This window comes from Streptomyces sp. NPDC056527 (assembly GCF_042794475.1).
Classification (GTDB): Bacteria; Actinomycetota; Actinomycetes; order Streptomycetales; family Streptomycetaceae; genus Streptomyces.
In genome coordinates this window covers 1-56594 of record NZ_JBHTTQ010000043.1, presented here as the reverse complement: position 1 = coordinate 56594, position 56594 = coordinate 1, and the positions used below count along the sequence as shown (strand labels likewise).

Sequence of the window (56594 nt, the reverse complement as noted above, 5' to 3'; positions counted from 1 at the left end):
CCCCTCCCCGCCCCCATCGCGGCCGGAGCGGCGCAGACCCGGACGTACACGGTCTGCGTGGACTCCTGGCGCGTCCCGCTCGGCATGCACGTCGACACCCAGAAGGTCACGGCGACCTGGAAGTGACCGCGGAGGGCCGAACCAGGCGTGAGCGGCTCGCCCGTGGGCACTCTGTGACCGTGAAGAACACCAAGGCTCTGTCCATCGGACTGCACCCGCGCTCGCTCGACTACAGCACCCTCCCCGACGGTGTCGACGAAGCGTCGCTCACCGCACGCATCGCGGCCGGGAACGCCGCGCTGCGCGAGGCCGGCTTCGACGTCGTGACCTGTCTGGTCGACCCCTCTCCGGACGGCGCCGAGGCCGCCGTGCGGAAGCTGCTCGAGGACGGGACGTTCGGCGTGGCGATGATCGGTGGTGGTGTGCGCATGATGCCCGAGCACACCCTGCTGTTCGAACGGCTCGTGAACGTCCTCATCGAGGCCGTGCCCGGGATCCGGCTCTGCTTCAACACCTCTCCGGAGACCACCGTCGACGCGTTGCGGCGCTGGATCGAGCCGTAGCGGCACGCCTCGGGTTCAGGCGAGGAACAGGGCGGCGACGGCCGGGGCCGCGTACATCACCGGCCAGACGACGTGTGCGTACGAGCGGGCGCGGATCACGGTGATCAGGGCCCCGGTGAAGTACAGGGCCACGCCGATCCCGGCCGCGAGGCCGATCGCCGGGATCCACAGACCGGCCACGAGGCCCACCGCGCCGGCCGCCTTGGCCAGGCCGAGCCAGGTCCACCAGGAGCGGGGGACTCCGTACTCGGTCAGCGGCTGGATGACCCACGGGGCCTTGATGAAGACCGAGAGCGCCGAGAAGCCGACCATGAACGCGGCGACGGCGGTGACGACGATGTGAGTGGTGGACATCGGAGGCTCCTCAGCTCGGGGCGAGCGTTTCCCGCTCGCACACCCCACTGACGGAGCGCACCGCACATGTGTGACGGCTCCCGAGGAGTTCGCCGGCCGCTTCCTGGGGCCGGTCGAGAGCCGGTCGCCGCCCTCGGAGCGAGGACGGCCTGGCCAGAAGCCCACAGGAGCGTCCGGGCCAGACCCCTCGGAGACTCGAAGGGCAGGAAGGCCGCGAGGCCACGAAGGCCCGGGCTCCGACCTCAGCCCAGCGCCAGCCAGCCCACCGCCGCCAGGACCACGATCGCCGCGATCACGCCGACGATGAGGCCCACCCGGGGGCCGGAGGACTGGGGGGCCGCCGCCTGGCGGCCGCCGCCCTGCGGGGCGCCCTCGTCGACGAAGGCGCGGAACATCTGCGTGCTGCCGGCCGGGTCGTAGTTGCCCTCGGGGCCGGGGCCCTGACCGTACGGAGCTTGGGGGTTGTGTGCCATGAGCCAGGACCCTAGCGAACCCCGGCTGCCGCCCCCAAGCCCCAGCCCGGTCCGAGCACCGGTCCGGCACCGGTCGAGCACGGGACTGGCACCGATCCCCCGCACGGCGGCCCACCTCCGCCCCCGTCCCCTTCCACCCCCTTCTCCCTCACGCCTCCCGCCCCCGCTCCCCCTTTGCCGATTCTTTAGCGCCGTTTGACCGATTTAGTTTGCCTGGAGCAACCATCCATCTCTATGGTTGCCCTAAGCAACAAGATGCATCGGGTCATGGGGTCGCAGTGGACAAGCCGAACCGGTACGAGAACCTCGCCCGACAGGTCAGCGCCATCGGCGCGGTCAAGCGCGGGATGGCCCGCTCACTGCCCGCCGACTGCCCCAGCGGCTCCGCCATCGTCCTCGCCCTGCTCAAGCACGACGGGGACATGAGGATGAGCCGGATCGCGGAGCGGATGGCCGTCGACATGTCGGTCAGCAGCCGCCACGTCTCCCACGCCGTCGACCGCGGCTGGGTCGAGCGGCTGCCCGACCCCGCCGACCGGCGCTCCCGCATCCTGCACCTCACCGCCGAGGGCAGGGAGAAGCTCGACGAGCTCGACCGGCGGCTGACCGCGATGCTCACCCGCAACCTCGCGGACTGGTCCGACGACGACGTCGAACTGCTCACCCACCTGCTCGCCCGCCTACGCGACTCCTTCGGGGACTGCCGGGCCCACCACGCCTAGCCCCGCGCACCGCCTGTCACGAGCACCCACCTGCCTCAAGCACCGCCGCAACCCGCACACGCGTAACAGCAAAGGACGTTCATGGCCACGACAACACCCGCCCCGCCAGCGCAGGCGGGCGGCCACACCTCCGGCGCGGCGCCCATGACGCACCGGCAGATCATGGAGGCGCTCTCCGGGCTGCTGCTCGGCATGTTCGTCGCCATCCTGTCGTCGACGATCGTCTCCAACGCCCTCCCCCAGATCATCACCGACCTCGGCGGCGGCCAGTCCGCCTACACCTGGGTCGTCACGGCCGCGCTTCTGTCGATGACCGCGACCACCCCGCTCTGGGGCAAGCTCGCGGACCTCTTCTCCAAGAAGCTGCTCGTCCAGATCGCGCTGGTCATCTACGTCGCCGGCTCGGTCGTCGCCGGTCTCTCCCAGAACACCGGGATGCTCATCGCCTGCCGTGTCGTCCAGGGCATCGGCGTCGGCGGTCTGACCGCCCTCTCCCAGATCATCCTGGCCGCGATGATCGCCCCGCGTGAGCGAGGCCGGTACAGCGGCTACCTCGGTGCGGTCTTCGCCGTCGCCACCGTCGGCGGTCCGCTGCTCGGCGGCGTCATCACCGACACCGACTGGCTCGGCTGGCGCTGGTGCTTCTACGTCGGCGTGCCGTTCGCGCTGATCGCGCTGCTGGTCCTCCAGAAGACGCTGAAGCTCCCCGTCGTGAAGCGCAAGGTCAAGGTCGACTGGACCGGTGCCTTCGTCATCAGCGCCGCGGTCTCCCTCCTGCTGATCTGGGTGACCTTCGCCGGCGACAAGTACGACTGGATGTCCTGGCAGACGGCCGCCATGGTCGGCGGCTCCGTCTTCCTCGGCGCGCTCTTCGTCTTCGTCGAGTCGAAGGCCGAAGAGCCGATCATCCCGCTGCGCCTCTTCCGCAACCGCACGATCACCCTCGCCTCGCTCGCCTCGCTCTTCGTGGGCGTCGCGATGTTCGCCGGCACGGTCTTCTTCAGCCAGTACTTCCAGCTGGCGCGCAACGAGTCGCCGACGATGTCCGGCGTCCTCACCATCCCGATGATCGCCGGTCTGTTCGTCTCCTCGACCGTCTCCGGCATGATCATCACCAAGACCGGCAAGTGGAAGGCCTGGCTGGTCAGCGGCGGCGCCCTGACGACCGGTGGACTCGGCCTGCTCGGCACGATCCGCTACGACACGGAGTACTGGCACATCGCGCTCTTCATGGGCGTCATGGGTCTGGGCCTCGGCATGATGATGCAGAACCTGGTGCTCTGCACGCAGAACCAGGTGGCCCCGGCCGACCTCGGTTCCGCCTCCTCCGTCGTCACCTTCTTCCGCTCCCTCGGAGGCGCGATCGGCGTCTCGGCGCTCGGCGCGGTGCTGGCCAACCGGGTCACGCACTACGTCCAGGACGGCATGACCGCCCTCGGCCCGAAGGCCGCGGGCATGGCCAACGGCGGTTCGGGCGGTGGCATCCCGGACATGGACAAGCTGCCGGCCCCGATCCGTACCGTCATGGAGGACGCGTACGGACACGGCGTCGCCGATGTCTTCCTCTACTCGGCGCCGTTCGCGCTGCTCGCCTTCCTGGTGACGCTGTTCATCAAGGAGGTCGCGCTGAAGAGCGGTTCGGCCGCCAAGACGGACGCGGCGCCGGCCGCCGCGCCGGAGGGGCCGACGGCCGCCGGGGCGGTCACCGCCACCACGGCCGCGGTGAGCACCGGCCTGACCATCAGCGGCACCGTCCGTACCGCCGAAGGCACCGACCTCCCCGGCGCGACGCTCACGCTGATCTCGCTCGGCGGGCAGCAGCTCGGCCGCTCGGTCGTCGGGAGCGAGGGCCGGTACGCCTTCGACGCCCCGGCCACCGGTTCGTACGTCCTCATCGCCTCCGCCGACGGCTTCCAGCCGCAGGCCTCGACGGTCGTCGTGAACGACGGTCCGCTCGCCCACGACGTGCTCCTGACCGGCACCAGCGGCCTCATCGGCTCGGTGACCGCGGCAGAGAGCGGCGCCCCCGTGGACGGGGCCATGGTCGTGATCACGGACGTACGGGGCGAGGTGCTGGCCACCGGCAAGTCCGGTGCGGACGGCGGCTTCGCCTTCGGCGAGCTGGTGCCGGGCGCGGTCACGGTCGCGGTCACCGCCGCCGGCCACCGCCCGCAGGCGCTGCCCGTCGAGATCGGCGGCCAGGGCGCGACCCGGCTCGACGTGGCCCTCGCGGCCGGGGCGGTCGTCCACGGGACGGTCCGCGCGGGCCTCGACCACCGGCCGCTGGCCGACGCGCGGGTGACCCTGGTCGACGCCGCCGGGAACGTGAAGGCCTCGGCGACGACGGACGCGGACGGCGCGTACGCCTTCGCGGACCTGGACGCCGGTGAGTACACGCTCATCGCGACCGGCTACCCGCCGGTGGCGGGACGGCTGACCGTGACCGGTGCCGGGGTCGACGGCCACGACATCGAACTCGCCCACCCGGGCGAGTGACCGACTCCCGGTCGCGCTTCGAGCGGAGACGCGACCGGGTCCGGGGCGGCGGGCAGGGGACGGCCTGCCGCCCCGTTGTTCTTCCGAGTGAGGGTTGAGGGTACGGATGGGACTGCACGCACAGGTACGGACCCGCGACGGGTGGCCGGTCCAGCACGCGGTGGTGACCGTGACGGACGGTTCGGGCGGACAGGTCCTGCGGGCGGCGGCCGACGGGGACGGAGTCGTACAGGCGGAGGGGGCGCTGGCCCCGGGGCCGTACACGGTGGTGGTGACCGCGCTCGGCTACGCGCCGGACGCGCGCACGTCGCTGGTGGGCGGGACCGGGCGGGCGGATGTCGGGACGGTCGTCCTGGCCCGCACGGGCGGTACGGAGCTCCCGCCGCCGGGAGTGTGGACCCTGGACGCGGCGCACTCCTCGGTGGGGGCGGTGGCCCAGCACCTGGGGATCTCCAGCGTGCACGGCCGGTTCACCGAGTTCACCGGCCGGATCGAGATCGCGCCGGAGGTCCTGGCCTCGCGGGTGGAGGCGGTCATCGCGGCCGGGTCCGTCGACACGGGCAACGAGCTGAGGGACAAGCACCTGCGGTCCGAGGACTTCCTGGACATGGACCGCTTCCCGGAGATCACGTACCGCAGCTCGGCGCTGCGCCAGGCGGGTCCGGACCGCTGGACCGTCGACGGCGAGCTGACCCTGCGGGGCGTCACGCGGCACGTCCCGCTGGATCTCACCTACCTGGGGACGAGCGCGGATCCGTGGGGCGGGGTGCGGGCGGCGTTCCGCGCGGAGGCGGAGCTGCGGCGCGAGGACTTCGCGATGAACTACAACCAGGTGGTGTCGGCGGGCATCGCGGCGATCGGCGCGACGCTGCGGGTGACCTTGGACATCCAGGCGGTACGGGAGGGCTGAGGGCGGTACGGGAGGGCTGAGGGCGGTACGGGAGGCCGAGGGGCGCCACGGGCCGCTGAAGCGAGCACCCTCCCGGAACGCCCCTCCCGAACACCCGCTCCGCCGAACGCTCGCCCCGAAGGGCTAGGAGCCTTCGCCCTCGCGCGCCGCCATGACCTCGATGCCCGCGATCAGGATGTCGAGGGCGTAGGCGAAGTCCCGCTCCCACATGTCGCTGACGCTGCCGTGCGTGGCGCGTTCGGCGAAGAGCTCCTCCATCTTCGCCATCGGCTCGGCGAACTGCGGCTCGTCGCGGAACGCGGCGACGGACTCCGTGTAGAACTCGTCCTGCGTCATGCCCGCCTCGGCCGAGCGCCGGGCGAACAGGGCCTCGATCGTGCCGTATCCGTACACGAACTGGAACACCGCCGCGAGCGTGCCCGGCTGACCGTGGACCGGGAGCCCGGTGGCCCGGACGGCGTCCTGGATCGCGGTCCCGACGACGAGCGCCCGCGGCCCGATGTTGAGGTACATGCCCACGCAGGCCGAGACCCAGGGGTGGCGGACCAGCATCCGGCGGTACCCGAGCGCGAGGGCCCGGAGCCGGTCGCGCCAGTCCTCGGTCGCGGAGACGGCCTCCAGGTCGACGTCCCCGTACACGGCGTCGAGGGCGTACTCGATGATGTCGTCCTTGGTGTCCACGTACCAGTAGAGCGACATCGCCGTGACGCCCAGTTCGGTCGCCAGCTTGCGCATCGAGAGCCCGGCCAGGCCCTCCTCGTCGAGCATCCTGATCGAGGTCGCCACGATCCGGTCGCGGTCGAGGCCGGCCGGGCCGCCTCCGGCGCGCTGGGTCGGCCGTTCGAGCCATACGGAGGAACGCGCCGGGTTCTTGGCCCGGTCTGCGGCCTTGACCATCGCGTTCCTCCGTGAGCTCACTCTGTCAGCGGTCCGTCACCATGCTATGCAGCCGCTTCCCTCTTCTCGGACCGTTCCGCCCGGCGCAGCAGCGCCGCCGCGAGCAGGCCGCCCGCGAAGACGGCGATGGCGCCGACCAGCTGGCTGGTCTGGAGGCCGGTGGCGAACGCGTCGGAGATCTGCGCCCGTTCGGCGTCGCTTCCGGCCGCCGCGAGGGCCGCGGGCAGCGAGGCCGCGGTGACGGCGACGAGCGCGGCGAAGCGGGCGTTGAGAACGGCGCCGAGGACGGCGACGCCCAGGCCGTTGCCGAACTCGGCGAGGGTGCCGTTGATGCCGGCGCCCACGCCCGCCTTCTCCGGCGGGATCGCGCTCATGATGGCGTTGGCCATGGCAGGGGAGGAGACGGCGATGCCGCCGCCCATCAGGACCAGGCCGAGGAGCATCCCCCAGTAGCTGCCGTCCGTACCGCCGCCGAGGACGGCGATCGAGGTGAGACCGCCCGCGACCAGGGTCATGCCGAGGACGACGGCCGACGGGGTGCCGATCTTCATCACCAGCTTGGGGCCCATGCCGGTCAGGTTGAGGCCCACGATCGTCAGCGCGAGGGGCGCCATCCGGAGACCGGCCTCCAGCGGCTCGTAGCCGAGCACGAACTGCAGGTGCTGGGTGAGCAGGAACAGCGAGCCGCCCATGCCGAAGACGACGAGCAGCGAACCGCCGATGGCGCCGATGAACTTCTGGTTCCGGAAGAAGTGCATGTCGAGCATCGGGTACGGGGTCCGCAGCTCCCAGAGCGCGAAGGCTCCGAGGACGAGGACACCGATGGCGGCCGGGACCAGCACCTCGGCGGAGGTCCAGCCGTGCTCGGGGCCCGTGATGATCGCGTACACGACGGCGGTCATACCGATCGTGGAGAGCAGCGCGCCGAGCAGGTCGGGGCGCTCGCCCTGCGGGTTCTTCGACTCCGGTACGAGCTTGAGGACGGCGACCAGGCCCACGGCCGCGACCGGGATGTTGACGAGGAAGATCATTCCCCACCAGAAGTGGTTCAGGATCACGCCGCCGATCAGCGGGCCGGCGGCGAAGCCGAGCGAGCTGACCGTGGACCAGAGCGCGATCGCCTTGACCCGCTCGGAGTCGTCGAAGATCTGCATGACGACGGCGAGGGTGGTGGTCATCAGCAGCGCGCCGCCGACGCCCATGCCGGCCCGGGCGGCGATCAGCTGCGCGGTGGAGTCCGCGAGTCCGGCGGCCAGCGAGCCGAGACCGAAGAGCGCGAGACCGACGGCGAGGAGCTTCTTGCGGCCGTAGCGGTCGGCGGCGTTGCCCGCCGTGAGCAGGAGGCCGGACTGGACGAGCGAGTACGCGTTGATCATCCACTGGATGTCGGTGGTCGTCGCGTGGAGTTCGGAGGTCAGCGAGGGGATCGCGACGCTCAGGACGGTGTTGTCGAGCAGCACGGTGAGCTGGGCGAGGCAGATGACGCCGAGGATCAGCCAGCGCTGCGGATGCCCGCCGGGGGTGGCCTTCCCGGCGGTGGGTTCGTTCGCGGCGGTCGTCGCCGTCATGGGACAGCACTCCTTGTACGGTGTACGGGACTAGGTCTCGTACACCGTACAAGGGTCTCTCTTACGCTGTATAGCGATTACTTCTTCCGGGTCAGGTCGTAGAACGTGGAGCCGTCGACGGTGACCTGCTGGAAGGTGGCCGTGACCCACGTCGAGATCTCGGAGTTGCCACCCATTCCGCCACCACCACCCCCACCGGTGCCGCCGCCGACGAAGTAGTGGATCTTCCCCTGGGCCACGTACTGCTTGAACTGGGCGAGGGTCGGCGACGGGTCGCTGCCGTTGAAGCCGCCGATCGCCATCACCGGCTTCCCCGTGGCGAGCTGGTAGCTGGCCGCGTTCTGCGCGCCGATCGCCGCCGCGACCCAGGTGTAGTCGTCGGCGCCGTCGAGGAGGGTGGCCTTGGCCTTGGAACCGACGGTCGCGCCGTTGAGCAGACCGCCCATGCCGCCGGGGCCGCCGCGCTCCATGCCCGCGCCGCCGTCGCCCCGGGCATTGCCCTGGCCGCCGCCCCGGGCATTGCCCTGGCCGCCGCCCTGGGGAGGCGCCCCGCCGGGCATCTGACCGCCCTGACCGCCGGGCATCTGACCGCCGGGGGCCTGACCACCGGGCATCTGACCGCCCTGACCGCCGCCCGCCTGGCCCGCGCCGGCCTGGCCACCGCCCCCGTCGAACATCCCGTACATCGCGCGCGGCCCGCCGCGGCCCCCGCCGGGGCCGCCCATCGCGCCGCCCGCCGGGCCCGCCGTCACGATCGACCCCTGGTGGCCGGTGCTCAGCGTGGAAAGGGTGTACGCGACCGGGCCCGCGAGACTCGCCGCCAGACCGAGCCCGGCGAGACCGAGCCCGATCCGCCGGTCGAGGCGTCCGGCGAGCAGCAGCCCGAGCGCGGCGGCCGAGCCCGCGATCAGGACCGCCCAGCGCAGCCACGGCATCCAGTCGGGCGTCCGGCCGAGCAGGACGTACCCCCACACCGCCGTCCCCGCGACCGTCACGGCCAGGGTCGCCGACGCGGGGAGCCTGGTGCGCTCCTCCCACAGGACGCTCGCGCCCATGCCGACGAGCGCGGCGATGTACGGGGCCAGGGCCACCGTGTAGTACTCGTGGAAGATGCCGGCCATGAAGCTGAACACGCCCAGGGTCATCACCAGCGAACCGCCCCAGACCAGGAACGCGGACCGCGCCGTGTCCGTCCGCGGCGCACGCCAGGTGATGACGAGCCCGGCGACGAGCAGGATCAGCGCGGCGGGCAGCAGCCAGGAGATCTGACCGCCGACGGCGTCGTTGAACATCCGTCCGATGCCCGTCTCGCCCCAGCCGCCGCCCTGACCGCCACCACCGCCGCGGCCTCCGCCGCCGACGCTGCCGGTCTCGTTGCCGTTGATCCGACCCAGGCCGTTGTAGCCGAAGGTGAGCTCCAGGAAGCTGTTGTTCTGCGAGCCGCCGATGTACGGACGGGAGGACGCAGGCCACAGCTCGACCAGGGCCACCCACCAGCCGGCGGAGACGATCATCGCGAGCCCGGCGAGGGCCAGTCGGCCGATCCTGCGGCCGAAGCCGCCCGGGGCGCACACCGCGTACACGAGCGCGAGCGGCGGAAGGATCAGGAACGCCTGGAGCGTCTTGGCGAGGAAGGCGAGGCCGAAGGCGACCCCCGCCCACACCAGCCACTTCGTGCCGCTCTTCGCGTCCTCCAGAGCCCGCAGGACGCAGTACACGGCGACCGTCATCAGCAGGGCCAGCAGCGCGTCCGGGTTGTTGAAGCGGAACATCAGCGCCGCGACCGGGGTGAGCGCGAGCACCGCGCCCGCGAGCAGCCCCGCTCCCGCGCCGAACCGACGCCGAACCGCCGCGTAGAGGACGGCGACGGTCGCCACCCCCATCAGCACCTCGGGCAGCAGGATCTGCCAGGACCCGAGTCCGAAGAGGCGCACGGACAGCGCCATCGGCCAGAGCGCGGCCGGCGGCTTGTCGACGGTGATGGCGTTCGCCGCGTCGAGCGAGCCGAAGAAGAAGGCCTTCCAGCTCTCGCTGCCGGCCTGGACCGCGGCGGAGTAGAAGGAGTTGGCGTAGCCGGAGGCGCTCAGGTTCCAGAGGTAGAGCAGGGTGGTCGCGAGGAGGAGGACGAGGAACGCGGGGCGCACCCACGGGGCGTCCTCGGCCCGCCCGCGCCAGAGCCGGCCGATGCGGCCCGGCCGGATGGACGGCGCGGCATGGGCCGCGCGGACGGCGGGCGCCGAAGGCTCCAGCGGCCCGGAAGGCGTGTCGTACGTGGTCATCGGGTGTTCCTTGAGGGCGAGGTGTCCGGGAAGACCCAGAGGCGGAAGAGGAGGAAGCGCACGACCGTCGCGGCGAGGTTGGCCACGATCAGCACGGCGAGTTCGGTGGAGTGGGCGGGGTCGCCGGTGGCCGCGCCGAGCGCGGCGAGCGAACCGCTGGTCAGCGCGAGGCCGATGCCGAAGACGACGAGCCCCTGCGCCTGGTGGCGGACGGCCCGGTCCCTGCCCCGTACGCCGAAGGTGAGACGGCGGTTGGCGGCGGTGTTGGCGACGGCCGACACCAACAGCGCTCCCGCGTTCGCGAGTTGAGGGCCGACACCGAGCCGGAAGAGCGAGTACAGCGCCAGGTAGAAGAGCGTCGACAGCACTCCCACGACACAGAAGCCGACCAGCTGTCGGGCCAACCCGCGAGGAACGCCCGCGAGTTCACGGTCCCTGGGGTCGTCGCCGAAGGGCCGGGCGAGCCGGTCGAGCGGCAGCGAGCCGGTGGCGAGCGCCCGGCCCACCCGCCAGACGCCCTTCAGGTCGTCGGTGGCCGTCCGCACGATGTGGACCGTGGAGTCGGGGTCGTCGACCCAGTCGACGGGCACCTCGTGGATGCGCAGTCCGGCGCGCTCGGCGAGGACGAGCATCTCGGTGTCGAAGAACCAGCCCGTGTCCTCGACCATCGGCAGCAGGCGGGCGGCGACATCACCGCGTATCGCCTTGAAGCCGCACTGCGCGTCGGAGAACCGGGCGGCGAGCGAACCGCGCAGGATCAGGTTGTAGGCCCGCGAGATGAACTCCCGCTTCGGCCCCCGCACGACCCGCGAGGAGCGGGCGAGCCGCGAGCCGATCGCCAGATCGGAGTGGCCGGAGATGAGCGGCGCCACGAGCGGCAGCAGGGCGTTCAGATCGGTGGAGAGATCGACGTCCATGTAGGCGAGGACGGGCGCGTCCGAGTGCGACCAGACGGTACGCAGCGCCCGCCCCCGCCCCTTCTGCTCCAGCCGTACCGAACGCACCTCGGGCAGCATCGCCGCAAGAGTGGCGGCGACCTCGGGGGTCCGGTCGGTGGAGGCGTTGTCGGCGACCGTGATGCGGAAGCCGTACGGGAAGGTGCGGGAGAGGTGGTCGTGGAGCCGCAGGACGCACGGCTCCAGGTCCTTCTCCTCGTTGTAGACGGGAATCACCACATCGAGGACGGGCCGCCCGGCCATGCCCACGGGCAGATGCTCCCGGGCGGGGAGGGTGCCCGCGATCGTTTGGGTTCGCATGGCACAGACCCTCGCCGGGGCCGCTGTCACGGCTGTGTGATGAGCCTGTGCCCTGGCTGTGAGTCGTGCGGGGCGGGCCGCTCCAGGGGGAGCGCCACGGCGAAGACGGTCTCCCCCGGCCGGCTCCGTACGGTCACCTCCCCGCCGTGGGCGACCGTCACCGCCCGCACGATGGCGAGCCCGAGCCCGGTGCTGCTGCCGCCGGCCTGACGGGTACGGGAGGCGTCGCCACGCGCGAACCGCTCGAAGACGACGGGGAGGAGCTCGGGCGGGATGCCGGGCCCGTCGTCCTCGATCTCGACGAGGGCCCGGCCACCCTCCGTCCGCACCCGCGCGATGACGATCGTGCCGGGCGGGGTGTGGGTACGGGCGTTGGCGAGCAGATTGACGAGGACCTGGTGGAGACGGGCGCCGTCCGCCCGTACCGACACGGCGGACCGGGGCAGTTCGAGCCGCCAGTGGTGCTCGGGTCCCGCCGCGCGGGCGTCGGAGAGGGCGTCCACGACGAGCGGCGCGAGATCGGTGCTCTCGTAGGAGAGCGGGCGTCCGGCGTCCAGTCGGGCGAGCAGCAGCAGGTCCTCGACGAGCCCCGTCATCCGGGTCGCCTCGGACTCGATGCGCCCGAGCGCGTGCCGGGTGTCGGGGCCGCACTCCTCCCGGCCGCGCCGCGTCAGCTCCGCGTATCCCCGAATGGAGGCGAGCGGCGTACGCAGCTCGTGGCTGGCGTCGGCCACGAACTGCCGTACCCGCGTCTCGCTCTGCTGACGGGAGTGGAGCGCGGAGTGGACATGGTCGAGCATCCGGTTGATGGCGGCGCCGACCTGCCCGACCTCGGTGCGCGGATCCGCCTCCGTGACACGGTGGTGGAGGGCCGGCTCGCCGCTGTGCAGCGGCAGTTCGGAGACCTGGGTGGCGGTGGCGGCGACCCGCCGCAGCGGCCGCAGCGCGATCCCGACCAGCGCGCCGCCGGCCAGCGAGGCGGCGACGAGACCGGCGCCGGTCACGCTCACCTCGACGAGGATCAGGGTGGAGAGGGTGTCCTGGACGTCGGAGAGCGGGATGTCGACGAGATAGTCCCCACGGCTCCCTGAGGCGTACTCGACCCGGTAGTCGTCCATCCCCGGCAGCTCGACGGTGTGGGGCGAGCCGTCGCGCGGAACGGCGGAGAGGGCGGCGCGCTGGGCGGCGTCCAGGGCCTGGGCGCGGTACTTCGGGCCGTACCTCCCCTGCTCCTCTTCCTCCTCGGAGACGGCGGCGTCCCTCAGCTCGCCGTCCACGACGGACGCGCCGACCGTGCCGAGCGGGGCACCGGGTCCAGTGAGGAATCCGAGCACCTCGGAGGTGCCGTCCGGGGTGCCGTCGGGGAGGGGGCCCGGCATGTTCTGCGGCGGCCCGGCGGCCCGGTTGGCGACGCCCTGCAGCTGCCCGTCGGCCTGGTCGTACAGATAGGACCGGAACGCTATCGTCGTCACCGTCCCGATCACCGTGGCGACGATCGCGATCAGGGTGACGGCGGAGACGACGAGCCGCGTGCGGAGCGACCAGGAGCGGGGGCCTCGCATCGTTCGTCCTACTCCCCGGGCTTGATGAGATAGCCCGCCCCGCGCCGCGTGTGGATCATGGGGGCACGCCCCGCGTCGATCTTCCGCCGCAGGTAGGAGATGTACAGCTCGACGACATTGGCCTGGCCGCCGAAGTCGTAGGACCACACCCGGTCCAGGATCTGCGCCTTGCTGAGCACCCGGCGCGGATTGCGCATGAGGTAGCGCAGCAGCTCGAACTCGGTGGCCGTGAGATGGATCGACTCGCCGCCGCGGGTGACCTCATGGCTGTCCTCGTCCAGCGTCAGGTCCCCGACGGCGAGCAGCGACTCGCTGCGGGCCTGCGCCGCGCCGGAACGCCGGATCAGCCCGCGCAGCCGCGCCACGACCTCCTCCAGGCTGAACGGCTTGGTGACGTAGTCGTCGCCGCCCGCCGTGAGACCGGCGATCCGGTCCTCGACGGCGTCCTTGGCGGTCAGGAACAGCACCGGCACGTCCGGCTGCTCGCGCCGCAGCCGGCCGAGGACGGAGAGCCCGTCCATGTCGGGCAGCATCACGTCGAGGATCACCGCGTCGGGCCGGAACTCCCGCGCCGCGCGCAGGGCCCCGGCCCCGTCGCCCGCGCTGTGCACCTGCCAGCCCTCGTACCGCAGGGCCATGGAGAGGAGCTCGGCGAGCGACGCCTCGTCGTCCACGACGAGAACGCGGACGGCCGAGCCGTCGGGCCGGGTCATGTCGGTACGCCCGCGGGGCTTGGTGGCAGTCATACGGCCACGCTGTCCGGACGTACTGAGATCTCCCTTTCCCTCAGCTGTGAATTCCCTGAGAAAGCCGGGGGAAGAGCGCCGCGCCGTTGCCGTACAGGACCCGGCGCATCCAGTCGTCCCCGAGCCCGAGCCGTTCGAGGGCCTGCAGCTGGTGGGCGTACGGATAGGGGATGTTCGGGAAGTCGGAACCGAGGAGGATCTTGTCCTGCAGGGAGCGCAGACGGGGGAGTTCGGCGGCGGGGAAGGGCGCGAGGCGCTCGCTGAAGTCGGTGAAGGCCATGGTGGTGTCGAGGTGGACGCCTTCGTACCGCTCGGCCAGATCGAGGAAGTCGGCGTACTCGGGCATCCCCATGTGCGCGACGATCAGCCGCAGCCCGGGGTGGCGGGCCAGCAGCCGTCCGACGGGTCCGGGTCCGGTGAACTTCCCGGGAGCCGGTCCGGAGCCGCAGTGGATGACGACGGGGGTGCGCGTGTCCGAGAGCGTCGCCCAACTCTCGTCGAGGAGCGGATCGTTGGGATCGAACCCGCCGACCTGGAGGTGGACCTTGAAGACGCAGGCGCCGTCGTCGATCGCCGTGCCGACGTACGCGGTCGCGTCCGGCTCGGGGTAGAGGGTCGCGGTGTGGAGGCAGTCGGGCGTACGGGCGGCGAAGTCGGCGGCCCAGCCGTTGAGCCAGGGGGCCATGCCGGCCTTGTGCGGATAGAGCATCGAGGTGAAGGCGAGGACCCCGAACTCACGGAGGAGGGCGACCCGGCGGTCCTCCTCCTCGCGGTAGGTGATGGGCCACTCCATGCCGGTCAGGGGGCCGACGGAGTCGAAGTACGCCCAGACCTTGTCGAGGACGTTGCGGGGCATGAAGTGGGTGTGGACGTCGATCAGGCCGGGCAGGCCGAGCCGCCGGACGATGGCGTGGGTCTCGGCGGCGTGGGTCTCGGCGGCGCTCACGGCCGGGACTCCGGCCGGATTCGGTGTCCATGGATCATGCGGATCACCCTCCACCGAACGGACCGATCATGTCCATACGGAAGCCGGGAGGATCCCCGCCGTCACGTCGGGAACAGCCCGTCCTGGACGTCGGTGTTCGCCTTCCGCACGGGGACGCTGACGCGGTGGCCGGGTTCGACGGCGACGAGCCCCCAGCCGCGGACGATACGGGTGTCGAGGGCGAGCACCCGGCCCTCGGAGTCGAGAAGGTGCAGGTCGGGCCCGGCGGCGGCGAGGAGACGGCCGGCGACGACACCGTCGTCGCAGAGCTCGGCGACGGTCCCGGCGAGTCCGGGGAGCCCGTCCAGCCCGAACGCCTCGGCGTGGTCGCACACCTCGCAGGGAAGCGTCTCCAGGGTGTCGCCCCAGGCGGGCAGGGCGACGGCCCGCCGATACAGCTCCTCGATCTCGTGGCGGCGCGCGTCCGGGGCGGGCAGCTCGTGCCGCACGGCGCGCTTCCGCTCGTACGGGATCCGGTCGGGCACCTTCAGGGCGTGCCGCAGCAGCTCCTCGGTCCGCCGGGCGGCCATGAGCGGGCCTCGCCCGAGCCAGCTGAACGCGACGGCCCCCTGCTCCAGGAGCCGGGCGTCACCGCGCTCCTCGCCGGTGATCCCGACCTTGGTCATCCCGGGCCCGAACCAGGCGAGGTACACGCGGTACGTCCGCGGATCGTCGGCGATGGTGTCGGCGGCGACCGAGTGGACCCGGTCGAGCCGCGCGCACTCGGGGCACTGTCCGCCGGTGGCACGCGCCGGCACGGTCGCTCCGAGCGGGCAGGGATTCCCGCGGGCCCCGGGGCACAGCCGCTGCCCGACGGCCCGGAAGGCGACCTGCTGCCCGTACGTGAGCGCGGACACCCGCCCGCCCTGCCAACGCAGCCCGGGCACACCCTCGCTCCACCGCATCCCCGTACACCGCCACGTCACGGGACCAGTCTCCTCCGAGGGTCTGACAGCGAGGACGACAGAGGCCCCCGGAACACTCCGGGGGCCTCCGCACAGCTGCCTGGCGCCGGACTACCGCGCGACGAACTGCGTCAGGATCGCCTGCACTTCGTAGATGTCCACGCCCTTGGTGAAGGTCTTCTGGACGGGGACCGAGTTGCCGGAGATCCATATCTTCAGCTCGGCGTCGAGGTCGAACGTGCCGGCCGTCTCCACGGCGAAGTGCGTGATGCTCTTGTACGGGATCGAGTGGTACTCGACCTTCTTGCCGGTGATGCCCTGCTTGTCGACGAGCACGAGCCGCCGGTCGGTGAAGAAGATGGTGTCGCGGATCAGCAGATACGCGGCGTGGATCTGCTCCCCCTGCCCGAGCAGCCGCGCGTACTCCTGCTGCGCCTGCGCCGGATCGATCTTGTGCGCGTTTCCGAACAGTGCCATGCCCAACCCCCACGATCAGAAGAAAGAACGATCTTCCGACCTTATCCCGACGAACCGGCGGCGCAGGAGCCTGTCAGGAACGAGCCCCGCCCCACGAGTTCACGGCCACTGCCGTCACAGGCCGTCCCGGATTCCCCCACCACCGCCACGCCCACACCTCACCGACCGCACGACCCCCACACCCGAGAAGCGGCCGACGCCTTCGGCTGCGTCGGGAATGCCGGCCCGTCGCGCCGACCTCCCTGGAGCGCGGACGATCCCGCCTCTAGGCTTCGAGCGCTTCGCGGACCGCCCTGAGCCGGACTCTGGCCTCTGCGATCCAGTCGTCGTCCAAGGCGAGCGGCACCTGGACACGGATGCCGGTGCCGGGTGCGTCACGGACCTCGACGACGAGCGGGTCCTCGGCCACGAACCGCAGGTACGCCGTACGGCCCTCTCTGGGCCAGTCCCCGCTGAACACTTCATCGTCGTCTTCCTCGGAGGCGTCGTCCTCGGAGGCCTCGTCCATGACTTCTTCGAGGGCATCCAGGAGAAGGCCCCACTCCTCGATGTCCTCGTCGAAGATCCCCGTCCGCACCGAGGCGTTCACGAAGTCGCTTCGGATCCGGATCTCCGCATCGAAGTAGCGGCCTGACACTCCGGTGAACGACGGGCCGGTCGACAGCAGGCGAACCGCGACGCTCTGCGTCCCGCTGTCCAGGCCGATCAGCTCCAGCAGTTCTCCACCCTCGGCCACGGCTGCCCCTCCAGCTCATCCGGTTGCTCTACTTCGCTGCCGTACGACACAACGCAAGAGGCCCCGGACTTTCGTCCGGGGCCTCTCAGGCTGTGCACTCGGCAGGATTCGAACCTGCAACCTTCTGATCCGTAGTCAGATGCTCTATCCGTTAAGCTACGAGTGCTTGTGCTTCTCGGCTTTTTTCTTGCCGGTCGGCGTTGCGTGGACAACATTACATGACCTGCGCCGTAGCGCGAAATCCATTAGCCAGACCCCCTCTGACCTGCGGAAACGCCATTCAGGGGCGTCATCCCGGAGCCACTCCCTCCGCCGGGTGGGTGACCCGCGTGGGTCCGAAGAGGGGCCGGAACGGCCGAAGCCCCGGCCGTGTGGGCCGGGGCTTCGGTGTGGGGCGGAGGCGGAGGGATTTGAACCCTCGATGGGCTTTAAGGCCCAAACCGCATTAGCAGTGCGGCGCCATAGACCGGACTAGGCGACGCCTCCATGCACCTCACGCGGGCGCGAGTGGTGCGTGCAGATGATGACACAGGCGAGCCGGGTGTCACCAATCGCTTCTCACCGTACTAGCCCTCCGGGGCCGAGGGCAAAGCCCCTCGGCCCATCCCGGTTGCGCAACGAACGGCAGTACGGAGCGTTAGAGGAGACGGGCCCGAGCCCATGGCCCCCACCCGCCTCCCTGGAGTTCGCATGCTGCGCCGCCTCGCACTCGCCGCCCTCGCCACCACCGCCGCGGGCGCCACCGGGCTCGGGCCCGTGCCGCCCTTGCCGCTGCTGTCGTCGCACGACGTGCTCACCGTGACGGTCAGCAAGAGCGGGCACCCGAAGGCGGACGGCACGTTCCGGCTCGACTGCGACGGCGAGGCCGGCGGCGACCACCCCGCGGCCTCCCACGCCTGCGCGCGGCTCGACAAGCTCGCGAAGGAGGGGCACGACCCCTTCAAGCCGGTCGACAAGGACGCGCTCTGCGGGCAGCAGTACGGCGGGTCCGTCGTCGCCCGCGTCACCGGCGACTGGCGGGGACGCTCCGTCGACGCCCGCTTCTCCCGTGCCAACGGGTGCGAGATCGACCGGTGGGAGAAGCTGGAGCCCGTACTGCCCCGCGTGCGGGGATGAGGTGAGGATGACGTTCGGATGTTGCCGGGGGCAAGAGACCTCTCCCCGCGACCACCGAGGCTGCCTTTAGACTCCTCGCAGTGACAGGCTGCGGCCCGAGGGGCAAGATGGGGCCGGCCAGCCGGGCAAGGTGCAGTGGGTCAGGGAGGAAGCGTCGTCGTGAGCAGCAGGCCATCCCGAGGCGCTGCTCGCCTCGCAGCCATACTTGACGCCCTCCCCGACGGCCTCGTGCTCGTCAACTGCAACGGCACGGTCGTCAACGCCAACACCATCGCCCTCGGCATGTTCGAGACCCCCGGCACCGCGCTCGTCGGGCGCGGGCTGCTCGATCTGCTGCCCGGGTTCGACTCGCGGCTGATCCCCGGCTCCATGCGGCGCCCCGAGGGAACCGACGAGAGCGGCCGTACGAAGCCGACCCGGATGATCGCCCGCCGGACGGACGGCAGCGAGTTCGCCGTCGAGGTCACCAGCGCCAATCTGGAGGACGGGCGCGAGGCGTACGACTCCTACAGCGCCTACACCGGCGACGAGCTGCTCATGCTCGTCGTCCGCGACCTCACCGGCACCCTCGACACCGAGGCCGAACTCGCCCGCTCCCAGCGCCAGACCGAGATGATCCTGCGCGCCGCCGCCGAGGGCGTCGTCGGTACGGACACCGACGGGCGCGTCGTCCTGGTCAACCCCGCCGCCGCGCAGATCCTCGGCTTCCGCGCCAGCGATCTCGGCGGCAAGGAGCTGCACCCGCTGATCCTGCACTCGCGGGCGGACGGCGAGCCGTTCGCGTACGAGGAGTCGCCGCTCGCCGACACGCTCAAGTCGGGGCGCAAGCACCGCGTGCGCGGGCAGGTGCTGTGGGCGAAGAACGGTTCGCAGGTGCCGGTCGACCTGACGACCGCTCCGGTACGGGACGGGGACCAGCTCGTCGGCGCGGTGATGACGTTCACCGACCGCCGGCCGTACGAGCAGCTCGCCAAGGAGCAGGAGTCCGAGCGCGCCGGCCTCACCGAGAAGCATGCCTCCGAACTCGCCGAGCTCAAGAAGAGCCACGAGGAGCGGGCGAAGGCGGACAAGGAGCGGTACGAGGCCCTGGCGGGCCGGCACGAGCAGCTGACTGCCGTCCTCGGCGAGTCGCTGCGCGGGCCGCTGGAGGAGCTGCGGACGGAGCTCTCCACGCTCGCCGCCGACGACGCGGGCCAGCTGTGGCCCGAGGCCAACCAGCTCCTGCACCACCTGGCCGCCGGGTACGCCCGGATGACGACCCTCGTGGACAACGTCCTCGGCTATCAGCGGCTGGACGCCGGGGAGGAGACCCTCGGCACGTCCGTCGTCCTGCTCGACGGGGTCGTGACCGCGGGCGTCGACGGGGCCGTGGAGCTCATCGGGCCGGGCCGGGCACAGTTCGCCGTCCACGCGCCGCCGATCGAGGCGGAGGTGGACGCGGGACGGCTCGCGACCGCGCTCGCGCATCTCGTCGCGGACGTGGCCGGCGTCGACTCCACCGGCAAGGCCCGGGTCGTCCCGGGCGCGGGATACGCCGACTCGACGATCGTGGTGGCGGCGGCGCAGCGCGGCGATGTCGTACGGATCGAGGTGCGCGGGCCGTACGCCGGCGGCGACCCGGTCCACCAGCCGATCGTGCGCGGGATCGTGGCCGCGCACGGCGGTGTGGTGCAGACGCACGAGGTGCCGGGGACGAGCGGCGGCGCGTACGTCCTGGAGGTGCCGCTCGGCGCCGGCAAGGGCACGGTCACGGCGCCGCCCGCCCCGACGGCCGTGGAGACGCCGCCGGAGACGGAGACGGATTCGAAGGCCGAGGCCCAGGTCGCTCCGGCCGGTGGGCAGCTCGCGCTGCCCGCACAGGCCTCGGACACCCAGGGTGGCGGACGGCGGCGCGCCCGGCGGGCGTCCACCGATGCCTTCCTGGAGAGCCCGGTGGCCCCGGAGGCCGGCGCCGTCGAGCCGACCGGACGCCGCCGCGGACGTACGGAGGAGGCCCCGGCCGCCCCCGCCGAGCTGATCCCCGCCCAGAGCGCGGGCGGCGCCCCTGCCGTCGAGCCGACCGGGCGCCGTCGCGGCCGGCCCGCCGAGGGCGCCGTCGTGACCGCCGCCGAGGGCGCGCAGGGACGTGCCGCGCTCGGGGACGCCGTGCCCCCGCAGGGTGTTCCCGTACCCGCCCAGGGCGTTCCCGCCGAAGCCCCCGCCCTCGCCCGGGCCGCCCTGCCCGCCGTCGCGAGCGCCGATCAGGCGGCCGAGGAGCGGCCCACCGGCCGGCGGGCGCGTCGCGCGCTCGCCGCGCAGGAGCGGACCGCCGCCGCCGAGTCCGGGCCGCGTACGCCGTTCGCGCTGCCCCCGGCCGACGCGGACCGCGCCCCGGAGCCCGCGGCCGAGCCCGTACCGCAGGCCGCGGCCGAACCGCAGGCCATGTCCCTCCCGCAGCCGATGCCGCCGATGCAGGTGAGTGACGAGGGGCAGCACGAAGCCGCTCTGTCCGTGCCGGACGCCGACCACACGCCTCCGCAGTCCCACCCGCAGCCGCTGCCCGAGCCGACCGGTCGGCGTCGTGGGCCGGCGGTCGCCGAGGAGACGCGTACCGGCACCGGATCCGTACCGCTGCCTCCCGAGGTGCCCGCGCCCGCCGCTCAGGCCGCTCTTGCCGCTCCCGCGGTTCCTGCGGCTCCTGCGGCTCCGAAGGACGTGACGCACAGCGGGCGGGCGTTCAGCGTGCGGACGCTCGGGCAGGGCGTGCCCTTCGCCCAGCAGATCGCCGCGCAGCCCGGTGCACAGCAGGGCGGTGCGTCGCAGGGTGGTGGGTCGCAGGCTGGTGCGTCGCAGGGTGGTGCGTCGCAGAACGGTCAGAGCAATGGCTCCGGGCGGCGGCGCAAGCTCGCCACCCCGCCCGAGGGCGACCGTCCGGTCCCGGCGGCCGTGCCCGTACCGGCCGCCCCGGCGGCTCCGGCGGAGCCCGCCGCCAAGTCGCACCCGCAGCAGCAGCTCGCCTCGCTCGCCCAGGCGGCTCCCGAAGGCCGTTCCTACGCCATAGGGGCGCCCGCCGAGGGTGCCGCCGAGGGTCCCGAGCCGCTCGACGGGCCCGGCGGTGCGGTCGAGGTCGCCAACAAGCCGCTGCCGCAGCCCGTCGACGACGAGCTGCCCCCGGAGCCGCTGGACAACCCGCGCCGGCTGCTCGTCTGGCCCGCTCCGGACGTCTCCACGCAGCAGGCGCTGAGCGACCGCGGCTACCGCCCGGTGATCGTCCACTCCCGTGAGGAGGTCGACGCCCAGATCGCCGCCTTCCCGGCCGCGCTCTTCGTCGACCCGCTGACGGGGCCCATCACCCGCACCGCGCTCCAGTCCCTGCGCCAGGCGGCCGTCGCCGCCGAGGTGCCGGTGCTGCTCGCGGCCGGGCTCGGGCAGGCGACGCGCGAGGCGGCGTACGGCGCCGATCCCGCCGTACTCCTCAAGGCGCTCGCGCCCCGCGACAGCGAGCAGCACCCGTCGCGCGTGTTGCTCATCGAGGAGGACGACCACATCGCGCAGGCGCTCGCGGCGACCCTGGAGCGGCGCGGGATGCAGGTGGCGCGGGCGGCGGCGGACAGCGACGCCGTCACGCTGGCCACGCAGATCCGGCCGAACCTGGTCGTGATGGACCTGATGCAGGTACGCCGCCGCCGGGCCGGGATCATCGACTGGCTGCGGGCCAACGGGCAGCTGAACCGCACGCCGCTCGTCGTCTACACCTCGGAGGACCTCGACGAGGCCGAGCTGCCGACGCTGTCGTCCGGCGAGACGGTCCTCTTCCTGGCGGAGCGTTCGAACAGCAACGAGGTTCAGGCCCGGATCGTGGACCTGCTCGCGAAGATAGGCACCAACTGAGAAGGAGGGGGAGCGGTGTTCACCGCTCCCCCTCCTCTCATGGGGCCTTCCGTGGTCCCTTTCGTGGGGCCTGCCGCAGGACCTACAGCTGGGTCACGTCCAGCTCGCCCTCCGCGTACTGCCTGCGGATGACCTTCTTGTCGAACTTGCCGACGCTCGTCTTCGGCACCGCGGGCACGATCGCCCAGCGCTCCGGGAGCTGCCACTTGGCGATCCCGCCCTCGTCGGCGAGGAAGGCCTTCAGCGTCTCGTAGTCCGCCGTCGCGCCGTCCTTGAGGACAACGGTCGCGAGCGGGCGCTCGCCCCACTTCTCGTCCGGCACGGCGACGACCGCGGCCTCGGCGACCTCGGGGTGCGCCATGATCGCGTTCTCGAGCTCGACGCTCGAGATCCACTCGCCGCCGGACTTGATGACGTCCTTGGCGCGGTCGGTGAGCGTGAGGAAGCCGTCCGGGCTGATGACGCCGACGTCGCCGGTCTTGAGCCAGCCGTCCTCGCTGAACTTGTCGGCGGGGCGGATCGGCTCGCCGTCGACACCGCCGAAGTACGAGCCCGCGATCCAGGTTCCGCGCACCTCCAGCTCACCCGCCGACTCGCCGTCCCAGGGCAGGTGTTCGCCGCCGGGGCCGACCAGGCGGGCCTCGACGCCGGCCGGGAAGCGGCCCTGCGTGATGCGGTACGGCCACTCCTCCTCGGCGGTCAGCCCGGCAGGCGGGTGGGCCATGGTGCCGAGCGGGGAGGTCTCCGTCATGCCCCAGGCGTGGCAGAGGCGGACGCCGAGCCGGTCGTACGCCTCCATGAGGGAGGGCGGACAGGCCGCGCCACCGATGGTGACCTGCTTCATGGAGGAGAGGTCGCGCGGGTTGGCGGTGACCTCGGCGAGCAGGCCCTGCCAGATGGTGGGGACGGCGGCGGCGTGGCTCGGCTTCTCGCGCTCGATCATCTCGGCGAGCGGGGCGGGCTGCAGGAAGCGGTCCGGCATGAGCATGTTGATGCCGGTCATGAAGGTGGCGTGCGGCAGACCCCAGGCGTTGACGTGGAACTGCGGGACGACGACGAGGGTCGTGTCCTTGCCCGTCAGGCCCATCGACTCGGCCATGTTGACCTGCATGGAGTGCAGGTAGATGGAGCGGTGGGAGTAGACGACGCCCTTCGGGTCGCCGGTGGTGCCGGAGGTGTAGCACATGGCGGCGGCCGAACGCTCGTCCAGCTCGGGCCAGTCGAAGGTGGTGGGGCGGCCCGCGATCAGCTCCTCGTAGTCGTGCACGCGCGGCGTCACGCCGTCCAGGGCGGAGCGGTCGCCGGGGCCCGCGACCACGATGTGCTCGATGGTCGGGAGGTGGGGGAGGAGCGGCACGAGGAGGGGGAGCAGCGAGCCGTTGACGAGGACGACCCGGTCGGCGGCGTGGTTGACGATGAACACCAGCTGCTCGGGGGGAAGCCGCAGGTTGAGGGTGTGCAGGACCGCGCCCATGGACGGGATCGCGAAGTACGCCTCGACATGCTCGGCGTTGTTCCACATCAGGGTGGCGACGCGCTGGTCGCCGGTCACGCCGAGCTCGTCACGCAGGGCGTTCGCCAGCTGGCTCGCGCGGGCTCCCGCCTCCGCGAAGGTGCGGCGCTGCGGCTCGGGCTCACCCGTCCAGGTGGTGATCAGTGACTTCCCGTGGATCGTCATCCCGTGCTTCAGGATGCGGGTCACGGTCAGCTGTACGTCCTGCATGGTGCTCAGCACGGCGTCCTCCCGGTGGGCGCTACGTGGCAGTAAGGGTGTGGAGATTCTGCGCACGTACCGCTCGGTATGTCACTACCCGGGAGTAGGGAAATTGCCAGTGATTACTGGCGGATGTCGTGTCCATCGCGCGCGGTCACCGCACGGGGACCGCGCGCGGTCACCGTACGGGGGTCAGTTCCGGGTCCTCGCGGAGCTTGCCGAGGGCGCGGGAGACGGCGCTCTTGACCGTGCCGATCGAGACGCCGAGCACCTCCGCCGTCTGTGCCTCGCTGAGGTCCTCGTAGTACCGCAGGACGACCATCGCCCGCTGGCGGTCGGGGAGCTTCATGACCGCGCGCCACATGGCGTCGTGCAGCACCTGCTGCTCGGCCGGGTCCGGCTCGGGCAGCCCTGCGGGCTCCGGCAGCTCCTCACAGGCGAACTCGTCGACCTTGCGCTTGCGCCACTGGGACGTCCGGGTGTTCAGCAGGGCCCGGCGGACGTAGCCGTCCAGGGCACGGTGGTCCTCGATCCGCTCCCAGGCGACGAACGTCTTGGTGAGGGCGGTCTGCAGCAGGTCCTCGGCGTCGCAGGGGTTGGCGGTGAGGGAGCGCGCCGTGCGCAGCAGGACGGGCCCGCGGGCCCGGACGTACGAGGAGAACGACGGGTAGCCGGCGGTCGTCACGGCGGCCCCGAGGGCGGCCGTGGAGGCGCCGACGCAGACGGGGCCAGAGGGTGGCGGAGTCATGACTCCACGCTAGGAGCGGCGACTCCCCAGGGGATCGGCCCCAGGTCCCGACCCGCACTCCGCCTCAGGTTGTAGGGGTGGGGACGGCTGGACCTCCTGAAGGTGGAGAGCCGGCCACGAACACCTCAGGGTCGGACGGGGCCGGGGGCGTTGCGGGGGCGGGGCGGGGGCGGGCGCGGGTGACCGTGCGGGCGGGCGCGGCGCGGCGCCGGGTGGGTGACCGTGCGGGCGGGCGCGGCGTCGGGCGGGCGCGGCGCATGGGCGGGTGGCCGCTTGCTTGGGTGTCTGCGGGCGCGCCCGGGATCAGGCGTCGGCGCCCAGGATCAGGCCCGAGGTGGGGACCCCCGTGCCCGCCGTGACCAGCGTCCTGGACGCGCCGGGTATCTGGTTCACGGACGTGCCCCGCACCTGGCGCACGGCCTCCGCGATGCCGTTCATCCCGTGCAGATACGCCTCCCCCAGCTGACCTCCGTGCGTGTTCAGCGGCAGCGCGTCCGCCGCCACGAAGTCGGCCGCCTCCCCCCGGCCACAGAAGCCGAACTCCTCCAGCTGCATGAGGACGAACGGGGTGAAGTGGTCGTAGAGGATGGCCACATCGATGTCGGCGGGCGTGAGCCCCGCCGTCCGCCACAGCTGCCCCGCCACGACCCCCATCTCCGGGAGGCCGGTCAGCTCGTCGCGGTAGAAGCTGGTCATCGCCTCCTGCCGGCGGCCGGCTCCCTGGGCGGCGGCGACGATCACCGCCGCCGGTCGACGCAGGTCGCGGGCGCGCTCGGCGGAGGTGACGACGATCGCCTGGCCGCCGTCGGTCTCCTGGCAGCAGTCGAGGAGCCGGAGCGGCTCGACGATCCAGCGCGAGGCGGCGTGGTCGGCGAGTGTGATCGGTTTGCCGTAGAAGTACGCGGCGGGGTTACGGGCCGCATGCCGGCGGTCGGTGACGGCGACGTGCCCGAAGGCGTCCGGGGTGAGACCGTACGCATGGAGGTAGCGCTGGGCGATCATGGCGACCCACGAGGCCGGCGTGAGCAGCCCGAAGGGAAGCTGCCAGCCGAGCGCGGCGCCTTCGGCGGAGGGCTCGCGCTGCTGGACCCCGGAGCCGAAGCGTCGCCCCGAGCGTTCGTTGAACGCCCGGTAGCAGACGACCACGTCGGCGACCCCGGCGGCGACGGCGAGGGCGGCCTGCTGGACGGTGGCGCAGGCGGCCCCGCCTCCGTAGTGGATGCGGGAGAAGAAGGACAGCTCGCCGATCCCGGCCGCCTGGGCGACGGTGATCTCGGGGCTGGTGTCCATGGTGAAGGTGACCATGCCGTCGACGTCGGCGGGGGTGAGCCCGGCGTCGTCGAGGGCCGCCCGGACGGCCTCGACGGCGAGCGTGAGCTCGCTGCGGCCGGAGTCCTTGGAGAACTCGGTCGCCCCGATGCCGACGATGGCGGCGCGGCCCCCGAGACGGTCGCGGCTGCGGATGCTCATACGCCCGCTCCGTTCGGCCGCGGTTCGGACCCTGCCCCGAACGGCGGCGGAGACGGTGGCAGGTCGAGCGTCACCATGCCCGTGACGTGGTGACCGAGACCGTTCGCGCCGATCACCCGCACCTGGGCCGTGACCCCGTCGACCTCCGTCACCGTCCCCGTCAACGTCATCGTGTCCCCCGGGTAGTTGGGCGCCCCGAGCCGTATCGCCACCTTCCGGAGCACGGCGCCGGGGCCGAATTGGTCGGTGATGTACCGCCCCACCAGGCCGTTGGTCGTCAGGATGTTCATGAAGATGTCCGGGGAGCCCTTCTCCCTCGCCAGCTCCGCGTCGTGGTGCACGTCCTGGTAGTCCCGCGAGGCGACCGCCCCGGCGACGATCAGCGTGCGGGTGATCGGGATGGTCAACGGCGGCAGCGCGTCCCCGGCCTTCACGACAGGTCTCCGTTCGCGATCAGGTCGCCCAGTTCGGCGAGGAGTTCGGTGCCGCAGCCCAGATACGCGTCGAGCTGCCTGCCCCACAGGAAGTGCCGGTGGACGGGGTGGTCGAGATCGGCACCCATGCCGCCGTGCAGATGCTGTCCCGCGTGGACGACCCGCTTGCCCGCCTCGGACGCCCACCAGGCGGCGGTCAGCGCGTGTTCGGCCGCGGGCAGGCCCTGGTCGTACCGCCAGGCCGCCTCGTAGGAGGTGACCCGGATCGCCTCGGTGTCCATATAGGCGTCGGCTGCGCGGAGTTGGACGGCCTGACGGGTGGCGAGCGGGCGCCCGAACTGCTCCCGTACCGAGGTGTACGCGACGGCCCGGGCCAGCGACCCGGCGCAGACTCCGGCCTGGAGTCCGGCGAACGCGATCCGCGCGGCCGTCAGCACGTCCGCGCGGGCCCCGGCTCCGCCGAGCAGCTCACCGCGGGCGCCGTCGAGGACGAGCCGCCCGGCGGCCCAGGGCGCGGTGAGCTCGACGGGCGCCACGGCGGCCTCGGCCGTCGGGACGAGCCGAAGGGCGCCGTCCTCGTCCGCCACGAGGACGTGCGTGGCGTCCCTGAGCCAGGGCACCCATTCCACGGCCCCGGTGAGCGAGCCGTCCCCCGCCGCCCGGACGTGCCCGGCGGGCGGGAACGCGCCGGTCACCACCGTCGTACCGTCCCGGAGCCCCGGCAGCAGCCGCTCGCGCTGCTCGTCCGTGCCGTGCCGGACGACGGCGAGGAGGCCGTACACACAGCTCGCCGTGAACGGCACCTGGGCCGTCGTCCGCCCCTGCTCCTCGGCGATCAGCACCAGGCCGAGAAGCCCGGTCTCCTCGACCGCGCCCGGCAGTCCGGCCGCGCACAGGGCCTTCCACAGCCCGGCGTCCGTGTCCGTGCCGGCCGCCGCGAGCCGCTCGTGCGTGGCGAGATCGCCGAGGATCCGCGCCGCCAGCTCCTGGGCGGCGGTCTGCTCCTCCGTGGGCGTGAAGTCCATCTCAGCCCTCACCCCCGTCCTGCACCCGGAACACCGGCAGCTCCAGCTCGTCGTCCACGCGGAGGAACTCCAGCCGGACCGGCATCCCGATCCGGACCTTGTCGTACGGCACCCCGACCACGTTGCTGACGATCCGGACGCCTTCGGCCAGTTCGATCAGCCCGACCGCGTACGGAGGATCGAAGGCCGGGAACGGCGGGTGGTGCATCACCACGTACGAGAAGACGGTCCCCGAGCCACTCGCCTCGACGGCGTCCCACTCCCGCGAGCCGCAGGTGCTGCAGCCCGGCAGCCAGGGGAAGCGGAGCGTCGCGCAGTCCCCGCACCGCTGGACGAGCAGACGGTGGGCGGCGACGCCCTCCCAGAATCCGGCGTTGTCCCTGTTGACCACCGGACGGGGCCGCTTGGCCGCACGCTCGCCGCTTGCCTTCGGACCGGGTGCCGCCGGCGCGTACTTGAGGATGCGGAAGCGGTGGGTGCCCGCGAGCTCGCCGTCCGCCCGGACGTCCATCCGGGTCGTGACGAAGTACCCCGTCCCCAGCTTGGTGGTCTTGCGCTCCGACACCGACTCGATCACCGCGTCGAAGGTGATCGCGTCGCCGGGCCGCAGCGGCCGCAGATACTCCTGCTCGCAGTCGGTGGCGACCACGGAGGTATACCCGGCGCCGTCGAGGAGCGCCAGCAGCTCGTCGTACGCCTCGGAGCGACCGGTGTGCCCGGAGAGTCCGCCCATCGTCCACGCCTGGAGCATGGTCGGCGGGGCGATCGCCTCCGGTCCCGCGTACGCCGGGTCGGTGTCACCCATGGCCTCGCACCAGTGCCTGATCATGGGCTCGTTGACCAGGTCCTTGCCGACGCCCGCGGTGGCGGCCACCCGTCCCTCGTACGCCTTCAGCCCATCGTGGATGTCTTTCACCCCGTCGCGGATGCCCTTCACCGCCGCCCCCCTTCCCTCTTCGTACCGCTCATGCCGAGCCGCATCGTCGCGACGATCTCGCGCTGCACCTCGCTCACCCCTCCCCCGAAGGTGTTGATCTGCGCGGCGCGGTTCATCCGCTCGAGCTCACCGCCGTCGACCTCCCCCGGCGACCCCGCCCGCACCGTCCCCGCCCCGCCCGCGATCTCCTGACATATTCGGTACACCTCCACCGCCGATTCGGTTCCCGCGAACTTCACTCCGCTCGCGTCCCCGGGGGCCAGCCGGCCCGCCCCCACGTCCCCCACCAAACGCCAGTTGAGCAGGCGTGTCGCCGCCAGCCGGGCATGTGCCTCGCCCGCCCGGATCCGAATCCACGGCTCGTCAACGCGGCGCCGGCCCGTCACCGGATCGGGTGTGGCGGCCCGGCGGAGCACCGCCTGGTAGAAGTCCTCGGCCTGCATCCCGATCGCGGCGAGCGCGACCCGCTCGTGGTTGAGCTGGTTGGTGATCAGCCCCCAGCCGCCGTTCTCCTCCCCGACCAGGTTCGTGGCCGGGACGCGGATCCCGTCGTAGTACGTCGCCGTCGTCGTCAGCCCGCCGACGGTCTCGATCGGCGTCCAGGAGAACCCCGGGGCGTCCGTCGGGACGAGGATGATGGAGATGCCACGGTGCTTGGGGGCCTCGGGGTCGGTGCGGCAGGCGAGCCAGATCCAGTCGGCGTTCTGGGCGTTCGAGGTGAAGATCTTCTGCCCGTCGATCCGCCAGGACTCCCCGTCCCGCACCGCCTTCGTACGGAGCGAGGCCAGGTCGGTACCGGCCTCCGGCTCGCTGTACCCGATGGCGAAGACGGTCTCGCCGCGCAGGATCCGGGGCAGGAAGTACGCCTTCTGCTCCGCTGTGCCGTACCGCATCAGGGTCGGGCCGACGGTGTTGAGCGTGACCATGGAGACGGGCGCGCCGGCCCGGTACGCCTCGTCGAAGAAGACGAACTGCTCGTCGGGGCCGCGCCCCTGCCCTCCGTACTCCTCCGGCCAGCCGAGCCCGAGACGGCCGTCGCCGCCGATCCGACGGAGGAGCCGGCGCTGGCCCGCGGTGTCGGTGGGGGAGGGCGGGCCGTCGGGCATCACGTCACGGAAGTACGCGCGGAGTTCGGCGCGCAGCCGTAGCTGCCGCTCGGTCGGGGCGAGGTGCACGACGACGGCCTCCCGGAGGAACGACTATGGTTTCTGACTGTCCGTCAGATCACGTAGTCGTGTCAAGGTCACGGGAAGGCGGGCGCCTCGCACAGGGCCGCCACGCACGGACGGCCCGCGCCCGCCTCGACGGTGCGTACGGGCGGACAGCGCCGCCGCAACGGCGTGTACGGACGGAGCGCGCCGCCGCGTCGGCGCGTACGGGACGGACCGCGCCCGCCGGAAACGGCACACACGGACGGCCCGCGCCCGCCGCAACGGCGGCACACGCGGGAGCGGCCTGCGCGAAGCACCGAAGTGCCGCCGCGCAGGCCGCCGTTCACCCCTCAGTCATGCCCCCCGTCGGGCCGGACCCCAGTTGCCGTGGTGCCGGCTAGTACCACCAGGGATGGAAGTTGACGACCGCGTTCGACTGGCCGATGGAGGTGAACCCGGAGCCGTTCACACTCGCGGTGTTGTTCTGATTGGAGGCACCGGAGCCGGTGGCCACCTGCTGCGTGGTGGTCGAGTTGCCGAAGTTGTCGCCACCCACGCCGCTGCCGATGATGGTGGCGACGCTCGTGTTCGATCCGTCGTCCGCGAAGCCGCCGTTGTCGGCGTGCGCCACGCCGCCGAAGAGCGCGGCGGCGAGGGGCAGGGCGGCAGCAGCGGCGAGAACGCGGGCGGTACGGATGCTTGCCATGTGATTCCTCCAGAAACGGAACTGCGGCTGAAATCATGAAGTGCAGAAGCACTCAAATACGGCTTGCTCCAAGGCAGTTGGCCGACCGCCTCAGTCGTTGTGCTCGACGTCGCGACTCCAGAGTTGCCCACGCAATCCCCGGCGAACCACCCTTCAGCGGCTGATTCCCCCTCAAGCGTGAGGACAAGTCGATAAACCCCCTTCCCGCGCTCAAAAGCGCAGCTCACGGACGTTATGGCGAGGTCACGCCACCGGGAACCGCGCCACGGAAGGGAGGAAGCGTTCCGGCAGATTTTCAGCCAATCCTCCCCTCTTCCTTTCTTCGAACGCTTGTACGAAACTGAGTGCATGGCCACCTCCGACCGGCGCTCCGCCACCCTGGCCCTGGCCCACGCCCTGTCTGCGGCAGAGCGCGGGCTCCCCGTCATCCCCCTGTCCGCCACGAAGCTCCCAGCCCTGCGCTCACCGCACCGGGACGACCCGCACCCGGTCCCCTGCCACGGGGAATGCGGCCGACCGGGGCATGGAGTGCACGACGCGACCACCGACCTCGCCGCCGTACGCGCGTTGTTCGCCGCGGCGCCCTGGGCGACCGGCTACGGCATCGCCTGCGGCCGCCAGCCGCACCACCTCATCGGCGTCGACCTCGATGTGACCCACTCGGACGCCCCCGCGGACGCCACGGCCGAACTGCGGCACCTGGCGCTCCAGCACCTGTTCACCCTTCCGCCCACGGTCACGGTGCTCACCCCGAGCGGCGGCCGCCACCTGTGGCTGACCGGCCCGCCGGACGTCGTGGTCCCCAACTCGGCGAGCCGCCTCGCGCCCGGCATCGACATCCGCGGCGCCGGCGGCTACCTCGTGGGACCGGGCTCGGTCACGGCCAAGGGCGCGTACCGGCTCGCTCCGGACAGCGCGAACCTCGACCCGGCCCCCTGCCCACGCGCCCTCCTGAGCCTGATCGCGCCGCCCACACCACCCCCACGCCCCCACCACGACCCCACCGGCCCCCGCCACGGCCGGGGCCTGGTCCACTTCGTCCTGACGGCCCACGAGGGCCAGCGCAACACGCGCCTGTTCTGGGCGGCCTGCCGGGCGTACGAGAACGGCCTCGGCGACGCGCTCACGGACGAACTCACCACGGCGGCGATCCGCACGGGCCTGACCGAACGCGAGGCCCGAGCCACGATCATGTCGGCGGCCCGCCTGACGGCCCACTGACCAGGCCCGACGAAACGACCACCGCCCCAAGCCCGACCGACGCAGGGCCGACCGAACCGGCCACGGGCCCAGGCCGACCGCCCCAGCCAACGACCCAAGGCCGACCGCCCCAAGCCCGACCGAACCGGCCACCGCCTCAAGCCCGACGGCAGGCCGCGGACACGGAACCGGCCGCTCCCTCGCGGGGCGGCCGTGATCCCCTCCGGCCCTTCGGATGGCGCATCGGGCGGCCCGCCGAGATGTCCCCCTCGATATCTGGCAGCAGACTTGGTTCGACCCACTGTTTCTGCCGACCGGAGTCACCATGACGGACCTCAAGCTGGAGCAGAAGCGCTCACTGTCGCGCCTCGAAGCGGCCGACCAGCTCACCGCGCTCGCGGACGCGCTGCGCAAGGGCGGGGAGGCCGAACTGGAACTCGGCTTCGGGAGCCTGAGCCTGCGGATCCCCGACGATCTCCGGAGCGAGGTGGAGATCGAGGTCGAGGACGGAGAGATCGAGCTGGAGATCGAGTTCAAGTGGTCGACCGGCCAGTCCCGGAAAGCCCCTTCGCAAGCGGCGCCCGCCGAGGCCGAGGCGACCCCGACACCCAGGAGCGCACCCGCCAAGAAGGCGGCCACCCGAAAGCCGAGGAGCACGCCGGCGCGGAGCACCGGCACCGCCAAGACCACCAAGCGCGCGGCCAAGAAGACGGCCTGACCGCTCCACGGCACACAGCCCCGGAAACCAACCGCCCGGACAAGCCGACGGCCCCCGACCATCGATCCTGGTCAGGGGCCGTTCACATGCGGTGGGTGTGGGATTTGAACCCACGGTGACTCGCGCCACGACGGTTTTCAAGACCGTTCCCTTAGGCCGCTCGGGCAACCCACCCCGCGCCGGATCCCGTTCAGGACGGCGCGGGGGACAGCCTAGCCGGTCAGTTGTCGCCCGTGCGTTCGCCGAGGGTGACCGTGGTCTTCGCCGTCTTGCCGTCGCGCTCGTACGTGATCTCGACCGAGTCGCCCGGCTGGTGCGTCCAGATCTCGCTGATCAGCGTCGGGCCGCTGTCGATCTGGCGGTCGCCGAAGCCGGTGATCACGTCGCCCGCCTTCAGGCCTGCCTTCGCCGCCGGGCCGTCCGCGGTGACCGACGGGGTGCCGCCCGCGCCCTCGTCCGCGATCGTGGCGCCCGCTCCCTTGTCGGTCATGTTCACCGTCGCACCGATCACCGGGTACACCGGCTTGCCCGTCTTGATCAGCTGCTCGGCCACGTTCTTGGCCTGGTTGACCGGGATCGCGAAGCCCAGGCCGATCGAGCCCGCCTGGGTCTGGCCGAAGCCGTTGCCGGTCGACTGGATCGCCGAGTTGATGCCGATCACCGCACCGCTCGCGTTCAGCAGCGGGCCGCCGGAGTTGCCCGGGTTGATCGAGGCGTCGGTCTGCAGGGCGCTCATGTACGAGTTGCTGCCGCCGGAGCCGTCACCCGAGGCCACCGGGCGGTTCTTGGCGCTGATGATGCCCGTCGTGACCGTGTTGGACAGGCCGAACGGCGCGCCGATCGCGATCGTCGAGTCGCCGACCGCCACCTTCTCGGAGTCGCCGAGCGGCAGCGGGGCCAGCCCCTCCGGCGCCTTCTTCAGCTTCAGGACGGCCACGTCGTAGCCCTCGGCCCGGCCCACGACCTCCGCGTCGTACGTCTTGCCGTTGGAGAAGGTCGCCGAGAGCGTGCCGCCCTCCGCCGCCGACGCCACCACGTGGTTGTTGGTGACGATGTGGCCTTCCTTGTCGTAGACGAAGCCGGTGCCCGTACCGCCCTCGCCCTCGCTGTCGCCGGGGGCGCTGCCACCGGACTTCGCCTGGATGGTCACGACGCTCGGCAGCGCCTTGCCCGCCACCGCCGCGACCGTGCCCGGATCGCGCTTGAAGGCCGCCTGGGAGTCGCCCGCGGAGACCGTCGTCGAGCTGACTTCGTCGTCACCGCGCTCAGCCGCCCAGTAACCGATCCCGCCACCCACACCGCCGGCCACCAGCGCGGCCACGAGGACCGCCGCCACGAGTCCACCGGTCTTCTTCCGCGGGGCCGCCGGGGCGGGAGCGACGGGCTCACCCCAGGACGGCACGGTCGGCGGGGCCGGCGGCCAGCCACCCGCGCTCCCCGCTGCGCCGGCACCGGCACCGACGGCCGCACCCACAGGAGCCTCCGCGGGAGGGGTCACCGGCAGCGGTGCCGTGGCGGGCTCGGGCGCCGCCTGCGGCCCGGATGCGTCCACGGCAGGAGGTGCGGACGGAGCCGCGGGAGGCGTCGGAGGGGCGGGAGGGACGGACGGGGCATTCGGGTCCGCCGGAACCGCGCTGCCCTCGTTCTCGGTGCTCACAGCTCTCTCCTCGTTCACTGCACAGGTGGATGCCATCACTAGGGTGCTGCGCACAGCTTTTCCCACAGGACGTCAGGCCACTGTAAGGCGGAGCTGTGCGTCCGCACCCCATTCTTTATTTACGGACAGAACGGACACGATCCGATACGGCCGCCCCGCCAATGGCACCATGACGCGGTGACCCACGCACGGCAGCACATCAACCGCGTCCCCGTTCAGGTGGTCGCCCACCGCGGAGCCTCCGAGGACGCCCCGGAACACACTCTGGCCGCCTATGTGAAGGCCATCGAGGACGGCGCCGACGCGCTCGAGTGCGATGTCCGGCTCACCGCCGACGGCCACCTGGTCTGCGTCCACGACCGACGTGTCGACCGCACCTCCAACGGCCGCGGCGCCGTCTCCGCGCTGGAGCTCGCCGACCTCGCCGCGCTCGACTTCGGCACCTGGCGGGGGCGCGAGGACGCGGGCGAGAGCCCGGACTGGAAGGACCCCGAGCTCACCTCCGTACTCACCCTGGAACGCCTCCTCGAGCTGGTCTCCGACGCCGGGCGGCGGATAGAACTCGCCATCGAGACCAAGCACCCCACCCGCTGGGCGGGCCAGGTGGAGGAGCGGCTGCTGACCCTCCTCAAGCGGTTCGGCCTCGCGGAGCCGGCGGCTCCGGAGGAGTCCGCGGTACGCGTCATGAGCTTCTCCCCGCGCTCCCTCGGCCGGATCGCGGCGGCCGCGCCGACCCTCCCCACCGTCTCGCTGTCGCAGTTCGTCACCCCCCGGCTGCGCGACGGACGGCTGCCGGCGGGCTCGCGGATCGCCGGACCGTCGATCCGGATCGTCCGTCACCACCCCACCGTGATCCTTCGGCTCCAGAAGGCCGGGCACCAGGTCCATGTATGGACTGTCGACGATCCGGAGGATGTGGAGCTGTGCGAGCGGCTCGGCGTCGACGCGATCATCACCAACCGCCCGAAGCAGGTGCTGTCCCAGTTGGGCCGCGTTTGACCCGTTCTCCCCACCCGTATCGGGGCTTACGGGGAGTGCACCGGCGCGTTCGGCCCGTACTCGATCGTCACGAGTGCGTCACCGGAGGCTCATTGGCCGGTTTCCGGTCCAGGCCATTGGGGCATTCACACCGTGGCGTGGGGCAAAGGAGGTCTCGGGGGTGGCGTTGGTGGTGGCACAGAAGGTGCCCACGTCGTCGAGCATGGCCGTACCCCATGGCCCTGCGGGCGTGGGTGAGGCGCGACACCGTATGCGGGAGCAGTTGAGTCGCAGCGGGATGTCCGAATCGGTCGTCGACGATGCGGTACTGATCCTTTCCGAGCTGCTCAGCAATGCCTGCCGGCACGGCAGGCCGCTGGGGCGGGCCGAAGTGGGTGACGGGGACGTCCGGGCCGCGTGGCGCATCGACGCGTCGGGTGGTTTGACGGTCGAGGTGACGGACGGCGGTGGTCCCACACGGCCTGTTCCTTCGACGCCCTCGGTCACCGCGCGCGGCGGCCGTGGGCTGAACATCATCGGTGCGCTCGCTCAGGACTGGGGCGTACGGGACAGCGCGACCGGTGAGGTCACGGTCTGGGTGATCGTCACCGAGGGCCATCGGCGCGAGGACTTCGCGGCGAGGGTCGGCGGCGGTTCGGGCTTCGACTTCCTGGACGCGTACGACGACCTGGACTGACGACGATGCGCTACGCGGGAAGACCGGCCCGGACCAGCACCCGGGCGGTCGGCCGCCGAGCGAACCGCCGAACAGGCCGCACGTCCGACCCGGGCGGTGGACAGTCGAGCAGGCCGCACGTCCGACCCGGGCGGTCGCGCGTCCGGTCGGAGATCGGCCCCGGCGACCGGCTCGGCGGCGGGTCGTCCGAACGGCCCGGCGACAGACGGGACACCGACCGCCCCGACCTGAGCCTCGCATCGCTTCCGTACGGCTAGGCTCGCCCGACACAGAGCTGTGCACCGAGCACGGCCCTGCACCACCGCACTGCCGCTATCGGGAGAAGCCACACCATGGCCAAGAAGCGCCCCCAGACGAAGGCCGCCAAGGCACAGGTCACGAACGGGGAGATCCCGGTCGTCGGTGCGCGCGAGCCGTGCCCGTGCGGTTCGGGCCGCCGCTACAAGGCGTGTCACGGCCGGGCCGCCGCGCACGCCGTGACCGAGCTCGTCCAGCGCCCCTTCGAGGGGCTGCCCGGCGAGTGCGACTGGGTCGCGCTGCGCGAGCTGGTGCCCGCCGCCACCGTCCCGCTCACCCTCAAGGACGGGCTGCCCGAGGGTGTGCCGTCCGTGACGCTCGCGACCGTACTGCCGATGGCGTGGCCGGCGCTGCGCCGCGACGACGGCTCCGTACTGCTCGCGCTGCAGAACGACTCGTCCTCCGGTGACCTCGCCCGCGATCTCGCCGACACCCTCCAGCGCGCGCTGGAAGCGGAGCCCGGCACCCCGGTCGCGCCCCGCCGCGTGCCCACCGAGGGCCCCCGTCTGCAAGACCTCCTCGACCCGAACAGCGATTTTGCGCCGGTCGTGCACGAGGGCTTCGAATTCTGGATTCCGGAGTCCGCCGACAACTCCAACCCCGAGGTCACCGCCTCCCTGGAGCGCGCGAACGCCGCCGCGATCCCCACCGTCAAGCTGACCGGCGTGGACTCGGCGTACTGGTGCGAGACCCCGGAGAAGAACCACCTGCGCTGGGTCATGCCGCACCCCGAGGAGAAGCTCCTCGACGCGCTCGCCCGCCTGCACGCCGCCGGCACCTCCGCCCTCGTCGACGACACCCGCCTCGTCGGCTCCTTCCGGGCGCACGGCCTCATGGTCCCCGTCTGGGACCTGCCCACCTCGATGGGGGCCGAGGACTGCGAGAAGCCCGCCGCCGAGTTCGCCGAGCGGCTCGCCGCGGCGCTGGCCTCGGACGCCCCGCTGACGCCGGAGGAGCGCCGGGCGCGCGGCGGCCTCACCAACCGTCAGGTCACTCTCAGCTGACACGCGAGGTGGCTGCCGTCACTGACAGACCGATCAGTCGGTGACTTCCGCCACAACTCCGCCGCACGACCTGATAAATCCCTGTCCGAATAACCGAGATCGAATTTGCGAACCGCAGATCTCTTGTTACGGTTCTAGAAGCCCGGTCGCTGGTGCATCCCCCGTCGCCAGCGATCGGGCCTTCTCATGCCCGGACGGATCCCGTCCCGCGCTCAACTACCGCCCGTGCCGGCCGCGTTGCTCCCGGACCGCAGCAGCAGCGGCGTACTGTCGCCCTCTCCCGCGCCCGCGAATTCCGCCACGGCCGAATATGCCGAAGCCGCGCCCCGCGCGCGCTCCCTTGGCGTCTCGCAAGCCCCGGGTTCGTCCTGTGCCGGGATGGCACAACGCACTTGTACGGTCCGCCCCGCGGGGCCCATCAGGGTGAGTACGGAGTCCAGCCGCTGGCCCGTGGCGTTGCGGTAGTACGTACGCGCCCAGGTGTCGGGCCCCTCGGTGAGAACGCAGGTCTGCGCCTCGATCCCGTCGGGGGAGGTCAGCTCGGGTCCGCAGTGGGAGGCGTGACCGGGGAGGTCCGAGGTCGACGGCCGCTTCGGCTCCGACGGAGCCGGGGGCGCGGGCTTGGGCCGCTCCTCGCGGGCGCCGAGGCCGAGGCCGGGCAGCAGGCCGCCGTCGGCCTTCGGCTTCGCGTCGTCACCGGGCCCCGGGCCGGCCGCCGGGCCCGCCAGGGCGGCCAGCGGCAGGAGCGTGGCGCACACCACGACGGCCCCGAGCCCGATCATGCGGAGATTCATGGGGACCTACCTGCCCGGCTGGCTGCGACTCGTGAACGGTGCGCCGAAGATATCGGCGGATCAGGGGCGCACAGCGCGTCGCGCGCCCATTTCCCGTACAAGTCGGGCCGCCTCACACCCGTTCGGGTGACGCGTATGCCGGAACCGGCCCCGAGACCGATGCCGCCCGCGCGACCAGCGCCCAAGGCGCGGATCGAGCGCCCACGACCCGAATCGCCCGCGCGTGAGCCCGCGGGCACCTTCGCACCCCCGCCCGCGACTACGCGGGCGTTCCGACCCCGCCCATGGGGCGGGCCACCTTCAACCCCCGCCCCCGCCTACGCGGGACGTTCCACTCGCCCGTAGCTACGCGGGGCGTTCCCGCCCGCGCCCCTGAGTCCGCCGGCACCCGCCGACCCCGCCCCTCAGTCCGCAGCCACCTTCCGGCCCCGCCACTCAGTACGCGAGTCTGCTGCCGCCCTCCGGAGCGCCCGTGCTCGCCTCCACCAGCGCGTCCACGACCGCCTCCACGTCCGGCAGCCACGGCCTGGCCGAGCCCTCCAGGGGCGCGCGCTCCCAGCGCACCTGCCCCGTCCCCGCGGCCGACGGCGGCAGCAGCAGATAGCCGCCCTCGCCGTGGAAGCGCAGCGAGCTGGGCACGCTGTCCTTCGCGTAGAGGAGTTCGCCGAGCTGTTCCAGGCCGTACGGGGCGACCAGCAGCGACCAGCGGGTCGGTGTCGCCACCACGGGGCCGAGCCGCATGCCCATCGTGTCGAGAGCGGCCAGGGCGCGCGCCCCCGCGGCGGCCGGCAGGCTCACCGCGCAGGGCGCCTTGCCACCGGTGGCCAGGACGATCGGGGCCTCCGGTCGCCGGGCCCACCACCAGCGGATCATGCGCTCGTCGGTGGTGGCCGCGAGCAGACCGGGGTCGAAGGGGTGTGCGCCGGGAACGACACACTGCGGGTCGGGGCAGGCGCAGCCCACCCCTCCGGACGTACGCGTCGTCGTCTTCAGCCCCACGCCGGGCAGTACGGGCCAGTCCCACTCGGTGGCGCACATGAGCGCCGCGTCGAGCTGGACAGTCCTCTCCTTGCGCCGGAACCGGAGCCTGCGTCGCCTTCCGAGGATCTCGCGCATGAGCGCTCGTTCCTTTCCGTTGAACGCCGAATCCACATCACACCATGTGCAGATCACTTCACTGTGCGTATCAGCGCGTACAAGGTCGGCGGTTCACCGCCCCGTGCGGTGGGGCGGGAGGGGCCGAGCTGAGGCTCGTCGTCCACTCGAGGGGCGCGGCCTGCGGCGGTGAGGACGCCCAGGCACCCTGCCAGGTTCCGGGGCTGCTTCAACTGCCCCTGGCCATCACCGTCTACGTACCCATCACGTTCTAATCAACGCGCTTTCAAACGACGCCAGTCGACCGCAAAAGGTGCACGGTGGGGGTAATTTTCAGCCAACTTGGCCTGCACTTCAACCCTTCTGCCAAACCCCATAGACACCACAAGTCCCGTGGGGACAATGCTGGACATCGCTCCTCTTGTGCGTGTACATGTGGATGCATTGCTAGCGGCGCAGATTGACATGGGGGTTTGCGATGCTAATGAGCGAAACATGCCGGTCGGAAAGCCGGTCGACATGAGCGCCCCACACCTGCCGAAAGTGGCCGGAATCGATTCCACGGTTCCGTCGCCCGCGCACACTACCGCGCCCGTCCCGCCCGTCATCCCCTCCGACGCGCCCCTCCCGGACATCCCCGGCGAGCTGATCCACGACCGCCTGGCCGGCTGGGTCTCCGACCTCACCACCCTCCACGAACTCACCGAACGCCTGGTCAAGACCGGCTCGCTCGACGAAGCGCTGCGTGAGGTACTGCGCGCCGGCGCCGCCCTCGTCGGCGCCCGCCGCGGCATGGCGATCCTCGAACCCGCCGACGGACTCGGCCCGACCTCCACCGTCGGCCTCGGGCTCGCCCACGCGGAGCTCGGCACCATCGAGACCGTGCCGCGCAGCGCCACCTCCTACGGCCGAATCCTCGACGGCCTCCCCGAACCGACCGGCTCCGGAGCCCTCCGCGGTCCCCTCGGCCCCCGCGATCCGCTCGCCCACCCCGATTCCGTCGCCGTCCCGGATCCGATCGCGGTGCCCGACCTCCTCGGCGAGGCCGGACTCGACCCCCGCCACCGTGAGGTCGCCGCCCGGCTCGGCTACGCCGCCAGCTACGCCCTGCCCCTGGCCACCGAGGCCGCCGGCAAGCTCGGCGCCCTCGTCTGGCTCTACGACGAGCCCGCCGAACCGGTCGAGCGCCAGCGCCACCTGATCGGCCTCTACAGCCGCTACGCCACCGAACACCTCGCCCGTCTCCTGGAGCTGGAGCGCGCCCGCGTCCAGGTCGCCACCGTCGCCGAGGAGTTGCTGCCAAGCCGCCTCCCCCGGGTGCCCGGCGTCCAGCTCGCCGCCCGGCACAGCACCGGCCCGCGAGGCGGCGGCGACTGGTACGACGCGCTGCCGCTGCCTGAGGGCGCCCTCGGGCTCGCCGTCGGCTCCGTGTCCGGGACCGGCCCCAGCGCGCTCGCCGCCATGGGACGGCTGCGCGCCTCCCTGCGGGCGTACGCGGTCATGGAGGGCGAGGATCCCGTCGCCGTCCTGTCCGATCTGGAACTCCTGCTCCGGCTGACCGAGCCCGCCCGCTCGGCCACCGCGCTCTTCGCCTACTCCGAGCCGAAGGAGCGCAAGCTCGTCCTCGCCGGGGCCGGGCACACCCCGCCGCTGATCATCGGCGACCACCGCACCGAGTATGTGGAGACCTCGCTGTCCGCGCCGCTCGGGATGCTCGCCTGCTGGGAAGCGCCCAGCATCGAGATCGCCCCGGCCCCCGGAGAAACGGTGCTGCTGTACACGGACGGGCTGCTGCGGCGGACCGGCGACCCCATGGACCGGGCCTTCGCACGGCTCCACGCGGCCGCCGCGAGCGTGCCGAAGGCGGACCGTACCGACCCCGGGGCCATCGCCGACCACGTGCTGCGGACCCTGCTGCCCGAGGGCCTCGACACCGCCGTGGACGGAGAGGACGTCGTCCTGCTCGCGGCCCGCTTCGAGTGAGCGGCCCGCTTCAAGACAACGGGTCTCCGCGTGAGCGGCCCGCTTCAAGACAACGGCGCTCCGCGTGAGCGGCCCACTTCAAGACAACGGCGCTCGACGTGAGCGGCCCGCTTCGACTGAGCGGCGGGCTTCTCGTGCGCCGCGCGTAGACCGGATGTGACTCAGCGGTAATGGGTCTTCCGGCCCTGGGCCCCCTTCCGTACGACCGTACGATGGAGAAGGTTCAGTGTCGTACCAAAAGGAGACCCCCCGTGGCAGACGAGCTCACCCCGGAAACCCCGGACGAGTCCGAAGAACCGATCAAGCAGCGCAAGAACGGCCTGTACCAGGGCGTCTCCGACGAGCTCGCCGAGAACATGAAGTCCGGCTGGGCCGACACCGAGCTGCACGACCTGCGGCCGATCGCGCAGGCCGAGTACACCGCGGCCCGCCGCGCCGCGCTCTCCGCACGCTTCCCGGGCGAGCGCCTGGTGATCCCCGCCGGAAACCTGAAGACGCGCTCGAACGACACCGAGTACAGCTTCCGCGCCTCCACCGAGTACGCGTACCTCACCGGTGACCAGACCGAGGACGGCGTCCTCGTCCTCGAGCCCACGAAGAACGGTCACCGGGCGACGATCTACCTGCTCCCCCGCTCCAACCGCGAGAACGGCGAGTTCTGGCTCGACGGCCAGGGCGAGCTCTGGGTCGGCCGGCGCCACTCGCTGACCGAGGCCGAGCAGCTCCTCGGCGTCCCCGCCAAGGACGTACGCGAGCTGGCCGCCGCCCTCAAGGAGGCCACCGGCCCGGTCCGCGCCGTCCGCGGGCACGACGCCGGCATCGAGGCCGCCCTGACCGACAAGGTCACCGCCGAGCGCGACGAGGAGCTCCGCGTCTTCCTCTCCGAGGCCCGCATCGTCAAGGACGAGTTCGAGGTCGCCGAGCTGCAGAAGGCGTGCGACTCCACCGCCCGCGGCTTCGAGGACGTCGTCAAGGTCCTCGACAAGGCCGAGGCGACCAGCGAGCGCTACATCGAGGGCACGTTCTTCCTGCGCGCCCGCGTCGAGGGCAACGACGTCGGCTACGGCTCCATCGCCGCCGCCGGCCCGCACGCCACCACCCTGCACTGGGTCCGCAACGACGGCCCCGTCCGCTCCGGCGACCTGCTGCTCCTCGACGCCGGCGTCGAGACCACCGAGCTCTACACCGCGGACGTGACCCGCACCCTGCCGATCAACGGCCGCTACACCGAGCTCCAGCGCAAGATCTACGACGCCGTGTACGAGGCGCAGGAGGCGGGCATCGCCGCGGTGAAGCCCGGCGCCGCCTACCGCGACTTCCACGACGCCGCCCAGCGCGTGCTCGCCGAGAAGCTCGTCGAGTGGGGCCTCGTCGAGGGCCCGGTCGACCGCGTCCTGGAGCTGGGCCTCCAGCGCCGCTGGACCCTCCACGGCACCGGTCACATGCTCGGCATGGACGTCCACGACTGCGCCGCCGCGCGCACCGAGGCGTACGTCGACACCACCCTCGAGCCGGGCATGTGCCTGACGGTCGAGCCGGGGCTGTACTTCCAGGCCGACGACCTGACCGTGCCGGAGGAGTACCGGGGCATCGGCGTCCGGATCGAGGACGACATCCTCGTCACGGAGGACGGCAACCGGAACCTCTCCGACTCGCTCCCGCGCCGCTCGGACGAGGTCGAGGCATGGATGGCCGGCCTGAAGGGCTGACCACTTCATCCGTACGAGAAGGGCCCCCGCCGACGGGATCGGCGGGGGCTCTTTCGTCCCGTGTCGTCGGTCTCAGGTCAGCGCGAGAGGGGCGTCCGCACGCCATTTGACGATCTTGTCGAAGCTGACGAGCGCGCCGCCCCTGCCCGTACGGCCGAAGTGGACGTGGTCGGCCAGCTCCTCGATCAGCCGCAGTCCGCGACCGTTCTCGGCATCCGCGGCGGCGGGCAGCGGGGACCCCGAGAAGCCCGGACCGGAGTCGGCCACCTCGATCCGACAGGTCTCGCCGTCCAGATAGGCCGTGACCCGGTACGCCTCCGAGGCCATGCCGGAACCGGTGTCGCCGCCGTGCTCGACGGCGTTGGCGCATGCCTCGGTCAGGGCGACCGACAACTCGTAGGACACGTCCGGGTCGACGCCCGCGGTCTCCATCGTGCCGAGAAGGAGCCGCCGGGCGAGCGGAACGCTCGCGGCCTCGCGCCTCAGATGGAGGGACCACCAGATGCTCATGCTTCAGCCTCCTGGCTGCGGCTCGACATGCTGCGGCGCGACATACCGTTACCTATTGCCGCCCTAAGGGGTCCGTAAGCCCCTGGGGAACACAAGAGCCCTCATTCGGCGGATGTGGGCACGCCGGACGCCGGTGTATGTCGGGCCCGAAGCAGCCAAAGGGTGATCTTCCGGACCTGCCGTATGGCAGGTGGGGGCCTGGTGCGATGATGGGCCCCGCCATGTCTGCCCCCGTGCTCGCACCACGCCTGCTGAGGGCCGCGGTGTTCACCGCGGTCTGCGTCGTGCTGTCCGGGCTCGGACACGCCATCGCCGCCTGCGCGGGCATCGCTCTGTGGACCGTGGTCGCCGGATTCCTCGGCATCTTCGGCATCACCGTGCTCTTCGCCGGGCGCGAGCGTTCGCTGCCCGTCATCGTCACGGCACTGGCCGGCGGACAGCTCGGACTGCACGTCCTGTTCGGCCTCGGACAGCGTCCGCTCACGGCCGGCGCCCTCGGCCCGGCCTCCGACGACGCGCTCATCCGCATGGCCGCCAAGCTGGTCTGCGGCGCGGGCGCCGCGTCGATCAGCCCCGCCGACGCGACCCGGATCATCACCGACGCCGGCCTCGACCCGGCGGCCGCGGCGGCACGGCCGCACGCCGCCCATCTGGCGACCGGCGCCGCGGAGAACGCGGGCCTGCTGCCCGACCTGCCCATGGTGCTCGGCCATCTGCTGGCCGCGCTCGCCACGGGCTGGCTGCTGCGCCGCGGCGACCTCGCCCTGGGCCGGCTCGTCCGGCTCTCCGCGCACGGAGCGACCGAACTCGCCGAAGGCGCCCTCGTCCGCTCCCTGCGCGCCGCGACCGCTTTCGTACGGGCGCTGCTCGCCGGCCTTCCCGGGCTCCCGGCGGCCGGTCCGCGCCGCCCTGCCCGTACCGCGGCCGACGTCTCTCCGCCGCCCGTCGCGGCGGCACTCCAGCACACGGTGATCCGGCGCGGCCCGCCCGCCGCCGACTGCGTCCTCGCAGCCTGACGCGGACCGCTCACAGGGAGCGGGCCGCGGTGCTCCGCATCCCCGCGCCCGTACCCGGTCGTTCGCGCTCGCTCGCGTCGTTCCGGCCGTCGGCGCGGCGGACTTCACCCTTCCTCCCGAGCTGGAGTGTCCTCTGCCATGAACGTCTCCCGTATCGCCCTCGCCGGTGGCATCGCCGTCTCCTCCGTCGTCCTGCTCTCCGGAACCGCCTTCGCGCACGTCAGCGTGCAGCCGCAGGGCGAGGCCGCGAAGGGCGGCTACGCGACCGTCAACATCAAGGTCCCCAACGAGCGCGACAACGCCTCCACCGTCAAGGTCGAGGTCAACTTCCCCACCGACCACCCGCTCGCGTCCGTGATGCCGCAGCCGCTGCCGGGCTGGAAGGCCGAGGTCACCAAGGCCAAGCTCGCCAAGCCGCTGGAGCTGCACGGCAAGAAGATCAACGAGGCCGTCTCCAAGGTCACCTGGACCGCCGACGGTTCGAAGATCGGCCCGGGTCAGTTCCAGCAGTTCCCGCTCTCGCTCGGCCAGCTGCCCGAGGACGCCGACCAGCTCGTCCTCAAGGCCATCCAGACCTACGACAACAACGAGGTCGTCCGCTGGATCGAGGAGCCGAAGGAGGGTGCGGCCGAGCCGCAGAACCCCGCTCCCGTCCTGAAGCTCTCCGCGGCCACCGAGGACCACCACGGCGGCGGCGCCACGAAGACCGACGACAAGGCCGGTCACGACGACAAGGCCGGGGCCGAGAAGTCCCACACCGAGGCCGCCGGTTCCGACAGCAGTGACACCACCGCCCGTGTGCTCGGTGTCATCGGCATCCTCGTGGGCGTCGCGGGTGTCGCCTTCGGTGTGCTCGCCGGCCGTCGCCGCTCGGCCTGAACCCCCTCCGTAAGAGAGAACACGATCCATGTCAGTCCAGAAGTCGACCGACCCGAAGACCGATGAGCGGGCGCGGCCGAGCCGTCGCGCCCCGCTCATCGCCGCGGCCGTCGCGGTCGTCGCCGCCCTCGCGGTGACGGCCGTCGTCGGCCTCGGCGGAGGCGACGACAAGGCGAAGGGCTCCGGCAACGGAGCGGTCGCCGAGGTCTCCGCCGACGGCAACTCCAACAAGGCGGCGACGGTCCTCGACCGGCCGTTCACCAAGCCCGACCTCGTCCTCACGGACACCAAGGGCCAGAAGTTCGACCTGCGCGAGCGGACCAAGGGCAAGCCCACGCTGATCTACTTCGGCTACACGCACTGCCCCGACGTCTGCCCGCTGACGATGAGCAACATCGCCATCGCCAAGAAGCAGCTCCCCAAGGCGGACCAGGACAAGCTCCAGGTCGTCTTCGTCACCACCGACCCGGAGCGGGACACCTCGGCCGAACTGGCCAAGTGGCTCCCGGCCGCCGGTGACCCCTCCTTCACCGGTCTCACCGGCGACTTCTCCACGATCCAGGCGGGCGCCCGCCAGATCGGCATCGGCATCGACCCGCCGAAGAAGGAGAAGAACGGCTCGGTCGTCTCCATGCACGGAGCCCAGGTGATCGCGTTCTCGCCCACGACCGACCAGGGCTACGTCCTGTACGGCGAGGACACGACCGTCGACGACTACGCCAAGGACCTGCCGAAGATCATCAAGGGGGAGAACCCGTGAACCGCCGCACCACCACCCTGATCGCCGCCGTCGCTCTGACCGGGAGCCTGGCGCTGACGGGGTGCTCGTCCGACAGCTCCTCCGACAAGGCGGACGGCAAGCCCGAACTGAAGGTCAGCGGCGCGTTCATGCCGCAGCCGGTGATGGACATGGCCGGCGGCTTCCTGACCATCACGAACGGCAGCGGTACGGCCGACAAGCTGACCTCCGTCACCAGCCCGATCTCGGACGACGTGCAGATCCACGAGACGAAGAACCAGAAGATGCAGCAGGTGAAGTCCTTCGACATCCCTGCCAACGGTGAGCTGAAGCTCGAACGCGGCGGCAGCCACATCATGTTCATGGGGCTGAAGACGAAGCCGAAGCAGGGCGAGAAGGTCAGCATCGAGCTGCACTTCGAGAAGGCCGCGCCCATCAAGGTCGACCTGCCCGTCGAGGCGGCCACCCACAACCCGAAGCAGCACTGAGCTAGTTGAGGGACTGACACACAGATGAGAGCCACCGCCCCGCCCCTCGGAACCGCCCTGACCCGGCTGCTGCTCGTCACGGCCGCGCTCCTCGGCACGCTGCTCGCCGGCGCCGCCCCCGCGTCCGCGCACGCCGCGCTCACCGGCAGCGACCCCCAGGACGGGGCGGTGGTCGCCACCGCCCCCAAGGACGTCAACCTCACCTTCTCCGAGCAGGTCGCCATGAGCACCGACTCGATCCGGGTCCTCGACCCGGCGGGGAAGCGTGTGGACACCGGAGAGATCCGCGACCTGTGCAGCGGATCGATCGTCAAGTACGGGGTGGGACTCCGCTCCGGCCTGCCCGAAGGCACCTACACCGTCGCCTGGCAGACCGTCTCCGCCGACAGCCACCCCATCGCGGGCGCCTTCACCTTCTCCGTCGGCGCCCCTTCCCAGACCTCCGTCGCCCTGCCCGACCGGCAGGCCGGCGGCGGACTCGTCGGCACGCTGTACGGCATCGCCCGCTACGTCTCCTACGGCGGCTTCGTCGTCCTCGTCGGCGGCGGCGCCTTCGTCCTCGCCTGCTGGCCGCGCGGAGCCGGCGTCCGCCCGGTGCAGCGACTCGTGGTCAGAGGCTGGCTGACCCTCGCCGCGGCCACCGTGGTCATGCTGCTGCTGCGCAACCCGTACACCGGCTCCGGCGAACTCGCCGACGCCTTCGACCTCGGCGGACTCAAGTCCGTCCTGGAGACGAAGACCGGCGCCGCACTCATCTCCCGGCTGATGCTGCTGGGCGCTGCGGCCCTCTTCGTCGCCGTGCTGTTCGGTGCGTACACCAAGCGGACCGACGAGAAGGAGAAGAAGGACCTCACCTTCGGACTCGCGATCGGCGGCAGCGTGGTGGCCGCCGGCATCGCGGGCACCTGGGCGCTCGCCGAGCACGCCTCCACCGGCCTGCAGCCGGGCATCGCGATGCCCGTCGACATCCTGCACCTGCTGGCGGTGGCGGCCTGGCTGGGCGGCCTGACCGCGCTGCTCGTCGCGCTCTACCGGGCGCCCGACATCGAGCGCGCCGCCGTCGAGCGCTTCTCCAGGGTCGCGTTCGGTTCGGTGGTCGTCCTGGCCGCGACCGGGATCTACCAGTCCTGGCGACAGGTCGGCTCCTGGTCGGCCCTGACCGGCACGTCGTACGGACAGCTGCTGCTGGTCAAGGTCGGACTCGTGGCCGTGCTCGTGGGGATCGCCTGGATCTCCCGCCGCTGGGTCCAGCGACTCGGCGCACCGGTGAAGGCCGACGCCGACGAGGACGCGGCGAAGGAGATCACCGAGGCCGAGGCCGACGCCGAGGTTGACGCCGACGAGGAGACCGAAGCCGGCGAGGGCACGGAGACCGGCGGGGCCGGCGCTCTCGGCACGGCCGGCGCGACCGGTGAGACCGGCGCTGTCGCCACCGCTGGCGCTGCCGGCGCGGCGGGCGAGGGCTCCGAGACCGGCGGGGCCGGCGCTGTCGCCACCGCTGGCGATGTCGGCGACACCTCTGACGGATCCTCGGAGGTGGCCGCGCAGGAAGCGGCCGTCGACCCCGAGCGGGCTGCCCAGCTCGCCCGGCAGCGGGCCGCTGTCGCCACCGCCCGGAAGAAGCGCGACCGCGACGCCGACCCCGAGCGCAGCGGCCTGCGCCGCTCGGTCCTGACGGAGACCGTCGTCGCCGTGGTGCTGCTCGCCGTGACCACCGTCCTCACCTCGACCGAGCCCGGTCGTACGGAGGAGGAGGCAGGGCGCTCCCAGGCCGCGTCCGGCTCGACCGCCGTACCGGAGCGGCCCGTGGACATCCGGCTGCCCTTCGACACCGGGGGCGTGGACGGCAAGGGGACGGTACGGCTCAGCCTCGACCCCGGTCGTACGGGTGCCAACGCCCTCCATATCTATATCGACCGGCCCAACGGCCGCCCGCTGGACGTCCCCGAGATCAAGGTGGCCTTCACCTTGAAGGAGAAGAACGTCGGCCCGCTGCCGGTCGCACCCGACCGGATCCAGACCGGACACTGGAGCGCGAGTGGCGTCCAGATCCCGATGGCCGGCGAGTGGCAGATCCAGGTGACGGTCCGTACCTCCGACATCGACCAGACCACCATCGACAAGAACGTGAAGATCGGCTGAGCCACGTGAGCGACGACGACAAGCTTGAGATCTCCCGCCGGCGTGTGCTCGGCACGGTCGGCGCGGCGGGTGCCGCCGGCATCGTCCTCGGTGCCGGCGGTGGCGCCGGGGTGTACGGGGCGGTCTCCGACTCCGGCTCCTCGACGACCGCCGACGCGAAGGCGCTGACGACGGTCGGGGCGACGCAGGCGATGTTTCACGGGAAACATCAAGCGGGGATCACCACTCCGCTTCAGTCGCGGGGCCATCTGGTCGCCTTCGACCTCGCGCCGGGCGCGGGCCGCAAGGAGGCGGCCGCACTGCTGCGCCGCTGGTCGGCGACGGCGAAGGCGCTGATGGCGGGCAAGCCGTCGATCGACGACACGGGTGTCGCGCTGGACGCGGGCCCCTCCTCGCTGACGGTCACCTTCGGCTTCGGCCACTCCTTCTTCGGCCGTACGGGACTCACCGCCCGCCGCCCGACGCAGCTCGATCCGCTGCCCGCCTTCTCCGCCGACGCCCTCGACCCGAAGAGGTCGGAGGGTGATCTGTGGGTCCAGATCGGAGCGGACGACGCCCTGGTCGCCTTCCACGCACTGCGCGCACTCCAGAAGGACGCGGGCTCGGCGGCCAAGGTCCGCTGGCAGATGAACGGCTTCAACCGCTCCGCCGGCGCCACCGCCAAGCCGATGACGGCCCGGAACCTGATGGGCCAGATCGACGGCACCGGCAACCCCAAGACCTCCGACCCCGACTTCGACCGGCGGATCTTCGTCCCGGAGACCACGGCCGGCGCCGCCGGGGCCCAGGAGTGGATGGCCGGAGGTTCGTACGCCGTCGTACGCCGGATCCGGATGCTGCTCGACGACTGGGAAGGGCTCTCCCTCGACAAGCAGGAGAAGGTCATCGGCCGACGGAAGTCGGACGGTGCCCCGCTCACCGGCGGGAGCGAGACGACCGAGCTCGGTCTCGACAAGGTCGGCCCGGACGGCAATCTCGTGATCCCGGACAACGCCCACTCCCGGATCTCCGCCCCCGAACAGAACGGCGGAGCGGCGATGCTCCGCAGGCCCTTCTCCTTCCACGACGGCATCGGGCAGGACGGCACACCCGACGCGGGACTCCTCTTCGTCTGCTGGCAGGCCGACCCCCTGAGGGGCTTCGTGCCCGTGCAGCGCAAGCTGGACCGGGGCGACGCACTGTCCGCCTTCATCCGGCACGAGGCGAGCGGTCTGTTCGCCGTGCCGGGCGGGGCGGCCGAGGGCGAGTACGTGGGCCAGCGGCTGCTGGAGTCCTGAGCCCGAGCGGGCAGGGGGCCGGCACGTTCCGCGCCTATTAGGGTGACCGTATGTCAGCCACCCGGTATACGTATCTCGGTCCCGAAGGCACTTTCACGGAGGCCGCGCTGCGTACGCTGCCCGAGGCCGCGACCCGGGAACTCGTCCCGATGGTCTCCGTCCCGGCGGCGCTGGACGCCGTGCGCAACGGAGAGGCCGCCGCCGCTCTCGTACCGATCGAGAACTCGGTGGAGGGCGGGGTCACCGCGACCCTGGACGAGCTGGCCTCCGGCGAGCCGCTGATGATCTACCGCGAGGTGGTCCTGCCGATCGCCTTCGCCCTGCTCGTACGGCCGGGCACCACCATGTCCGAGATCAAGACGGTCACCGGGCACCCGGTCGCCCAGCCGCAGGTGCGGAACTGGATGCGGGCGCATCTGCCCGACGCCCTGTGGGAGTCGGCCGCGTCGAACGCGGACGGCGCGCGACTCGTCCAGGAGGGCCGTTTCGACGCGGCCTTCGCCGGCGAGTTCGCCGCGGCGACCTACGGCCTGGAGGCCCTGGTCACCGAGATCCACGACGCGGAGAACGCCGAGACCCGGTTCGTCCTGGTCGGCCGTCCCGCCCGGCCGTCGGCTCCGACCGGCGCGGACAAGACCTCGGTCGTGCTGTGGCTGGGCGAGGACCACCCCGGTGCCCTCCTCGAACTGCTCCAGGAGTTCGCGGTCCGCGGGGTCAACCTGATGCTGATCCAGTCCCGGCCGACGGGCGCGGGCATCGGGAACTACTGCTTCGCGGTGGACGCCGAGGGTCATATCTCAGAGCGGCGGGTGGGCGAGGCGCTGATGGGCCTCAAGCGCATCTGCCCGAAGGTGCGCTTCCTCGGGTCGTACCCGCGGGCCGGTGTCTCGCGGGAGGACGTGCGGGGCCTGCGGCGCGGGACGTCGGACGAGGAGTTCACGGCGGCCTCCGATTGGCTGGCGAGGGCCCAGGACGGTCGGGCCTGATCCGAGGGTGCCCCACCGCTCCCCTCGCCGGGGGCGGTCGTCCACAGGTGTGAACCACTAGTCCTACCTGCATACTTTTCGGTTACCCACAGAAGTTATCCACAGGTTCGCTTCTCGACCTGGGGACAAGTCGACAACACATGCAGACATGGTCGACAAATCCCCCTAGTCACTCCACAAGCGTCCACAGTGCATCGAGACGGCCGGTGTCACCTCAATTCCATTGATCAACTCTTTAGAGCGAGGAATTCCCACCCGAATGAGTGTGTGAGAGAGGTTTGATCGGGGAATTCTGAGGTCCTTGGAGTCGATTCGGAACGACCCCCTCCGCAATCCACAGATCTTCCGCACAGCCTGTGGATAACTATCGGGACCTGGGTTTCCCTGTGGAGAAGTCCCTTGATCCACAGGGCGGTTCGGTCAAGCCGCGCATGTCGATCCGCCCCTTTTCGGGGGCTCGCGGCCGGTTTATTGACGAATAGGGCGAGCATTTCCCAATCCCGGCAATTCGGGCAAAGCGACACGCAAGGCTATATCCGGTTGAGGTGTCAGGAGCCCGCACCGGTAGCCTGGTGGGGTGATTGACCTTCGCCTGCTCCGTGAGGACCCCGACCGTGTTCGCGCCTCCCAGCGCGCCCGTGGAGAGGACGTCGCGCTCGTCGACGCCCTGCTCTCCGCCGATGAACGGCGCAGGTCGTCCGGCGTCCGCTTCGACGAGCTCCGTTCCGAGCAGAAGTCGCTCGGCAAGCTGATCTCCAAGGCCACCCCCGAGGAGCGCGCCGAGCTCCTGCAGCGGGCCGAGCAGCTCAAGGCCGACGTCAAGGCCGCCGAGACCGAGCAGAACGAGGCCGACGAGACGGCCCGCGCGCTCCTGCTCCAGCTCGGGAACATCGTCCACGCGGACGTGCCCGTCGGCGGCGAGGAGGACTTCGTCGTCCTCGAGACGCACGGCACCATCCGCGACTTCGCCGCCGAGGGCTTCGAGCCCAAGGACCACCTGGAGCTGGGCGAGGCGCTGGGCGCCATCGACGTCGAGCGGGGCGCCAAGGTCTCCGGCTCGCGCTTCTACTACCTGACGGGCGTCGGCGCCCTGCTGGAGCTGGCCCTCGTCAACGCGGCCATCGCGCAGGCGACCGAGGCCGGGTTCATCCCGATGCTGACGCCGGCGCTGGTCCGCCCGCGCGCCATGGAGGGCACCGGCTTCCTCGGCCAGGCCGCGGAGAACGTGTACCACCTGGAGAAGGACGACTTCTACCTCGTCGGTACGTCCGAGGTGCCGCTCGCCGCGTACCACATGGACGAGATCATCGACGCGGACAAGCTGCCGCTGCGCTACGCCGGCTTCTCGCCGTGCTTCCGCCGCGAGGCCGGCACGTACGGCAAGGACACCCGGGGCATCTTCCGCGTCCACCAGTTCGACAAGGTCGAGATGTTCTCGTACGTCGCTCCGGAGGACGCCGAGAACGAGCACAAGCGGCTCCTGGACTGGGAGAAGCAGTGGCTGACCAGCCTGGAGCTGCCCTTCCAGGTCATCGACGTGGCCACCGGCGACCTGGGCTCCTCCGCCTCCCGCAAGTTCGACTGCGAGGCGTGGATCCCGACGCAGGGCAAGTACCGCGAGCTGACCTCCGCGTCGAACTGCGACGGCTTCCAGGCGCGCCGCCTGTCCGTGCGGATGCGTGACGAGCGGAACGGCAAGAAGGTCGTGCAGCCGCTGGCGACGCTGAACGGCACGCTGTGCGCCGTGCCGCGCACGATCGTGGCGATCCTGGAGAACCACCAGCTGCCTGACGGTTCGGTCCGGGTGCCGGAGGTGCTGCGGCCCTACCTCGGTGGCCGTGAGGTCCTGGAGCCGATCTCCAAGTGAGCCCGTTCCCGTACAAGCTCGTCGCGACGGACCTCGACGGCACGCTGCTGCGCGCCGACGAGTCGGTCTCGGATCGTACGCGTGACGCCCTCGCCGCCGCGGTGGCGGCGGGGGCCGCGCACATCGTCGTCACGGGCCGCTCCGTCCCCTGGACGCGGCACATCCTCGACGACCTCGGCTACGAGGGGCTCGCGGTGTGCGGTCAGGGGGCGCAGGTCTACCACGCGGGCGAGCACCGGCTGCTGACCTCGGTCACGCTTGACCGGCAGCTGGCCGGGCTGGCGCTGTCGAAGATCGAGGCCGAGGTCGGACCGCTGGCGCTGGCCGCCAGCCGCGACGGCCTGGACGGCGAGGTGCTGGTCAGCCCCGATTACCGGGTCCAGGACGGCCCGCTGCCCGTGGTCCGCTTCGAGGACCCGACGGAGCTGTGGTCCGCTCCGCTGAACAAGCTCTACATCCAGCACCCGACGCTGTCGGACGACGAGCTGGCGAGTGCCGCCCGCCGGACGGTCGGCAGCCTGGTGGACGTCGTCATGGCCGGCCCCGGCATCGTGGAGATCCTCCCGCTGGGTCTGACCAAGGCCACGGGTCTGTCGCTCGCGGCGCGCCGGCTGGGCGTGAAGGCGGCGGAGACGATCGCGTTCGGCGACATGCCGAACGACATCCCGATGTTCGGCTGGGCCGCGCGCGGCGTGGCGATGGCGAACGCCCACGACGACCTGAAGGCGATCGCGGACGAGGTGACGGCCTCGAACGAGGAGGACGGCATCGCGGTGGTGTTGGAGCGCCTGCTCGCGGCGTAGACGGCTGCCGCCGCCCAAGGGCCTCGGTGACCGCGCCTGCGGCATCGCCCCGTTGAGAGGGAACACCCCCTCGCGCAGGGGTCGGTCCGCCCGGGGCACGGGTTCGCCCGCTCGCGAAGGGGTCGATCCGTCCACGGATCGGGTTCGCCCGAAGGGCACGCCGCTCTTCGCACGGCCCAGGGCCACTCGGCGAGCGCTTGCCCTGGTGCGGCCCGCCCGAGGGCCTCGCCCTGGTTGCCGCCCGCCAAAGGGCCACGCGGAGGATGCGCGGATCGAACGCGCGCGGGGGTGACCCCGACGACGGCTTAGCAAGCCGCTGCCTTACCACTCGGCCAATCCTCCGGGTGGGCGGCCCGCGCGGAGAACCCGCGCGCTCGAAGCGGCCGCCCCGGCGGCGCTAGGGGGCGCCGCCCTGCAGGGAGCTCGACGGACTCGAACTCCGGCTCGAACTGGTGTCGGTCATGGTCGCACTCCTCCCCGGTCTCACGGCGGGCGTCTCCCGCACAACTAGTGTGCGCGCGACGGAGGTTCGACGGCCACCGAATTACCGGGCGGTTCGACGCCCCATGTGAGGGGCCAACAAGCGAGACCGATCACCAGCGAGATCGCGTGCCCCAGATCCGTGTAGGTATGGCTCGTGAAGAGCGGTACGGCGAAGACGGCCACCGCCCCCGCCAGGTAGAGCCAGCGCCAGGGCCGCGAGATCCGGTACGTGAGGATGCCGATCGACGCCGCGATCCCGTAACTCACCCCGATGTCCACGACGTGCGCCATGCTGCGCGGCACGTCGTGGTCCTGGATCGCCTCCAGGACCACCTGTTGGCTGATGAGGGTGGCCGCGACATGCGCGGTGGCGACCGTCAGGAACCACCTCAGCGTCCCGAGCCAGCGCTCGACCGGCGCGTGGAAGACCTCGAACAGCACCGCGTACAGCACGAAGTCGGAGGGGTCCTCGATCCAGAACGCGCTGCCGAGCAGGGCCTGGAGCGGGTGATGGGACAGCTGGTGCAGATTGCTGGAGTTGCGGTGCAGGAGGTAGTGCTCCAGGCCGTCCGACGAGACCGCGATGACGACGCTGGTGATCGCGATGACGAGCAGCCACAGATGCGTACCGGGTGACGACCGCACCCACGACCGGATCGGTCGGGAGGGCTCGCCACCCGGTGCACCACCGGGGAGGGGTTCACTCGGCACGCGTCAGTGCCTATCACCCCGAACTGGGAGAATCCTTAGAAATTGATCATGTGTCCGGCAAGACCGTGGATGGCTTCCTTGACGGCCTCGCCCAGCGTCGGGTGCGCGTGGACGTTCCGCGCGACCTCGTTGACCGTCAGGTCCCACTGCTGCGCCAGCGTCAGCTCGGGCAGCAGCTCGGTGACGTCGGGGCCGATCAGGTGGGCGCCGATGATCTCGCCGTACTGCGCGTCGGCGATGATCTTCACGAAGCCGGTGGCGTCGCCGAGGCCGTGCGCCTTGCCGTTGGCCGTGAACGGGAACTTCGCGACCTTGACGTCGTACCCCTTCTCCCGCGCCTGCGCCTCGGTCCAGCCGAAGCTGGCGATCTGCGGCTGGCAGTAGGTGGCGCGCGGGATCATCGGGTAGTCGAGTTCCATGGTCTCGGCGTCCCCGATGGTCTCGGCGGCGACGACACCCATGGACTCCGCGGTGTGCGCGAGCATCAGCTTCGCGGTCACGTCGCCGATGGCGTAGATGTGCGGCACGTTGGTGCAGCAGCGGCCGTCGACCTCGATCGCGCCGCGCTCGGTCAGCGCCACGCCGGTGGTCTCCAGGCCGTAGCCGGAGACGTTGGGGGCGAAGCCGATCGCCTGGAGGACCTTGTCGGCCTCCAGGACCTTCTGCGCGCCGTCCTTGCCCGTGACGGTGACGCGGACCTGCGGGCCGGACTCGTCGATCGCCTCGACGCGGGTCGAGGTCAGGACGTCGATGCCGAGCTTGCGGTACTGCTTCGCCAGCTCCTTGGAGACGTCGGCGTCCTCCAGCGGCGCGATCCGGTCCAGGAACTCGACGACGGTGACCTTCACGCCGTAGTTGTGGAGCACGTACGCGAACTCGATGCCGATCGCGCCGGCGCCGGCGATGATGATCGACTGCGGCACGTCCTCGGCGAGGATCTGCTCCTCGAAGGTGACCACGCGCTCGCTGCGGGCCGTGCCGGGCAGCAGGCGCGGCGTGGCGCCGGTGGCGATGATGCAGTTGTCGAAGGTGATCGTCTGCGTGGTGCCGTCGGACTTGGCGACCTGCATCGTGTTCGCGTCGACGAAGGTGCCCCGGCCGTCGAACTCCGTGATGCCGTTCTTCTTCATCAGGAAGTGGACGCCCTTGACCCGGCCGTCGGCGACCGTGCGGCTGCGGCTGAACGCCTCGCCGTAGTCGAAGGAGACCGTGCCGTCGACCTTGATGCCGAAGGTCTTCGCCTCGTGGTTGAAGATGTGGGCGAGCTCCGCGTTGCGCAGGAGCGCCTTGGTGGGGATGCAGCCGACGTTCAGGCAGACACCGCCCCAGTACTTCTCTTCGACGACCGCGACCCGCTTGCCCAGCTGGGCGGCGCGGATGGCGGCGACGTAGCCGCCGGGGCCAGCTCCGAGTACGACGACGTCGAAGCGGTCTGACATGACTGACTCCCGAAGGTGGTGAGGGTGTTCGGTCCACGTACGGGCCCACAGTAGTCCGGTGCCTGCCGCACGGGTCAGTCATAGGATGACTGAGCAACCGGGCGAATATCGCGCGTGATCTCGTGTGGAGTGGCGATGGGGCTGAAGGCGGCGGGGCGGACCTCGTTGGTGGACTCCGTGGTCGAGCAGCTGCGCGACCAGCTCGCGCAGGGCGAGTGGGCGGTCGGGGACCGCATTCCGACCGAGCACACGCTCGCCGAACAGCTGGGCGTGGGGCGCAACACGGTCCGCGAGGCGGTGCGGGTGCTGGTCCACGCGGGCCTCCTGGAGTCCCGCCAGGGCAACGGCACCTTTGTCAGGTCGACCGCCGATCCGGCCGCCGTCCTACGCGGAGTGCGCCAGGCGGGTGCGCGGGACGTCATGGAGCTGCGGATGGCCCTGGGGGTGGAGGCGGCGCGCCTCGCGGCGGTACGGCGGGACGCCCACGATCTGCTGCGGCTGCGGGCGGCTCTGGCGACCCTCCGCGAGGAGGGCGACCGTGCCTCGGACGCCGCCGCGGCGTTCCACCTGGCCGTCGTCGAGGCCACGCACAACGCGGCCTTCGCGGGGGTGTACCGCTTCGTCTCCACGCAGGTGCGCGAGGTGCTGGTGGAGGCGCTCGGCGACCGGGAGATGCCGCCGGCAGACATCGAAACGCACAAGGCCCTGGTCGCGGCGATCGAGGCGGGGGACGCGGAGGCGGCGGAAGCGGGGGCCCGGGAGCTGCTGCGGGTGCCGATGGAGACGATCACGGCACTGCCGGGGGAGGCGGAGACGGGATCGGCGGCCCTCACGGCTCGGACGGGTGAGGCACGCGCCTCGCGTGAGGCGAGCGAGGGTCAGGCGCGTGCCTCGCGTGAGGCGCGCACGAGTGAGCCGCGCGCCCCGCGCGAGGCGGGCAAGGGTCAGGCGGTGTGAGGCGTTGTGCGGGCGGGATCCAGGGCGCCTGAGAACCCGGGGCCGGGACCCGACTCGGGTCCCGG

Annotated in this window: 50 protein-coding genes and 4 tRNA genes (1 of these 54 running past the window's edge); 24 read left to right on the top strand and 30 right to left on the bottom strand. The window is 71.7% G+C overall.

Going from position 1 to position 56594, the window contains the following annotated elements:
- Together ACFQ7Q_RS21270 and ACFQ7Q_RS21265 are read left to right on the top strand one after the other, a co-directional pair.
- On the top strand, positions 1–126 hold the 3' portion of the coding sequence (locus tag ACFQ7Q_RS21270; protein WP_383557465.1) for a hypothetical protein. Its footprint begins 585 nt before the window's first position; the window shows 126 of its 711 coding nt (coding positions 586–711); its start codon lies beyond the left edge, outside the window; the stop codon is at positions 124–126.
- A gap of 53 nt (positions 127–179) precedes the next feature.
- Positions 180–563, top strand: coding sequence for a hypothetical protein (locus ACFQ7Q_RS21265; protein ID WP_383557463.1), 384 nt, complete (start codon positions 180–182; stop codon positions 561–563).
- Positions 564–578: 15 nt separating this feature from the next.
- On the opposite strand, the gene ACFQ7Q_RS21260 is transcribed toward ACFQ7Q_RS21265, so the two are convergent.
- Positions 579–917: a DoxX family protein gene (locus ACFQ7Q_RS21260; RefSeq protein ID WP_383557461.1), complete on the bottom strand. Its 339-nt coding sequence runs from the start codon at positions 915–917 to the stop codon at positions 579–581.
- A gap of 242 nt (positions 918–1159) precedes the next feature.
- Positions 1160–1390 carry a hypothetical protein gene (locus ACFQ7Q_RS21255; protein WP_383557459.1) on the bottom strand — a complete coding sequence of 77 codons (231 nt, stop codon included), beginning with the start codon at positions 1388–1390 and terminating at the stop codon, positions 1160–1162.
- A 278-nt stretch (positions 1391–1668) separates the two neighbouring features.
- On the opposite strand from ACFQ7Q_RS21255, the gene ACFQ7Q_RS21250 reads away from it, so the two are divergent.
- The 3 genes from ACFQ7Q_RS21250 (at position 1669) to ACFQ7Q_RS21240 (ending at position 5518) form a co-directional block, all read left to right on the top strand.
- Positions 1669–2112 (top strand): MarR family winged helix-turn-helix transcriptional regulator, encoded by a 444-nt coding sequence (locus tag ACFQ7Q_RS21250; protein ID WP_383557457.1) that lies wholly within the window; start codon positions 1669–1671, stop codon positions 2110–2112.
- A gap of 81 nt (positions 2113–2193) precedes the next feature.
- Positions 2194–4608 carry an MFS transporter gene (locus ACFQ7Q_RS21245; protein WP_383557454.1) on the top strand — a complete coding sequence of 805 codons (2415 nt, stop codon included), beginning with the start codon at positions 2194–2196 and terminating at the stop codon, positions 4606–4608.
- Positions 4609–4714: 106 nt separating this feature from the next.
- Complete coding sequence (locus ACFQ7Q_RS21240) at positions 4715–5518, top strand: YceI family protein (RefSeq protein ID WP_383557452.1); 804 nt, start codon at positions 4715–4717, stop codon at positions 5516–5518.
- Positions 5519–5641: 123 nt separating this feature from the next.
- On the opposite strand, the gene ACFQ7Q_RS21235 is transcribed toward ACFQ7Q_RS21240, so the two are convergent.
- The 12 genes from ACFQ7Q_RS21235 to ACFQ7Q_RS21180 all read right to left on the bottom strand — a co-directional run bounded on the left by ACFQ7Q_RS21235 (position 5642) and on the right by ACFQ7Q_RS21180 (position 17415).
- The gene (locus ACFQ7Q_RS21235) at positions 5642–6415 is read right to left on the bottom strand and encodes a TetR/AcrR family transcriptional regulator (protein WP_383557450.1); all 774 of its coding nucleotides are present in this window, start codon (positions 6413–6415) and stop codon (positions 5642–5644) included.
- A gap of 44 nt (positions 6416–6459) precedes the next feature.
- A complete protein-coding gene (locus tag ACFQ7Q_RS21230) occupies positions 6460–7983 on the bottom strand; it encodes an MFS transporter (RefSeq protein WP_383557447.1) in 1524 nt (507 codons plus the stop codon).
- A gap of 77 nt (positions 7984–8060) precedes the next feature.
- Positions 8061–10262, bottom strand: a complete 2202-nt coding sequence (locus ACFQ7Q_RS21225; RefSeq protein ID WP_383557445.1) for an ArnT family glycosyltransferase — start codon at positions 10260–10262, stop codon at positions 8061–8063.
- Positions 10259–11518, bottom strand: a complete 1260-nt coding sequence (locus ACFQ7Q_RS21220) for a glycosyltransferase (RefSeq protein ID WP_383557443.1) — start codon at positions 11516–11518, stop codon at positions 10259–10261. Before ACFQ7Q_RS21220 ends, ACFQ7Q_RS21225 begins: the two co-directional genes overlap by 4 nt.
- A 26-nt stretch (positions 11519–11544) precedes the next feature.
- A complete protein-coding gene (locus ACFQ7Q_RS21215) occupies positions 11545–13080 on the bottom strand; it encodes a sensor histidine kinase (RefSeq protein ID WP_383557440.1) in 1536 nt (511 codons plus the stop codon).
- Between the two features lie 8 nt (positions 13081–13088).
- Positions 13089–13826, bottom strand: a complete 738-nt coding sequence (locus ACFQ7Q_RS21210) for a response regulator transcription factor (RefSeq protein ID WP_383557437.1) — start codon at positions 13824–13826, stop codon at positions 13089–13091.
- A 40-nt stretch (positions 13827–13866) separates the two neighbouring features.
- On the bottom strand, positions 13867–14772 hold the full coding sequence (locus ACFQ7Q_RS21205) for an amidohydrolase family protein (RefSeq protein ID WP_383557434.1): 906 nt from the start codon (positions 14770–14772) through the stop codon (positions 13867–13869).
- Positions 14773–14873: 101 nt separating this feature from the next.
- Complete coding sequence (locus tag ACFQ7Q_RS21200; RefSeq protein ID WP_383557475.1) at positions 14874–15716, bottom strand: DUF2797 domain-containing protein; 843 nt, start codon at positions 15714–15716, stop codon at positions 14874–14876.
- Between the two features lie 111 nt (positions 15717–15827).
- Entirely contained in the window at positions 15828–16193 is a 366-nt protein-coding gene (locus ACFQ7Q_RS21195) for a PH domain-containing protein (RefSeq protein WP_362360184.1), read from the bottom strand.
- A 265-nt stretch (positions 16194–16458) separates the two neighbouring features.
- On the bottom strand, positions 16459–16929 hold the full coding sequence (locus ACFQ7Q_RS21190; protein ID WP_383557431.1) for a DUF5959 family protein: 471 nt from the start codon (positions 16927–16929) through the stop codon (positions 16459–16461).
- Between the two features lie 93 nt (positions 16930–17022).
- Positions 17023–17095: transfer RNA gene (locus ACFQ7Q_RS21185), tRNA-Arg, on the bottom strand.
- 229 nt (positions 17096–17324) lie between these two features.
- Positions 17325–17415 (bottom strand) — tRNA-Ser (locus ACFQ7Q_RS21180).
- Between the two features lie 204 nt (positions 17416–17619).
- On the opposite strand from ACFQ7Q_RS21180, the gene ACFQ7Q_RS21175 reads away from it, so the two are divergent.
- Both ACFQ7Q_RS21175 and ACFQ7Q_RS21170 read left to right on the top strand, forming a co-directional pair.
- Positions 17620–18045: an SSI family serine proteinase inhibitor gene (locus ACFQ7Q_RS21175; RefSeq protein ID WP_383557428.1), complete on the top strand. Its 426-nt coding sequence runs from the start codon at positions 17620–17622 to the stop codon at positions 18043–18045.
- Between the two features lie 159 nt (positions 18046–18204).
- Positions 18205–21915, top strand: coding sequence for a PAS domain-containing protein (locus tag ACFQ7Q_RS21170; RefSeq protein WP_383557426.1), 3711 nt, complete (start codon positions 18205–18207; stop codon positions 21913–21915).
- Positions 21916–21997: 82 nt separating this feature from the next.
- Here ACFQ7Q_RS21170 and ACFQ7Q_RS21165 read toward each other — a convergent pair whose 3' ends face one another.
- The 8 genes from ACFQ7Q_RS21165 to ACFQ7Q_RS21130 form a co-directional block, all read right to left on the bottom strand.
- Complete coding sequence (locus ACFQ7Q_RS21165; protein WP_383557423.1) at positions 21998–23650, bottom strand: long-chain fatty acid--CoA ligase; 1653 nt, start codon at positions 23648–23650, stop codon at positions 21998–22000.
- A gap of 157 nt (positions 23651–23807) precedes the next feature.
- Positions 23808–24377: a SigE family RNA polymerase sigma factor gene (locus ACFQ7Q_RS21160; protein ID WP_383557420.1), complete on the bottom strand. Its 570-nt coding sequence runs from the start codon at positions 24375–24377 to the stop codon at positions 23808–23810.
- A gap of 303 nt (positions 24378–24680) precedes the next feature.
- Positions 24681–25847: a lipid-transfer protein gene (locus ACFQ7Q_RS21155; RefSeq protein ID WP_383557419.1), complete on the bottom strand. Its 1167-nt coding sequence runs from the start codon at positions 25845–25847 to the stop codon at positions 24681–24683.
- Entirely contained in the window at positions 25844–26281 is a 438-nt protein-coding gene (locus ACFQ7Q_RS21150) for a MaoC family dehydratase (RefSeq protein ID WP_383557416.1), read from the bottom strand. Before ACFQ7Q_RS21150 ends, ACFQ7Q_RS21155 begins: the two co-directional genes overlap by 4 nt.
- Positions 26278–27306 carry an acyl-CoA dehydrogenase family protein gene (locus ACFQ7Q_RS21145; protein WP_383557413.1) on the bottom strand — a complete coding sequence of 343 codons (1029 nt, stop codon included), beginning with the start codon at positions 27304–27306 and terminating at the stop codon, positions 26278–26280. Before ACFQ7Q_RS21145 ends, ACFQ7Q_RS21150 begins: the two co-directional genes overlap by 4 nt.
- 1 nt (position 27307) lies before the next feature.
- On the bottom strand, positions 27308–28243 hold the full coding sequence (locus tag ACFQ7Q_RS21140) for a bifunctional MaoC family dehydratase N-terminal/OB-fold nucleic acid binding domain-containing protein (RefSeq protein WP_383557410.1): 936 nt from the start codon (positions 28241–28243) through the stop codon (positions 27308–27310).
- A complete protein-coding gene (locus ACFQ7Q_RS21135; RefSeq protein WP_383557407.1) occupies positions 28240–29418 on the bottom strand; it encodes an acyl-CoA dehydrogenase family protein in 1179 nt (392 codons plus the stop codon). Before ACFQ7Q_RS21135 ends, ACFQ7Q_RS21140 begins: the two co-directional genes overlap by 4 nt.
- Positions 29419–29791: 373 nt before the next feature.
- Complete coding sequence (locus ACFQ7Q_RS21130) at positions 29792–30100, bottom strand: hypothetical protein (protein WP_329118296.1); 309 nt, start codon at positions 30098–30100, stop codon at positions 29792–29794.
- Positions 30101–30448: 348 nt separating this feature from the next.
- On the opposite strand from ACFQ7Q_RS21130, the gene ACFQ7Q_RS21125 reads away from it, so the two are divergent.
- Both ACFQ7Q_RS21125 and ACFQ7Q_RS21120 read left to right on the top strand, forming a co-directional pair.
- Positions 30449–31321, top strand: a complete 873-nt coding sequence (locus tag ACFQ7Q_RS21125) for a bifunctional DNA primase/polymerase (protein ID WP_383557405.1) — start codon at positions 30449–30451, stop codon at positions 31319–31321.
- A 304-nt stretch (positions 31322–31625) separates the two neighbouring features.
- Positions 31626–32018: an amphi-Trp domain-containing protein gene (locus ACFQ7Q_RS21120; protein ID WP_383557402.1), complete on the top strand. Its 393-nt coding sequence runs from the start codon at positions 31626–31628 to the stop codon at positions 32016–32018.
- An 89-nt stretch (positions 32019–32107) separates the two neighbouring features.
- On the opposite strand, the gene ACFQ7Q_RS21115 is transcribed toward ACFQ7Q_RS21120, so the two are convergent.
- A tRNA-Ser gene (locus ACFQ7Q_RS21115) sits at positions 32108–32192 on the bottom strand.
- A gap of 46 nt (positions 32193–32238) precedes the next feature.
- Positions 32239–33675: a S1C family serine protease gene (locus tag ACFQ7Q_RS21110; protein ID WP_383557399.1), complete on the bottom strand. Its 1437-nt coding sequence runs from the start codon at positions 33673–33675 to the stop codon at positions 32239–32241.
- 177 nt (positions 33676–33852) lie between these two features.
- On the opposite strand from ACFQ7Q_RS21110, the gene ACFQ7Q_RS21105 reads away from it, so the two are divergent.
- The 3 genes from ACFQ7Q_RS21105 (at position 33853) to ACFQ7Q_RS21095 (ending at position 36651) form a co-directional block, all read left to right on the top strand.
- Positions 33853–34674: a glycerophosphodiester phosphodiesterase gene (locus tag ACFQ7Q_RS21105; protein ID WP_383557396.1), complete on the top strand. Its 822-nt coding sequence runs from the start codon at positions 33853–33855 to the stop codon at positions 34672–34674.
- A 73-nt stretch (positions 34675–34747) separates the two neighbouring features.
- Positions 34748–35350 (top strand): ATP-binding protein, encoded by a 603-nt coding sequence (locus ACFQ7Q_RS21100; RefSeq protein WP_383557393.1) that lies wholly within the window; start codon positions 34748–34750, stop codon positions 35348–35350.
- A 332-nt stretch (positions 35351–35682) separates the two neighbouring features.
- Positions 35683–36651, top strand: a complete 969-nt coding sequence (locus ACFQ7Q_RS21095) for a DUF5926 family protein (RefSeq protein WP_383557390.1) — start codon at positions 35683–35685, stop codon at positions 36649–36651.
- A 212-nt stretch (positions 36652–36863) separates the two neighbouring features.
- Here ACFQ7Q_RS21095 and ACFQ7Q_RS21090 read toward each other — a convergent pair whose 3' ends face one another.
- Entirely contained in the window at positions 36864–37445 is a 582-nt protein-coding gene (locus ACFQ7Q_RS21090) for a hypothetical protein (RefSeq protein WP_383557387.1), read from the bottom strand.
- A gap of 435 nt (positions 37446–37880) precedes the next feature.
- Positions 37881–38561, bottom strand: coding sequence for a bifunctional DNA primase/polymerase (locus ACFQ7Q_RS21085; RefSeq protein WP_383557384.1), 681 nt, complete (start codon positions 38559–38561; stop codon positions 37881–37883).
- A gap of 381 nt (positions 38562–38942) precedes the next feature.
- On the opposite strand from ACFQ7Q_RS21085, the gene ACFQ7Q_RS21080 reads away from it, so the two are divergent.
- Both ACFQ7Q_RS21080 and ACFQ7Q_RS21075 read left to right on the top strand, forming a co-directional pair.
- Entirely contained in the window at positions 38943–40523 is a 1581-nt protein-coding gene (locus tag ACFQ7Q_RS21080) for a PP2C family protein-serine/threonine phosphatase (protein WP_383557473.1), read from the top strand.
- Positions 40524–40774: 251 nt separating this feature from the next.
- Positions 40775–42232 (top strand): aminopeptidase P family protein, encoded by a 1458-nt coding sequence (locus ACFQ7Q_RS21075; RefSeq protein WP_383557381.1) that lies wholly within the window; start codon positions 40775–40777, stop codon positions 42230–42232.
- A gap of 72 nt (positions 42233–42304) precedes the next feature.
- Here the strand turns inward: ACFQ7Q_RS21075 and ACFQ7Q_RS21070 are convergent, their stop codons facing one another.
- A complete protein-coding gene (locus ACFQ7Q_RS21070; RefSeq protein ID WP_383557379.1) occupies positions 42305–42742 on the bottom strand; it encodes an ATP-binding protein in 438 nt (145 codons plus the stop codon).
- A gap of 221 nt (positions 42743–42963) precedes the next feature.
- On the opposite strand from ACFQ7Q_RS21070, the gene ACFQ7Q_RS21065 reads away from it, so the two are divergent.
- From ACFQ7Q_RS21065 to ACFQ7Q_RS21025, 9 genes are all read left to right on the top strand, one after another.
- Positions 42964–43758, top strand: a complete 795-nt coding sequence (locus ACFQ7Q_RS21065) for a hypothetical protein (protein ID WP_383557376.1) — start codon at positions 42964–42966, stop codon at positions 43756–43758.
- Positions 43759–43896: 138 nt separating this feature from the next.
- Positions 43897–44637: a YcnI family protein gene (locus ACFQ7Q_RS21060; protein ID WP_383557373.1), complete on the top strand. Its 741-nt coding sequence runs from the start codon at positions 43897–43899 to the stop codon at positions 44635–44637.
- Between the two features lie 28 nt (positions 44638–44665).
- Positions 44666–45397 carry an SCO family protein gene (locus tag ACFQ7Q_RS21055; RefSeq protein WP_383557370.1) on the top strand — a complete coding sequence of 244 codons (732 nt, stop codon included), beginning with the start codon at positions 44666–44668 and terminating at the stop codon, positions 45395–45397.
- A complete protein-coding gene (locus tag ACFQ7Q_RS21050; protein ID WP_383557368.1) occupies positions 45394–45864 on the top strand; it encodes a copper chaperone PCu(A)C in 471 nt (156 codons plus the stop codon). The genes ACFQ7Q_RS21055 and ACFQ7Q_RS21050 overlap by 4 nt, the downstream gene beginning before the upstream one ends.
- Positions 45865–45888: 24 nt before the next feature.
- A complete protein-coding gene (locus ACFQ7Q_RS21045; RefSeq protein ID WP_383557366.1) occupies positions 45889–48006 on the top strand; it encodes a copper resistance CopC/CopD family protein in 2118 nt (705 codons plus the stop codon).
- Positions 48007–48011: 5 nt separating this feature from the next.
- Positions 48012–49283 (top strand): iron uptake transporter deferrochelatase/peroxidase subunit, encoded by a 1272-nt coding sequence (efeB, locus tag ACFQ7Q_RS21040; protein WP_383557363.1) that lies wholly within the window; start codon positions 48012–48014, stop codon positions 49281–49283.
- Positions 49284–49333: 50 nt separating this feature from the next.
- Positions 49334–50269 carry a prephenate dehydratase gene (gene pheA, locus ACFQ7Q_RS21035; protein ID WP_376438466.1) on the top strand — a complete coding sequence of 312 codons (936 nt, stop codon included), beginning with the start codon at positions 49334–49336 and terminating at the stop codon, positions 50267–50269.
- A 577-nt stretch (positions 50270–50846) separates the two neighbouring features.
- Complete coding sequence (serS, locus tag ACFQ7Q_RS21030; protein ID WP_383557360.1) at positions 50847–52136, top strand: serine--tRNA ligase; 1290 nt, start codon at positions 50847–50849, stop codon at positions 52134–52136.
- Positions 52133–52939 carry an HAD family hydrolase gene (locus ACFQ7Q_RS21025; protein WP_383557358.1) on the top strand — a complete coding sequence of 269 codons (807 nt, stop codon included), beginning with the start codon at positions 52133–52135 and terminating at the stop codon, positions 52937–52939. Before serS ends, ACFQ7Q_RS21025 begins: the two co-directional genes overlap by 4 nt.
- Positions 52940–53196: 257 nt before the next feature.
- Here ACFQ7Q_RS21025 and ACFQ7Q_RS21020 read toward each other — a convergent pair.
- The 3 genes from ACFQ7Q_RS21020 to lpdA form a co-directional block, all read right to left on the bottom strand.
- A tRNA-Ser gene (locus tag ACFQ7Q_RS21020) sits at positions 53197–53281 on the bottom strand.
- 165 nt (positions 53282–53446) lie between these two features.
- Entirely contained in the window at positions 53447–54133 is a 687-nt protein-coding gene (locus ACFQ7Q_RS21015; RefSeq protein ID WP_383557355.1) for a rhomboid-like protein, read from the bottom strand.
- Positions 54134–54168: 35 nt separating this feature from the next.
- Positions 54169–55572 carry a dihydrolipoyl dehydrogenase gene (gene lpdA, locus ACFQ7Q_RS21010; RefSeq protein WP_383557352.1) on the bottom strand — a complete coding sequence of 468 codons (1404 nt, stop codon included), beginning with the start codon at positions 55570–55572 and terminating at the stop codon, positions 54169–54171.
- A 135-nt stretch (positions 55573–55707) separates the two neighbouring features.
- Here lpdA and ACFQ7Q_RS21005 point away from each other — a divergent pair, with 135 nt between their 5' ends.
- A complete protein-coding gene (locus tag ACFQ7Q_RS21005; RefSeq protein WP_383557349.1) occupies positions 55708–56529 on the top strand; it encodes a FadR/GntR family transcriptional regulator in 822 nt (273 codons plus the stop codon).
- Positions 56530–56594: the final 65 nt, after the last annotated feature.

What these genes read in the sequence shown, in the direction of transcription:
- ACFQ7Q_RS21045 (WP_383557366.1), top strand. Translation starts at nt 45,889, where the DNA reads ATGAGAGCCACCGCCCCGCCCCTCGGAACCGCCCTGACCCGGCTGCTG.
- ACFQ7Q_RS21085 (WP_383557384.1), bottom strand. Translation starts at nt 38,561, where the DNA reads ATGCGCGAGATCCTCGGAAGGCGACGCAGGCTCCGGTTCCGGCGCAAG.
- lpdA (WP_383557352.1), bottom strand. Translation starts at nt 55,572, where the DNA reads ATGTCAGACCGCTTCGACGTCGTCGTACTCGGAGCTGGCCCCGGCGGC.
- ACFQ7Q_RS21255 (WP_383557459.1), bottom strand. Translation starts at nt 1,390, where the DNA reads ATGGCACACAACCCCCAAGCTCCGTACGGTCAGGGCCCCGGCCCCGAG.
- ACFQ7Q_RS21055 (WP_383557370.1), top strand. Translation starts at nt 44,666, where the DNA reads ATGTCAGTCCAGAAGTCGACCGACCCGAAGACCGATGAGCGGGCGCGG.
- ACFQ7Q_RS21155 (WP_383557419.1), bottom strand. Translation starts at nt 25,847, where the DNA reads ATGAGCATCCGCAGCCGCGACCGTCTCGGGGGCCGCGCCGCCATCGTC.
- ACFQ7Q_RS21240 (WP_383557452.1), top strand. Translation starts at nt 4,715, where the DNA reads ATGGGACTGCACGCACAGGTACGGACCCGCGACGGGTGGCCGGTCCAG.
- ACFQ7Q_RS21245 (WP_383557454.1), top strand. Translation starts at nt 2,194, where the DNA reads ATGGCCACGACAACACCCGCCCCGCCAGCGCAGGCGGGCGGCCACACC.
- ACFQ7Q_RS21225 (WP_383557445.1), bottom strand. Translation starts at nt 10,262, where the DNA reads ATGACCACGTACGACACGCCTTCCGGGCCGCTGGAGCCTTCGGCGCCC.
- ACFQ7Q_RS21160 (WP_383557420.1), bottom strand. Translation starts at nt 24,377, where the DNA reads ATGACTCCGCCACCCTCTGGCCCCGTCTGCGTCGGCGCCTCCACGGCC.
- ACFQ7Q_RS21210 (WP_383557437.1), bottom strand. Translation starts at nt 13,826, where the DNA reads ATGACTGCCACCAAGCCCCGCGGGCGTACCGACATGACCCGGCCCGAC.
- pheA (WP_376438466.1), top strand. Translation starts at nt 49,334, where the DNA reads ATGTCAGCCACCCGGTATACGTATCTCGGTCCCGAAGGCACTTTCACG.
- ACFQ7Q_RS21070 (WP_383557379.1), bottom strand. Translation starts at nt 42,742, where the DNA reads ATGAGCATCTGGTGGTCCCTCCATCTGAGGCGCGAGGCCGCGAGCGTT.
- ACFQ7Q_RS21005 (WP_383557349.1), top strand. Translation starts at nt 55,708, where the DNA reads ATGGGGCTGAAGGCGGCGGGGCGGACCTCGTTGGTGGACTCCGTGGTC.
- ACFQ7Q_RS21175 (WP_383557428.1), top strand. Translation starts at nt 17,620, where the DNA reads ATGCTGCGCCGCCTCGCACTCGCCGCCCTCGCCACCACCGCCGCGGGC.
- ACFQ7Q_RS21145 (WP_383557413.1), bottom strand. Translation starts at nt 27,306, where the DNA reads ATGGACTTCACGCCCACGGAGGAGCAGACCGCCGCCCAGGAGCTGGCG.
- ACFQ7Q_RS21195 (WP_362360184.1), bottom strand. Translation starts at nt 16,193, where the DNA reads ATGGCACTGTTCGGAAACGCGCACAAGATCGATCCGGCGCAGGCGCAG.
- ACFQ7Q_RS21215 (WP_383557440.1), bottom strand. Translation starts at nt 13,080, where the DNA reads ATGCGAGGCCCCCGCTCCTGGTCGCTCCGCACGCGGCTCGTCGTCTCC.
- ACFQ7Q_RS21235 (WP_383557450.1), bottom strand. Translation starts at nt 6,415, where the DNA reads ATGGTCAAGGCCGCAGACCGGGCCAAGAACCCGGCGCGTTCCTCCGTA.
- ACFQ7Q_RS21220 (WP_383557443.1), bottom strand. Translation starts at nt 11,518, where the DNA reads ATGCGAACCCAAACGATCGCGGGCACCCTCCCCGCCCGGGAGCATCTG.
- ACFQ7Q_RS21230 (WP_383557447.1), bottom strand. Translation starts at nt 7,983, where the DNA reads ATGACGGCGACGACCGCCGCGAACGAACCCACCGCCGGGAAGGCCACC.
- ACFQ7Q_RS21095 (WP_383557390.1), top strand. Translation starts at nt 35,683, where the DNA reads ATGGCCAAGAAGCGCCCCCAGACGAAGGCCGCCAAGGCACAGGTCACG.
- ACFQ7Q_RS21130 (WP_329118296.1), bottom strand. Translation starts at nt 30,100, where the DNA reads ATGGCAAGCATCCGTACCGCCCGCGTTCTCGCCGCTGCTGCCGCCCTG.
- ACFQ7Q_RS21065 (WP_383557376.1), top strand. Translation starts at nt 42,964, where the DNA reads ATGTCTGCCCCCGTGCTCGCACCACGCCTGCTGAGGGCCGCGGTGTTC.
- ACFQ7Q_RS21060 (WP_383557373.1), top strand. Translation starts at nt 43,897, where the DNA reads ATGAACGTCTCCCGTATCGCCCTCGCCGGTGGCATCGCCGTCTCCTCC.
- ACFQ7Q_RS21200 (WP_383557475.1), bottom strand. Translation starts at nt 15,716, where the DNA reads ATGCGGTGGAGCGAGGGTGTGCCCGGGCTGCGTTGGCAGGGCGGGCGG.
- ACFQ7Q_RS21260 (WP_383557461.1), bottom strand. Translation starts at nt 917, where the DNA reads ATGTCCACCACTCACATCGTCGTCACCGCCGTCGCCGCGTTCATGGTC.
- ACFQ7Q_RS21090 (WP_383557387.1), bottom strand. Translation starts at nt 37,445, where the DNA reads ATGAATCTCCGCATGATCGGGCTCGGGGCCGTCGTGGTGTGCGCCACG.
- ACFQ7Q_RS21080 (WP_383557473.1), top strand. Translation starts at nt 38,943, where the DNA reads ATGCTGGACATCGCTCCTCTTGTGCGTGTACATGTGGATGCATTGCTA.
- ACFQ7Q_RS21120 (WP_383557402.1), top strand. Translation starts at nt 31,626, where the DNA reads ATGACGGACCTCAAGCTGGAGCAGAAGCGCTCACTGTCGCGCCTCGAA.
- ACFQ7Q_RS21125 (WP_383557405.1), top strand. Translation starts at nt 30,449, where the DNA reads ATGGCCACCTCCGACCGGCGCTCCGCCACCCTGGCCCTGGCCCACGCC.